50 protein-coding genes and 1 pseudogene (2 of these 51 cut by a window edge) are annotated in these 57,671 nt (G+C 70.0%); 27 read left to right on the top strand and 24 right to left on the bottom strand.

Annotated features, from left to right (window positions below):
* The 10 genes from hppD to ACIBVP_RS27415 all read left to right on the top strand — a co-directional run.
* Positions 1 to 693: the 3' portion of a 4-hydroxyphenylpyruvate dioxygenase gene (hppD, locus tag ACIBVP_RS27460; protein ID WP_396109227.1), read on the top strand. Its footprint begins 387 nt before the window's first position; 693 of the gene's 1,080 nt are visible here — the last part of the coding sequence; its start codon lies beyond the left edge, outside the window; its stop codon occupies positions 691 to 693.
* A gap of 31 nt (positions 694 to 724) precedes the next feature.
* Positions 725 to 1,999, top strand: a complete 1,275-nt coding sequence (locus tag ACIBVP_RS27455) for an NAD(P)/FAD-dependent oxidoreductase (RefSeq protein ID WP_396109226.1) — start codon at positions 725 to 727, stop codon at positions 1,997 to 1,999.
* Between the two features lie 42 nt (positions 2,000 to 2,041).
* A complete protein-coding gene (locus ACIBVP_RS27450; RefSeq protein WP_396109225.1) occupies positions 2,042 to 3,802 on the top strand; it encodes an amino acid adenylation domain-containing protein in 1,761 nt (586 codons plus the stop codon).
* 16 nt (positions 3,803 to 3,818) lie between these two features.
* Positions 3,819 to 4,043: an MbtH family protein gene (locus tag ACIBVP_RS27445; RefSeq protein WP_396109224.1), complete on the top strand. Its 225-nt coding sequence runs from the start codon at positions 3,819 to 3,821 to the stop codon at positions 4,041 to 4,043.
* A 164-nt stretch (positions 4,044 to 4,207) separates the two neighbouring features.
* Positions 4,208 to 4,471: an acyl carrier protein gene (locus tag ACIBVP_RS27440; RefSeq protein ID WP_396109223.1), complete on the top strand. Its 264-nt coding sequence runs from the start codon at positions 4,208 to 4,210 to the stop codon at positions 4,469 to 4,471.
* A 25-nt stretch (positions 4,472 to 4,496) separates the two neighbouring features.
* The gene (asnB, locus tag ACIBVP_RS27435) at positions 4,497 to 6,338 is read left to right on the top strand and encodes an asparagine synthase (glutamine-hydrolyzing) (protein WP_396109222.1); all 1,842 of its coding nucleotides are present in this window, start codon (positions 4,497 to 4,499) and stop codon (positions 6,336 to 6,338) included.
* A 17-nt stretch (positions 6,339 to 6,355) separates the two neighbouring features.
* Positions 6,356 to 7,330, top strand: coding sequence for an AfsA-related hotdog domain-containing protein (locus ACIBVP_RS27430; protein ID WP_396109221.1), 975 nt, complete (start codon positions 6,356 to 6,358; stop codon positions 7,328 to 7,330).
* A 53-nt stretch (positions 7,331 to 7,383) separates the two neighbouring features.
* On the top strand, positions 7,384 to 8,841 hold the full coding sequence (locus ACIBVP_RS27425; protein ID WP_396109220.1) for a multicopper oxidase family protein: 1,458 nt from the start codon (positions 7,384 to 7,386) through the stop codon (positions 8,839 to 8,841).
* A gap of 96 nt (positions 8,842 to 8,937) precedes the next feature.
* Positions 8,938 to 10,257 carry an extracellular solute-binding protein gene (locus ACIBVP_RS27420; RefSeq protein WP_396109219.1) on the top strand — a complete coding sequence of 440 codons (1,320 nt, stop codon included), beginning with the start codon at positions 8,938 to 8,940 and terminating at the stop codon, positions 10,255 to 10,257.
* Between the two features lie 173 nt (positions 10,258 to 10,430).
* Entirely contained in the window at positions 10,431 to 11,912 is a 1,482-nt protein-coding gene (locus ACIBVP_RS27415; RefSeq protein WP_396109218.1) for an MFS transporter, read from the top strand.
* A 64-nt stretch (positions 11,913 to 11,976) separates the two neighbouring features.
* Here the strand turns inward: ACIBVP_RS27415 and ACIBVP_RS27410 are convergent, their stop codons facing one another.
* Both ACIBVP_RS27410 and ACIBVP_RS27405 read right to left on the bottom strand, forming a co-directional pair.
* On the bottom strand, positions 11,977 to 13,383 hold the full coding sequence (locus ACIBVP_RS27410) for a cation:proton antiporter (protein WP_396109217.1): 1,407 nt from the start codon (positions 13,381 to 13,383) through the stop codon (positions 11,977 to 11,979).
* A 189-nt stretch (positions 13,384 to 13,572) separates the two neighbouring features.
* Positions 13,573 to 14,976 carry an NAD(P)/FAD-dependent oxidoreductase gene (locus ACIBVP_RS27405; RefSeq protein ID WP_396109216.1) on the bottom strand — a complete coding sequence of 468 codons (1,404 nt, stop codon included), beginning with the start codon at positions 14,974 to 14,976 and terminating at the stop codon, positions 13,573 to 13,575.
* Between ACIBVP_RS27405 and ACIBVP_RS27400 the strand changes: the two genes are divergently transcribed.
* The 11 genes from ACIBVP_RS27400 to ACIBVP_RS27350 all read left to right on the top strand — a co-directional run bounded on the left by ACIBVP_RS27400 (position 14,876) and on the right by ACIBVP_RS27350 (position 28,687).
* Entirely contained in the window at positions 14,876 to 16,801 is a 1,926-nt protein-coding gene (locus tag ACIBVP_RS27400; protein ID WP_396109215.1) for an MFS transporter, read from the top strand. The two genes, ACIBVP_RS27405 and ACIBVP_RS27400, sit on opposite strands and share 101 nt — an antisense overlap.
* A gap of 116 nt (positions 16,802 to 16,917) precedes the next feature.
* On the top strand, positions 16,918 to 18,243 hold the full coding sequence (locus ACIBVP_RS27395) for an acyltransferase family protein (RefSeq protein WP_396109214.1): 1,326 nt from the start codon (positions 16,918 to 16,920) through the stop codon (positions 18,241 to 18,243).
* A 230-nt stretch (positions 18,244 to 18,473) separates the two neighbouring features.
* On the top strand, positions 18,474 to 19,670 hold the full coding sequence (locus ACIBVP_RS27390) for an acyltransferase family protein (RefSeq protein WP_396109213.1): 1,197 nt from the start codon (positions 18,474 to 18,476) through the stop codon (positions 19,668 to 19,670).
* A 238-nt stretch (positions 19,671 to 19,908) separates the two neighbouring features.
* A complete protein-coding gene (locus ACIBVP_RS27385) occupies positions 19,909 to 20,907 on the top strand; it encodes a pyridoxal-phosphate dependent enzyme (protein ID WP_396109212.1) in 999 nt (332 codons plus the stop codon).
* A complete protein-coding gene (locus ACIBVP_RS27380) occupies positions 20,907 to 21,665 on the top strand; it encodes a class I SAM-dependent methyltransferase (RefSeq protein ID WP_396109211.1) in 759 nt (252 codons plus the stop codon). Before ACIBVP_RS27385 ends, ACIBVP_RS27380 begins: the two co-directional genes overlap by 1 nt.
* Entirely contained in the window at positions 21,658 to 23,028 is a 1,371-nt protein-coding gene (locus ACIBVP_RS27375) for a hypothetical protein (protein ID WP_396109210.1), read from the top strand. The genes ACIBVP_RS27380 and ACIBVP_RS27375 overlap by 8 nt, the downstream gene beginning before the upstream one ends.
* Positions 23,016 to 24,041, top strand: coding sequence for an ornithine cyclodeaminase family protein (locus ACIBVP_RS27370; protein WP_396109209.1), 1,026 nt, complete (start codon positions 23,016 to 23,018; stop codon positions 24,039 to 24,041). The genes ACIBVP_RS27375 and ACIBVP_RS27370 overlap by 13 nt, the downstream gene beginning before the upstream one ends.
* Positions 24,023 to 25,246, top strand: coding sequence for an MFS transporter (locus ACIBVP_RS27365; RefSeq protein ID WP_396109208.1), 1,224 nt, complete (start codon positions 24,023 to 24,025; stop codon positions 25,244 to 25,246). Before ACIBVP_RS27370 ends, ACIBVP_RS27365 begins: the two co-directional genes overlap by 19 nt.
* 41 nt (positions 25,247 to 25,287) lie before the next feature.
* The gene (locus tag ACIBVP_RS27360; protein WP_396109207.1) at positions 25,288 to 26,235 is read left to right on the top strand and encodes a PrpF domain-containing protein; all 948 of its coding nucleotides are present in this window, start codon (positions 25,288 to 25,290) and stop codon (positions 26,233 to 26,235) included.
* A 2-nt stretch (positions 26,236 to 26,237) separates the two neighbouring features.
* The gene (locus ACIBVP_RS27355; RefSeq protein ID WP_396109206.1) at positions 26,238 to 27,455 is read left to right on the top strand and encodes a hypothetical protein; all 1,218 of its coding nucleotides are present in this window, start codon (positions 26,238 to 26,240) and stop codon (positions 27,453 to 27,455) included.
* 2 nt (positions 27,456 to 27,457) lie between these two features.
* The gene (locus tag ACIBVP_RS27350) at positions 27,458 to 28,687 is read left to right on the top strand and encodes an ATP-grasp domain-containing protein (protein ID WP_396109205.1); all 1,230 of its coding nucleotides are present in this window, start codon (positions 27,458 to 27,460) and stop codon (positions 28,685 to 28,687) included.
* A 25-nt stretch (positions 28,688 to 28,712) separates the two neighbouring features.
* On the opposite strand, the gene ACIBVP_RS27345 is transcribed toward ACIBVP_RS27350, so the two are convergent.
* From ACIBVP_RS27345 to ACIBVP_RS27335, 3 genes are all read right to left on the bottom strand, one after another.
* A complete protein-coding gene (locus tag ACIBVP_RS27345) occupies positions 28,713 to 29,942 on the bottom strand; it encodes a glycosyltransferase 87 family protein (RefSeq protein ID WP_396109204.1) in 1,230 nt (409 codons plus the stop codon).
* 168 nt (positions 29,943 to 30,110) lie between these two features.
* The gene (locus tag ACIBVP_RS27340; protein ID WP_396109203.1) at positions 30,111 to 30,674 is read right to left on the bottom strand and encodes a dihydrofolate reductase family protein; all 564 of its coding nucleotides are present in this window, start codon (positions 30,672 to 30,674) and stop codon (positions 30,111 to 30,113) included.
* Between the two features lie 31 nt (positions 30,675 to 30,705).
* Positions 30,706 to 31,281 (bottom strand): YceI family protein, encoded by a 576-nt coding sequence (locus ACIBVP_RS27335; protein ID WP_396109202.1) that lies wholly within the window; start codon positions 31,279 to 31,281, stop codon positions 30,706 to 30,708.
* Between the two features lie 257 nt (positions 31,282 to 31,538).
* Here ACIBVP_RS27335 and ACIBVP_RS27330 point away from each other — a divergent pair, with 257 nt between their 5' ends.
* Positions 31,539 to 32,093: a dihydrofolate reductase family protein gene (locus ACIBVP_RS27330; RefSeq protein ID WP_396109201.1), complete on the top strand. Its 555-nt coding sequence runs from the start codon at positions 31,539 to 31,541 to the stop codon at positions 32,091 to 32,093.
* Positions 32,094 to 32,189: 96 nt separating this feature from the next.
* Positions 32,190 to 32,987 carry a winged helix-turn-helix transcriptional regulator gene (locus ACIBVP_RS27325; RefSeq protein ID WP_396109200.1) on the top strand — a complete coding sequence of 266 codons (798 nt, stop codon included), beginning with the start codon at positions 32,190 to 32,192 and terminating at the stop codon, positions 32,985 to 32,987.
* Positions 32,988 to 33,048: 61 nt separating this feature from the next.
* Here the strand turns inward: ACIBVP_RS27325 and ACIBVP_RS27320 are convergent, their stop codons facing one another.
* The 16 genes and pseudogenes from ACIBVP_RS27320 to ACIBVP_RS27245 all read right to left on the bottom strand — a co-directional run.
* Complete coding sequence (locus tag ACIBVP_RS27320) at positions 33,049 to 34,437, bottom strand: cation:proton antiporter (protein WP_396109199.1); 1,389 nt, start codon at positions 34,435 to 34,437, stop codon at positions 33,049 to 33,051.
* Positions 34,438 to 34,635: 198 nt separating this feature from the next.
* Positions 34,636 to 36,186: a 4-hydroxyphenylacetate 3-hydroxylase family protein gene (locus tag ACIBVP_RS27315; protein WP_396109198.1), complete on the bottom strand. Its 1,551-nt coding sequence runs from the start codon at positions 36,184 to 36,186 to the stop codon at positions 34,636 to 34,638.
* Between the two features lie 4 nt (positions 36,187 to 36,190).
* On the bottom strand, positions 36,191 to 37,438 hold the full coding sequence (locus ACIBVP_RS27310; protein ID WP_396109197.1) for an acyl-CoA dehydrogenase family protein: 1,248 nt from the start codon (positions 37,436 to 37,438) through the stop codon (positions 36,191 to 36,193).
* Between the two features lie 111 nt (positions 37,439 to 37,549).
* Positions 37,550 to 38,179: a LysE family translocator gene (locus ACIBVP_RS27305; protein WP_396109196.1), complete on the bottom strand. Its 630-nt coding sequence runs from the start codon at positions 38,177 to 38,179 to the stop codon at positions 37,550 to 37,552.
* Positions 38,170 to 39,591, bottom strand: a complete 1,422-nt coding sequence (locus ACIBVP_RS27300; RefSeq protein ID WP_396109195.1) for a UbiD family decarboxylase domain-containing protein — start codon at positions 39,589 to 39,591, stop codon at positions 38,170 to 38,172. The genes ACIBVP_RS27305 and ACIBVP_RS27300 overlap by 10 nt, the downstream gene beginning before the upstream one ends.
* A complete protein-coding gene (locus ACIBVP_RS27295) occupies positions 39,588 to 40,274 on the bottom strand; it encodes a hypothetical protein (protein ID WP_396109194.1) in 687 nt (228 codons plus the stop codon). The genes ACIBVP_RS27300 and ACIBVP_RS27295 overlap by 4 nt, the downstream gene beginning before the upstream one ends.
* The gene (locus tag ACIBVP_RS27290) at positions 40,271 to 40,981 is read right to left on the bottom strand and encodes a hypothetical protein (protein WP_396109193.1); all 711 of its coding nucleotides are present in this window, start codon (positions 40,979 to 40,981) and stop codon (positions 40,271 to 40,273) included. Before ACIBVP_RS27290 ends, ACIBVP_RS27295 begins: the two co-directional genes overlap by 4 nt.
* Complete coding sequence (locus ACIBVP_RS27285; protein WP_396109192.1) at positions 40,974 to 42,338, bottom strand: TrpB-like pyridoxal phosphate-dependent enzyme; 1,365 nt, start codon at positions 42,336 to 42,338, stop codon at positions 40,974 to 40,976. Before ACIBVP_RS27285 ends, ACIBVP_RS27290 begins: the two co-directional genes overlap by 8 nt.
* Complete coding sequence (locus tag ACIBVP_RS27280) at positions 42,335 to 43,030, bottom strand: transglutaminase family protein (RefSeq protein WP_396109191.1); 696 nt, start codon at positions 43,028 to 43,030, stop codon at positions 42,335 to 42,337. Before ACIBVP_RS27280 ends, ACIBVP_RS27285 begins: the two co-directional genes overlap by 4 nt.
* Positions 43,027 to 44,211, bottom strand: a complete 1,185-nt coding sequence (locus ACIBVP_RS27275; protein ID WP_396109190.1) for an acyl-CoA dehydrogenase family protein — start codon at positions 44,209 to 44,211, stop codon at positions 43,027 to 43,029. The genes ACIBVP_RS27280 and ACIBVP_RS27275 overlap by 4 nt, the downstream gene beginning before the upstream one ends.
* Positions 44,212 to 44,272: 61 nt before the next feature.
* Entirely contained in the window at positions 44,273 to 44,647 is a 375-nt protein-coding gene (locus tag ACIBVP_RS27270; protein WP_396109189.1) for an ectoine synthase, read from the bottom strand.
* 12 nt (positions 44,648 to 44,659) lie between these two features.
* The gene (trpA, locus tag ACIBVP_RS27265; RefSeq protein WP_396109188.1) at positions 44,660 to 45,451 is read right to left on the bottom strand and encodes a tryptophan synthase subunit alpha; all 792 of its coding nucleotides are present in this window, start codon (positions 45,449 to 45,451) and stop codon (positions 44,660 to 44,662) included.
* Entirely contained in the window at positions 45,444 to 46,469 is a 1,026-nt protein-coding gene (locus ACIBVP_RS27260) for an anthranilate phosphoribosyltransferase (protein ID WP_396109187.1), read from the bottom strand. The genes trpA and ACIBVP_RS27260 overlap by 8 nt, the downstream gene beginning before the upstream one ends.
* Position 46,470: 1 nt before the next feature.
* The gene (locus ACIBVP_RS27255; RefSeq protein WP_396109186.1) at positions 46,471 to 46,731 is read right to left on the bottom strand and encodes an acyl carrier protein; all 261 of its coding nucleotides are present in this window, start codon (positions 46,729 to 46,731) and stop codon (positions 46,471 to 46,473) included.
* A complete protein-coding gene (locus ACIBVP_RS27250) occupies positions 46,728 to 47,024 on the bottom strand; it encodes a hypothetical protein (protein WP_396109312.1) in 297 nt (98 codons plus the stop codon). The genes ACIBVP_RS27255 and ACIBVP_RS27250 overlap by 4 nt, the downstream gene beginning before the upstream one ends.
* Before the next feature lie 162 nt (positions 47,025 to 47,186).
* Positions 47,187 to 47,834, bottom strand: a pseudogene (locus ACIBVP_RS27245) (AMP-binding protein); the annotation flags it as partial.
* Between the two features lie 882 nt (positions 47,835 to 48,716).
* Between ACIBVP_RS27245 and ACIBVP_RS27240 the strand changes: the two are divergent.
* From ACIBVP_RS27240 to ACIBVP_RS27225, 4 genes are all read left to right on the top strand, one after another.
* Positions 48,717 to 49,907 (top strand): acyl-CoA dehydrogenase family protein, encoded by a 1,191-nt coding sequence (locus ACIBVP_RS27240; protein ID WP_396109185.1) that lies wholly within the window; start codon positions 48,717 to 48,719, stop codon positions 49,905 to 49,907.
* A gap of 29 nt (positions 49,908 to 49,936) precedes the next feature.
* Positions 49,937 to 50,362, top strand: a complete 426-nt coding sequence (locus ACIBVP_RS27235; RefSeq protein ID WP_396109184.1) for an SgcJ/EcaC family oxidoreductase — start codon at positions 49,937 to 49,939, stop codon at positions 50,360 to 50,362.
* A gap of 76 nt (positions 50,363 to 50,438) precedes the next feature.
* Positions 50,439 to 51,485, top strand: coding sequence for an NAD-dependent epimerase/dehydratase family protein (locus ACIBVP_RS27230; RefSeq protein ID WP_396109183.1), 1,047 nt, complete (start codon positions 50,439 to 50,441; stop codon positions 51,483 to 51,485).
* Between the two features lie 166 nt (positions 51,486 to 51,651).
* The gene (locus ACIBVP_RS27225) at positions 51,652 to 51,798 is read left to right on the top strand and encodes a hypothetical protein (RefSeq protein ID WP_396109182.1); all 147 of its coding nucleotides are present in this window, start codon (positions 51,652 to 51,654) and stop codon (positions 51,796 to 51,798) included.
* Between the two features lie 47 nt (positions 51,799 to 51,845).
* Here the strand turns inward: ACIBVP_RS27225 and ACIBVP_RS27220 are convergent, their stop codons facing one another.
* From ACIBVP_RS27220 to ACIBVP_RS27210, 3 genes are all read right to left on the bottom strand, one after another.
* Entirely contained in the window at positions 51,846 to 54,941 is a 3,096-nt protein-coding gene (locus ACIBVP_RS27220; protein ID WP_396109181.1) for a BTAD domain-containing putative transcriptional regulator, read from the bottom strand.
* Between the two features lie 327 nt (positions 54,942 to 55,268).
* Positions 55,269 to 55,712, bottom strand: coding sequence for an acyl-CoA thioesterase (locus ACIBVP_RS27215; RefSeq protein ID WP_396109180.1), 444 nt, complete (start codon positions 55,710 to 55,712; stop codon positions 55,269 to 55,271).
* Between the two features lie 9 nt (positions 55,713 to 55,721).
* Positions 55,722 to 57,671 carry the 3' portion of a type I polyketide synthase gene (locus ACIBVP_RS27210; RefSeq protein WP_396109179.1) on the bottom strand. The gene runs 3,870 nt beyond the window's last position, so 1,950 of the gene's 5,820 nt are visible here — the last part of the coding sequence; the start codon falls outside the window, past its right edge — the gene reads right to left on this strand; the stop codon is at positions 55,722 to 55,724.

Genomic DNA, 57,671 nt, shown 5'->3' with positions numbered 1-57,671 from the left:
GGCGACGTCACGCACACGTTCGTGCAGCGGCCGGAGGGCTCCGCGGCGCACGACTCGCACGGGCTCGTCGCGGTGCCCGGCATCGGGGAAGCCGGCACCGGGTTGCGCGCGGTCGACCACTTCGCCGTCGCGGTAGAGCCGGGACAGATCGACGCGACCGTCGAGTTCTACCAGCGGGCGCTGGACTTCGATCTCACGCTCACCGAGCGGATCGAGACGGGTCACCAGGCGATGTTCATCAAGGTGGTGCAGAGCAAGTCGCGGGGGGTCACGTTCACCCTGATCGAGTCCGACGTCTCGATGGAGTCGGGCCACGTCGACGACTTCCTGAAGGACCACGACGGCGCGGGTGTGCAGCACATGGCACTGTCCACCGGCGACATCCTTTCCTCCGTGCGGCAGATCGGGGAGCGGGGCGTCGATTTGCTGTCCGCGCCCGACACCTACTACGCCGCACTGACCGAGCGGGTCCAGCCGGACCGGCACAGCGTCGAGGACCTCCGCGCGCTGGACATCCTGCTCGACGAGGACCACGACGGCCAGCTGTACCAGATCTTCGCCAAGTCGGTGCACCCGCGGAACACGATCTTCCTGGAGATCATCGAGCGGGCCGGGGCGAGCACGTTCGGCAGTTCGAACATCAAGTCCCTCTACGAGGCGGTCGAGACACAGCGGAACCGGGACGGGAACTGACAGCAAGCGAAGCGACGGAGGAATCACGACAATGGCAGGCAAAGACGACTTCGACGTCGTCATCATCGGCGGTGGCCCCGGTGGCTCGGCGACGGCGGGCCTCCTGGCGAAACAGGGGCACAAGGTACTCGTCCTGGAGAAGGAGAAGTTCCCCCGCTACCACATCGGTGAGTCGCTGATCACCGGTTCGATGCCGACGATCGAGGCGCTGGGCCTGCGTGAGCGGCTGGACAGGATGGGGTACGTCCGCAAGTACGGTGGCTCCCTGCTGTGGGGGCGGAACCAGGGCACGTGGGACTTCCGGTTCACCGAGGCGTCGGAGTACGAGTACACCTTCCAGGTCCGCCGCGCCGACTTCGACTCGGTGCTGCTCGGCCGGGCCCGCGAACTCGGCGCGCTGGTCATCGAGGAGGCCAACGCCCAGGAGGTCATCTTCGACGGCGACCGCGCCGTCGGCGTGCGCTACCTGCGCAAGGGTGACGCCGAGCCGACCGTCGCGAACAGCAAGCTGGTGGTCGACGCGACCGGCCAGTCACACCTGCTCGCGCGCAAGCTCGGGCTCATCGACTACCACGACGACCTGCGCAACATCGCGGTCTGGGCGTACTTCCAGGGCTGCAGGCGCTACGGCGGCACCCGCGCGGGTGACACGCTCACCGAGAACCGCCCGAACGGCTGGTTCTGGTTCATCCCGCTGTCGGACGGCACAGTCAGCGTCGGCTACGTGACGCACATCGACGCGTACAAGAAGTCCGGCATGACGCCGGAGCAGCTGCACGCAGCCCAGCTCGCGGCCGCCGACGAGGTCACCTCGCTCACCAAGGACGCCACCCGGGTGAGCGGCTACCGCACGATCAAGGACTGGTCCTACACCTGCAACAAGTTCTACGGACCGGGTTGGGCGCTGGTCGGTGACGCGGCGGCCTTCATCGACCCGCTGCTCTCGACCGGTGTCGGCCTGACACTGCGTGGTTCGCTCGGCCTCGCGGAGACGGCCGACCTGGCTCTGCGCAACCCGGGCGACGAGGTGGCGCTGTACGACCGCTACGAGCGCAACTACCGCGAGTTCCTCAACTCGTTGCTGGAGTTCGTCCGGTTCTTCTACGACCGCACCAAGTCCAAGGAGGACTACTGGGACGCGGCGCAGGAGAGCATCGACCCGCGTCGCCTGCGCCCGCGCAAGATCGACTTCGCGCGGATGCTGTCCGGGGTGTCCGGCACCCGCGACATCTTCGACGGACCGCTGGCGCTGCGGGCGTTCCGGGACAGCGACGCGCCCGTCGAGCCGGACGAGCTGGCCAGCTAGCACGGTCGCCGGCCCGCGGCGAGAGGTAATGGGAGCACATTGATGGAGATCTTCTCGATCCCCCAGCGGTTCGCCGAGCAGGTCGCGCGCACGCCGGACGCGGTCGCCGTGTCCGGCGGTGCGGCCGGGTTGACCTACCGCGAACTCGACGAGCGGGCCAACCAGCTCGCGCACCGGCTCATCGGGCTCGGCGTCCGTCCGGACGACCGGGTCGCGGTGCTGCTGGAACGGTCCGTCGACCTGGTGGTGGCCATCCTCGCGACGGTCAAGGCGGGGGCGGCCTACGTCCCGGTGCACGAGGGCTACCCGCCGGACCGCAGGCAGTGGGTGGTGGACAACTGCGGCTCGACGGTGCTGCTGGCCGACACCGCGAAGCGCGCGGAGGGTCTGCCGACCGGGGTGCCGACCGTGATCGTCGACGACGACCCGGCCACCGCCGAGCAGCCGGTCGGCGACCCCTCGGTGCCGAGCCACCCGGACCAGTTGGCGTACGTGATCCACACGTCCGGCTCCACCGGCGAGCCGAAGGGCGTCGCGGTGACCCAGCGGGAGGTGCTGCGGCTCATCTTCGATCCGCAGTGGACGGTGGAGCGGCACGCGCGGGTGCTGATGGTGGCGCCGTACGCGTTCAACGTGTCCACTTACGAGATCTGGATGCCGCTGCTGCACGGCGGCGAGATCGTGGTCGCGCCACCAGGCCGGCTCGAACCGAACCTGTTGCGTGAGCTGATCACCGGGTCGCGGATCACCGGTATCCACCTGACGGCGGGCCTGTTCCGGGTGCTCGCCGAGGAGGCGCCGGAGACCTTCATCGGGCTCAGCGAGGTCCTGACCGGTGGCGACGTGATCGCACCGGCCGCGGTGCGCAGGGTGCTGGACGCCAACCCCGACATCGTGATCAGGGCGATGTACGGCGCGACGGAGGCCACGCTGTTCTCCGCGCACAACCCGCTGACCGCCGACTACCGGCCGGGCACGGTGGTGCCGGTCGGCGGTCCGCTCAGCGACGTCACGCTGCACATCCTCGACGACCGGCTCGCACAGGTGCCCGCCGACGTCGAGGGGGAGATCTACATCTCCGGCCGGGGGGTCGCACGCGGCTACTTCGGCGACGTGGAGCTGACCGCGGAGCGGTTCGTCGCCGACCCGTTCGGCGCGCCGGGCGCCCGAATGTACCGGACCGGCGATCTGGCCCGCCGCAACGGCGACGGCCTGATCGAGTTCGTCGGCCGGGCGAACAGCCAGGTGAAGATCCTGGGCTTCCGGATCGAGTTGGCCGAGGTCGAGTCGGTGCTGGCCGGCTTCCCCGGCGTCGCACACGCCGTTGTCGTGGTGCGCGAGCTCGACCAGGGCGAGAAGCGGCTGGTGGGCTACGTGGTGCCGGAGTCCGGCGAGGTCGACTTGGGCGCGCTGCGCGCGCACATCAGGGAGACACTGCCCGACTACATGGTGCCCGCCGCGTTCGTCGCGCTGGACACGCTTCCGTTGACCCACAACGGAAAGCTGGACCGCAAGGCGATGCCGGAGCCCGACTTCGACGCGGTGTCGACCTACCGGGCGCCCCAGACGCCGCGGCAGGAGCAGCTGTGCGCGATCTTCAGCTCGGTGCTCGAGGTGCCCAGGATCGGCATCGACGACAGCTTCTTCGACCTCGGCGGCCAGTCGCTGCAGGCGATGCGGCTGCTCAGCCGGATCCGGTCCGAACTCGACGTCGACCTGCTGATCAACGTGCTGTTCGACGTCCCGACCGTGGCCGGGCTCGCCAAGTACATCGACGACGAGTCCGCCGCGGCGGCGGCCTGACCGGGAGGAGCGGCACATGACCAACCCGTTCGAGGTGCCGGACGTCAACTACACCGTCCTGCGCAACGACGAGGATCAGCACTCGTTGTGGCCGGCGTTCGCCGACGTGCCCGTCGGCTGGACGGTCGCGTATGGACCGGACCGCCGCGCGGAGTGCATGGCCTACGTGCGGGAGAACTGGACGGACCTGCGGCCGCGCAGCGTCGCGGGGTTCGTCGCCGAGCACGCCGGCGATCGGTGAGACACGTCCTTCCGGAACGACCACAAGAGAGCCCGGCCGACCGGCCGGGCTCTCTTGTGGTCACCGGGGTTTCTGCGCAACCACAGAGATGTCCTCGGCCTCCGGTCGGCAGATGATCGTACCCATCCACATCGAAGGCATCATCGAAGTATCTGGGAGGCACCGTGACCGCGCTGGTACTGCAACGACTCACGGAACTGATGGCCGAGTGCGGCGACCGGGACCCGTCTTCCGAGGTGGCACTCGACGACAGCATCGGAGAGGTCCCCTTCGAGGACCTCGGGTTCGACTCGCTGTCCCTGTTCAACATGTGCCTGCAGATCGAGAGCACGTACTCGGTGCAGCTCGCGCTGGACGACGTCCTGGCGGCGGAGACACCGAACGGTCTGATCGAACTGGTCAACGAGAACTTAAGTCGCAGCGCCTGACGCAAGGTTGGCGGTTGGAGAACTCATGTGTGGAATCGCGGGCTGGGTCGACTTCAGCCGGGATCTGTCCAAGGAGCACGCCACGATCCAGGCGATGACCAGGACGCTCAAGAACCGGGGACCCGACGCGGAGGGCATCTGGACGGCGCGGCACGTCGCGCTGGGGCACCGCAGGCTCGCCATCATCGACGTCATCGGCGGCGCGCAGCCCATGGAGTTCTCCGAGCTCGACAAGCAGCTGGCCGTCCTCACCTTCTCGGGTGAGATATTCAACTTCCGCGAGCTGCGCGCCGAGCTGCGCTCCCGCGGCCACCACTTCCAAACCCGGAGCGACACCGAGGTGCTGCTGCATTCCTACCTGGAATGGGGCACGGCGTGCGTGCACCGGCTGATGGGCATGTACGCCTTCGCGATCTGGGACGCCCGTCGCGACGAGCTGGTCATGGTCCGCGACCACATGGGTGTGAAACCGCTGTTCTACATGGAGACACCGCACGGGGTGCTCTTCGGATCGGAACCCAAGGCCATCCTGGCGAACCCGATGGCGCCGTGCCGCACCGACCTCGACGGTCTCCGCGAGATGTTCGACATGGTGAAGACGCCGGAGGAGACCGTCTACGTCGGCATGCGCGAGGTGCGCCCGGGCCACCTGGTCCGCGTCAACGCCAATGGCGTCGTCAACCAGCGGTACTGGTCGCTGGAGGCCAGGCCGCACACCGACGACCTGCAGGCGACGATCGGCCACGTCCGGGAACTCCTCGAGGACATCGTCTACCGCGAGCTCAACTCCGACGTGCCGCTGTGCACGCTGCTCTCCGGCGGGCTCGACTCCTCCGCGGTCACCGCGCTGGCGGCGAAGAACCTGGGACGAGGGCAGGTCCGGTCCTTCTCGGTCGACTTCGCCGGCGCGGAGGACCGCTTCCAGGCCGACGCCGTCCGCGGCTCCGCGGACGCGCCGTTCGCCAGGGAGGTCGCCGAGTTCGTCAGCTCGCGCCACACCGAGATCCTGCTCGACAGCGCGAACCTCGTCGATCCGGCGGTGCGCGCGGAGGTTCTGTACGCGACCGACCGGCCGCCCGCCTACTGGGGCGACATGTGGCCGTCGCTGTACCTGCTGTTCCGCGCGATCCGGATGACCTCGACGGTGGCACTGTCCGGCGAGTCGGCGGACGAGCTGTTCGGCGGGTACCGGTGGTTCCACAACCCCAACGCGATCAAGGCCGAGACCTTCCCGTGGCTCACCTCCGGTTCGTCGCGCTACTTCGGCGGGATCGGGCTGCTGGACCGGGGTCTGGTGGAGAAGCTCGACCTGGCGGAGTACCGCAGACAGCGCTACTCCGAGGCGATCGCGGAGATGCCCCAGCTGCCTGGCGAGCCGGACCAGGACCGGCGGATGCGGCAGATCACCTATCTCAACCTCACCCGGTTCGTGCAGACGTTGCTGGACCGCAAGGACCTGATGAGCATGGCGGCGAGCCTCGAGGTCCGGGTCCCGTTCTGCGACCACCGGCTGGTCGAGTACGTGTTCAACGTGCCGTGGCAGATGAAGTCCTTCGACGGCAGGGAGAAGAGCCTGCTGCGGGCCGCCACCACGGACCTGCTGCCGACCTCGGTCCTGGAGCGGGTCAAGACCCCGTACCCCGCCACACAGGACCCGGGCTACGAGGCCGCGTTGCAGTCGGAGCTGCGTGAGGTGCTGTCCGACATGAACGCGCCGGTCCGGCCGCTGCTCGACCTCGACAAGGCCCAAGCCGTCGCGGCACGGGATTCCGGTGCGGTGAGCCGCGCCTACGACCGGGGAAGTCTTGAGATGGCGTTGTGGCTCAACCGCTGGCTCGTCGCCAACGACGTCATGTTGGACCTGTGACCGAGGAGGTGCGTCCGGTGGACGACAAGGACGTTAGTCATCTGCAGATCCTGCCCAAGGCGCTGGTGCACAAGGACGGATTCGACGATGTGTTCCTGACCAGCTTCGCGGTTCGGGGACCGCGCGAGTCTGTGCTCGGCGCGACGTTGCCGCGTTCGCACCGCTTCTACTGCGAGGTGCCGGTCGGCAACCGGGTGCGGGACCTGGCGACGCTGATCGAGATCTGCAGGCAGGCCTGCTTCGTCGTCGCGCACGAGCAGTTCGACGTGCCGCTCGGCGGCGCGGCCGACGCGAAGTTCCTGATGCGCGAGCTGTCCGGGGAGTTCGTGGACACCAGCCCGTTCGACACCGACGAACCGGTCCATGTCGCCGTGGACTGCGTGGTCGAGCACGTGGCCCGGCGCGCCGGCCAGGTCTCCGCACTGGTGTGGGCCTTCACGGTGCGGGCGGGCGAGGTGGTCGTCGGCCGGTCGCGGATGGCACAGACGCTCATGAGCAGGGCCGTGTGGGGACAGATGCGCGGCCGCCTGCGGACCGAGCGCCGGCTGCCGGTCCGGATGGGTGTGGTGGCGCCGCCAGGGCCGGGCGACGTGACGGCCGCCGAGGTCGGGCGGGTCAACCAGGACAACGTCGTGATCACCGGCGTCAGCGCGGTCGACGGTGGCTACGAGGCGAGGATCAACGTCGACCTGCGCCACCCGGTGATGTTCGACCACCCCGCCGACTACATCTTCGCGATGGTCCAGCTGGAGGCGGCCCGGCAGCTGTCCCTGGTCGCGGCGTCCCGGCGTCTCGCCGTGCCCGCGACCCGCCTGGAGATGTCCTCGGTCACGGCCGAGTACCGGGCGGTCGCCGAGTTCGACCTGCCGACCGTCCTGCGCGCGACGTTCGTAGAGGCCGGGGGTGAGCCGTCGCCCCGGCTCGCCGTGACGGCCGAACAACAGGGCCGGGTGGTGTCGGCGTTCGAGCTGACCGTCCGGCCCGCGGTCTGACCCCGTCCCGGGTTCGGGGGACCTGGGACACACACAGAGAAACGAGGCACAGCATGTTGGACAGGCGACGATTATTGACCCTGGGCGGGATCACCGCGGGCAGTGTTGTGGGCGGGGCGTTGTTGCTCCCACCCCAGCCGACCCCGGCGGCGAACCGCGGCGTCGCCGCGCACTCCGGTCATGTGCGGTCGGCCGGCATGCGCCGAATCCGCCCAGGCACGCAGTTCACCAAGCGCATGCCGGTCCCCCGGGAACTGAGCCCGACAACCAGGAGCGGCACTGACTGCTACCGCATCCCCATCCAGCAGGCCGAGCACGAGTTCGTGCCAGGGCATCCCTCCGTTGTCCGCACCTACGCGGGTCAGTTCGTGGGCCCGACCATCCGGGCGAAGACGGGACGGCCGGTGAAGGTCTCCTTCACCAACACGCTGGCCGGGCCGACGAACGTGCACCTGCACGGCGGACATGTTCCGCAGAGCAGCGACGGGTACCCGACGGACATCATCGCCCCGGGGTCGAGCCGCGACTACTACTACCCGAACAGGCAGCAGGGCGCGACCCTCTGGTACCACGATCACGCGCACCACGTCGAGGCCGAGAACGTCTATCTCGGACTGCACGGGTTCTACATCCTGGAGGACGACGAGGAGCGCGCGCTCAACCTGCCCAGCGGGGAGTACGACATCCCGATCATGCTCCGGGACGCCCTGCTCGACGAGAACGGCACCCTCGTCTACACCGTTCACCCGCCGGAGCGGACCACGATCCTGGCCAATGGTGTCGTGACACCACACTTTCCGGTGGCCAGGCGCAAGTACCGGATCCGTTTCCTCAACGGCGCGACCGAACGGGTCTTCCGCCTCAAGCTCGGCGGCGCCGACATGGTCCAGATCGGATCCGACGGCGGGCTGCTGCCCGCACCGGTGCCACGCTCGGAGATCGAACTCGGGTCGGCGGAGCGCATCGACGTCGTGATCGACTTCTCCCGTTACGACGCCGGCACGCAGCTGGTGCTCCAGGACGTGACCGGTCCGGTACTCCGGTTCGACGTGACACGGGACGCGGACGACCCGAGCCGGGTGCCCGACACGCTGCGGCCACTGCCGCCGATGCCGCGTGCCACCGTCGATCGGGTGGTGGCGATGAGGTTCGACCTGACCGGCCCGGAGCCGCTCGGTCTCGTCAACGACAGGACCTTCGACCCGAACCGTGTCGACTTCCGGGTCAAACGCGGCACTTCCGAGATCTGGGAGATCCGCAACGACGACTTCGAGTTCGGCATTCCGCACACGTTCCACACGCACCTCGAGCAGTTCCGGGTGCTCGACCGGGGCGGGAAACCGCCGACTCTCGACGACGCCGGCCGCAAGGACACGGTCTTCGTCGCACCGGGCGAGCCGGTCCGGATACAGCTCAACTTCACCGACTACCTCGGCAAGTTCCTGTACCACTGCCACTATCTGGAGCATTCGGTGCACGGCATGATGGGCCAGATGGACATCGTCGAGTAGCGGTGCACCGCAACGCGCAGGATGTCAGGTCGGCCGTGCGCTCCGTAGCATCCGAGTCACCGCGCGGAAAACCCCGCCGTCCGTACTGGAGGAACTGTGCCGGTCACCATCGACGTCTGGCTCGCGGGTCACCCGATCCCCCATTTCCACGACACGGTCGAGGAAGCAGCCGAGTCGTTCACCAGGGCCCATCCCGGCTACGAGATCCGCCTTCGGGAGGTCAACTTCCGGGAGCTGCCGGGTGAGGTCGCACGCGCGGCGGCGGAAGGCAGGCCGCCGGACCTGGTGGAGTACTACTTCACCGCCACCCAGCTGGCGCTCGACACGCGCGCGGCCGACGGCCGCCCGCTGTTCACCCCGATCCAGGACGCCATCGGGGACCGCACGAAGATCCTCGGCGAGCCCGTGGTGATCGACGACGTCGTGCCGGCCGTTCGTGACTACTACAGCCAGGACGGCCGGCTGGTCGCCATGCCGACCGTGGTGTCGACCGCGGTCCTGTTCGCCAACCAGGACATGCTGACGCGTGCCGGTGTCGCACGGATGCCGACCACCTGGCAGGAGCTCGAGGCGGCCTGCGTGGCCGTGTCGCGCCTCCCCGGCGCGCCCGCCAACGGTGTCGCGTGGCCCAACCACGGCTGGATGTTCCAGATGGAGGTCGCCGCGCAGGGCGGGCTGCTCGGCGACCACGACAACGGCAGGACAGGCCGGGCGGAGCGGGTCGTCCTGGACTCGCCGGAGATGCTCGCCTACGCGCGGTGGTGGCAGCGGATGCACACCGGCGGCCACTACCTGTACACCGGCACACTGCGGGACTGGCTGGCGGCCATGGAAGCGTTCCAGCGCAAGGAGGTCGCGTTCGTGGTCAGTTCGTCTGCCGTCGGGATGCTCCTGTCGGACATGGCCGCCAAGGCCGGGTTCGAGCTGACGACCGGCCAGCTGCCGCACAACGGTGACCGCCCCCGCGCGGGCATGCTCCTTGGCGGCCAGTCGATGTTCCTGACCGCGGGGCTCCCCAAGGAGAAGGAGGACGGCGCGCTCGCGTTCACGCAGCACCTCCTCAACCCGCACCACGCGGTGCGCCGCCAGTACACCGGCTCCTTGCCGGTGACCGTTCGGGCGCGGCGGCAGCTCGCCGCCGAGGGGTGGTTCGACCGGCACCCCTACTACGGTGTCGCGGCGGAGCAGGTCGCCGCGTCGGACGGGACGCCAGCGGCCGCCGGAGCGATGATCGGCGACCTGAACGGCATCCAGGACGCCATCACCGCGGCCATGCACGACGTGCTGACCGTCGGCGCGGACCCGGCCGCCCGTTTCCTCGCGGCGACCCAGGAGGCGCAGGCACGCCTCGACCGCTACAACGCTTCGTGCCTCACGGATCCTCCCTCGACGCCGGAGGCCCTCGAAGCGGGCTGAGAAGACGCGACGAACAAAGTCCAGCCGGTGTGCGCGCCGGCTGGACTTTCTGTGTGTGCCACCCCGTGCGGAACGCCACCGCACCCGGGAAGAACCTCGCTGGAATTCCCCGCTGCCACAATCGAATCGCGGGCGTCCGGCAGGGTGACGCCTCGTTTCCCGGGACGGTGTTCATGGACGGTGTCAGCGGTCGGGCGACCGTGTCGGCCATCTCCGGACCGGCGCGCCTCGGTGCGCGCCGGTGGGCGGCGTTGGCCGTGCTGTGCGCGGCGACCTTCATCATCATCCTCGACGGTTCCACGGTGTTCGTCGCGGTTCCCTCGATGACCGTGGACCTGGCGCTCTCACCCAGCGCCGTGCAGTGGATGCTGAGCTCCTACCTGCTCAGCTTCGGCGGGCTGCTCCTGCTCGGTGGTCGCATCGCCGATCTCGCGGGCAGGCGGCGGATGTTCATGATCGGCACCGGACTGCTCGCCGTGTCCGCGCTGTTCTGCGGGCTCGCGTGGTCGGTCGAGGTGCTGATCACCGCGCGGGTGCTGCAGGGCTTCGCCGCGGCGATCATGACGCCCACCGCGCTGTCGATCCTCATGACGATGTTCCCCGAGGGCCGCGAACGCAACATGGCGCTCGGCATCTGGAGCTCGGCGGGCGGTGTCGGTGGCACGGTCGGCTCGCTGCTCGGGGGGCCGCTCACCACGGGGCCCGGCTGGAGCTGGATCTTCTACATCAACATCCCGGTCGCCGTGCTCATGATCGTGCTGAGCCCGTTGGTGCTCAAGGAGAGTTTCGACCGCGACCGCGCCAGGAGCTTCGACCTGGCAGGCGCCTTCACCAGCACGGTGGCCATGGTGCTGCTCGTGTACGCGATCGTCGACGCGCCCGCGGTCGGGTGGTGGAGCACGCGGACCATCGGGCTGTTCGTCACCGTCGCCGTGCTGCTGGTCGCGTTCGTGCGCATCGAGCGCCGCTCCGCGTCGCCCCTGCTGCCACTGCACTACTTCCGCGACAAGGGTTTCGTCGGTGGCAACCTCGTGATCTTCGCCGTCGGCATGGCGGTGCACGGTGCGCTCGGCATGCTCATGACGCAGTACGCACAGGGCGTCCTCGGCTACTCGCCTGTCCAGTACGGGCTGATGTTCGCGTGCATGACGGTCATGACGATCCTGGGCTCGGCGCTCGCGGGTGGCCCGCTGGTGCACCGGTACGGCCCGCGGCCCGTCGCGCTCGCGGGCCTTGTGCTGACCGGCCTCAGTTCCCTCCTCCTGACCGGGGTTTCGCCGCACGGCACCTTCGTCGCCGACATGCTCCCCGGCATGCTGCTGTTCGGTCCCGGCCTCGGCCTCGCGTTCGTCGCGGGTTCCGTCGCCGGTCTGGCCGGGGTGCCCGCCCGCGACTCCGGTGTAGGGTCCGGCGTGAACAACGCCGCGTTCCACATCGGCGGGGCTCTGGGCATCGCGATCGTGTCGACGGTCGCCGTGTCCGCGGCCTCGGGGCCCGACCCGCTCACCGCGGCGACCACCGGCTTCTCGGTCGCCTACGCCGCCTCCATCGGGTTCACGGTGCTCGGCGTCCTCGCTGCACTGCTGCTCGGCAGGACGCGCCGGAGCGCGACGGTCACCGCCATCACCGACAAGCCCGGCCGCAAGGCGGCCTGACGACACGACGAAGGCGTCCGCCCTCGCACCGACGCGAGAACGGACGCCTTCGTCGTACGACGGGCTACGTGGCGGCGGCGACCGGTCGCTCCTCGCCGACCCGCGGCGGGGTGCGGTCGCGCCTGGCGAACCACATCGTGAGCGGTGCGGTCATCGTGGTGGAGACCAGCGCCATGAGCACCAGCATGGTGAACATGGTCGGCGAGAGCACGCCGAGGTCGAGGCCGACGTTCAGGACGATCAGCTCCGTTAGACCGCGACAGTTCATCAGCGAACCGATCTGCAGCGACCGGCTCCAGGTCTCCCCGACACTGCGTGCGGCGAGCGCGGCGCCGCCGAGCTTGCCCAGCACGGCCATCAGCAGGATCGCGCCGCACCACAGCCACAGTGTCGCGTCGGCCGCCAGCAGGCCCATGTCGGTGCGCAGACCGCTGTACGCGAAGAACAGCGGCAGCATCAGGGACGTGGTGAGACCGCCGGTGTTGTCGTGCAGCCACGACTCGACCGCGTTGCCCCTGGGCATCACCAGGCCGAAGATGAACGCGCCGAACATGGCGTGCACGCCGATCCACTCGGTGGCCATCGCGCACAGCATGACGCCGACCAGCGCCAGCGGGGCGAGGCGCCGCAGCGCCGACGGCTCGGTCCGCGCGATGAACTTCGCCATCAGCGGCTTGACCGCCAGGAACAGGAACGCGGTGAACGCGGTCGCCAGGCCGATGGTCAGCAGCACACCGGCCAGCGACGACGCGGTGATCAGGGCGACCACCAGCGCGAGCAGGCACCACGCGGTGACGTCGTCGACCACCGCGCACGTCAGCGCGACGACGCCGACCTCGCTGCGGAACATGCCGGTGTCCTTCAGGATCCGGACGAGCACCGGTAGTGCGGTGACGCTCATGGACACACCCATGAACAGCGCGAAGGCCAGGAAACCGGAGCCGTCCGGCGCGAACTTGGTGTACGCGGCGACGGCGAGCCCGACGCCGAGCACGAACGGCACGGCGATGCTGACGTGGCTGACCACCACCGAGAGGTGCCCGCGCCCGCGAAGCAGCTTCGTGTTCAGCTCGAGGCCGGTCAGGAACACGAACAGGACGACACCCACCTGTGCCAGCACGTTCAGCTGGGGCAGGATCTCGGACGGGATCAGCGCGTTCGCGCCTTCCGGCCACACCGCACCGAACACCGACGGCCCGAGCACGATGCCCGCGGCGATCTCACCGATCACCGGCGGTTGGCCGAGCCGGCGTACGAGCGCACCCGCCGCCTTGCATGCCGCGACCACGACCGCGATCGCCAGCAACAGCTGGGCGAGCGGGTGCGCCGCGACCGCGCCGGCGTTCGGTGTCGTGGCGCCGTCCCCGGTGCCGCCGGTGAGCACCACGAGACTGAGCAGGACAGGCACCACGACCAACAGGCCGTAGATGATGACGACGCGCACTGCCTTACGCGATTTTCGTTCGGCCATCGGAATCTCCTGTCGGGGCAGGGTTTCACCGGCAGACAACCGCCGGTTCATCGTCGCCCCATTTTCGCTTCGGAGTTTCCGGCGACTCCCCTCCCGCGGTGCGGTGCTCAGGTGCCGCACAGAGCAAGAACCAGGACAGGGAAAAGCTGGGGCGGACATCCGTTGTCCACCCCAGCTTCTCGCTGTGTGTCAAGCTGCCTTCGGCAGGTCCGTGTCCGGTGTGTTCGGCGTGTTCTCGTTGTCCAACCAGGACGGACCGGGCTCCGGGATGCGCGGGGCGAGCCGCAGCACCCTGGCCGCCAGACCTGGCTTGAACAGCGTCTCCGGCCGGGCGACCATGCCCGCCACGCGCATGAACGCCCTGGTGACCTTCGGGTCCCTGCTCGTGGCGTACTGGACTCGCGCCATGTACGCGTTGGCGAACCGGGTCCGGGCCGTGCGCTCACCCGGCACGTCGGGGAAGGCGAGGTCGCCGCCCGCGTTCATCTCCCACGGCGTCTTGACCGCGTCCGCGACCACCTTGAGGAACTTCTTCGGCTCGATGTCGCCGGTGCCCTTCTCCCGCAACATGTCCCGCAGCGCCATCGCCTCGACCGCGGTGACGGTCATGCCCTGTCCGTACAGCGGGTTGAAGCTGGCGACGGCGTCGCCGAGCACCACCAGCCCGTCCGGGAACCGGGTCAGCTGTTCGTAGCGGCGGCGCACGCTCGTCGGGAACCCGAAGCTGGTCGCGTTCTCCAGCGGCTCCGACTCGCGGATCGCGTCGTAGATGACCGACTTCGGCAGTGTGCGGGCGAACTCGAGGAAGCCGTCGGGGTCGGTCGGCGGGTGGTCGCCGAGGATGCCGGTCAGCGACAACACGCAGACGCCGTCACCGAGCTGGCCGAAGAACGCGCCGCGCGGGTGCGCGGGCGAGGCGATGAAGACGATCGACTGCGCGCCCTCGAACCACTTGGGGTCGACCCGGTAGTGCCGGGTCGTGTAGGTGAGGCCGATCTTGATGCGGTCCTCCGCCGGCCGCTCGTAGCCGAGCTCGGCCAGCCAGGCCGGTGTGCGTGAACCGCGGCCGGTGGCGTCGACCACGAGGTCGGCCTCGAACTCGATCTCGGCGCCGTCCCACTGCCTGCGCACGAGGACGCCGGTCACCCGGTCGCGTCCCGGGGTGCTCAACGGTCGGAGGATGTCGTGCCGCTCCAGGTAGCGGACGTTCGGCAGCGCGGCCACCCGGCCACGCACGTGGTACTCGAGCACCGGCCGGGACGGGGCTAACATCACCAGGCCGACGTCGGTCGGCGTGATCGGCCGTCCGTTGAAGTGCCAGCGAATCCGGCCGATGTCCGAAGCGAGCGCTCCGGTGGCGAGGACCTCCTCGGTCAACCCGGGAAACAGCTCCTCGACGATCATGAGACCGCGTGAGTGCAGGCCGTGTGCGTGGTGCGAGTGGGGGGTGCCTCGGCGTGACTCACGCACGCCTACGAGATCATCCCGGTCGATGACGACCACGTCCGAAAAGGACTCGGCGAGTACACGCGCGGCAAGGGTACCTGCCATGCTTCCACCGAGGACGACCGCGCGCTCTCTGGTCTTGTTCATCGTGGTTCCTTTCCCGGTTTGGCTCGACGTTAACAGCGGGACAATGTCTCCCGGTTATCGCGAAGTGCCGGATCGTCAGCAGCCGAAGTGCGCACGCTGGAAGATGCGAACCGGTGATCGGCGTGCCAAGGTCATCATTCGGAGTACGAGACACCGCCCTCGGTTTCCTGGGGTGCACGACTGGGTCCGTGACGGGGGTGCCCGACGTGTTGCCAACGGAAGGGGCAAGAACGTGACCGTCGAAAACGCGCCACCGAAGGCGGGGCGCCGAGAATGGATAGCACTCGCGGTCCTGGCGCTGCCCACGTTACTGGTCACGATGGATCTGAACGTCCTGCTGCTGGCGCTGCCGCACATCGCCAACGACTTGCAGGCAGGCCCGGTCGAGCAGCTGTGGATCACGGACATCTACGGGTTCATCGTGGCCGGCCTGACGGTCACCATGGGACACGTCGGTGACCGGTACGGTAGGCGGAAGGTCCTGCTGATCAGTTCCTCGGTGTTCGTTGTCGCCTCGCTGGTCTGCGCGTTCGCGACCTCGGTGCCGATGCTGATCATCGCGCGGGCGGTGCTCGGTGTGTCCGGCGCGGCGTTGACGCCGCTGACCCTGGCGATCATCGTCAGCATGTTCAAGAACCCGAAGCAGATGGGAATGGCGCTCGGCGTGTGGGCCAGCGCCCTCGCCGGCGGCGTCGTGCTCGGCCCGCCGGTCGGCGGGATCCTGATGCACTCGTTCTGGTGGGGTTCTGTCTTCCTGATCGCGATCCCGCTCATGGCGGTCGTCCTGTTGGCGGGGCCGGTCGTGCTGGACGAGTCGCGCAACCCGCACGGCGGGCCGATCGACCTGCGCAGCGTCGCGTTGTTCCTGATGGCGATCCTGCCGCTGGTCGCGGCGCTGAAGGAGACCACGCGGTCCGGGTTCGGCCTGCGGGACGCGGGGCTGTTGGCGCTCGGCGCCATCGGGATCGCCCTGTTCGTGCGGCGGCAGTCGCGCATCCCGAACCCGCTGATCGACCTGACGTTGTTCAAGAACAAGCTGGTTCGCTCCGGCATGGCCGTGTTCGTGACCGGTGGCCTGTGGTCCGGTGCGCTCTCCCTGGTCGTCGCCCTGTACCTGCAGCTGGTCGAGGAGCAGTCGGTACTGGCCGCCGGGCTGTGGATGCTGCCCGCGGCGCTCATCGGGATGGTCTGCAACATGATCGCACCCAAGTTCGCCGACGTGTTCCGGCCTGGTCGCGTGGTCGCGGTCGGGCTGCTGATCGCGATGGTGGGCGCGCTGACGCTGACGCTGGTCCAGGCGGTCGGCGGGGTCGTGATCGTGATCATCGGCCTCGGCATCGTGATGATCGGGGCCAGCCCGATCGGCCCGGTGACCAACCACGTGGTCATGTCGAACATCCCGCAGGAGAAGGCGGGCGCGGTCGGTGGCATGGTCTCGACCGGCGGCGAGCTCGGTGTCGCGATCGGTGTCGCGGCGATGGGCAGCGTGGCGACCGCCGTGTACCAGGGCAACGTCACCGTGCCGGCCGGCGTGCCCGCGGACGCGGCGGCGTCGGCGGGCGACGGCATCACCGGTGCGGTGGCCGTCGCGCCCACGTTGCCCGAGGCCCAGGGCGACGCGTTGCTCGGCTCGGCACACGAGGCCTTCAACACCGGCATGATCACCGTCGCGGTGGTCGCCGCGATCGGGTACGTCGTCGTCGCCATCGTGGCGTGGCGCGGGATGGGACACGTCCAGCCGTTCGGCGCCGCGCACGACGCGCCCGCACCCGACGCCGAAGCGGACGGGGAACCGGAACCTGATCCCGAACGTGCCGCTGTCTGAGCACTGAACAACCGGTCGAACCGGGGACGGGCGAAGCAACGCCCGTCCCCGGTTCGTCGTTTCCGGAAATTGTTGTTCCAAGGCGCAGTGCGCAACCGTCGATAATCAACATCCGGTTGTCGGGCGCTATTCTGAGTTCGTCAATCGAGAATACAGAGAAGGTACGCAATGCTTTCAGCGGCGGCCTCGCCAGCACGGCGTTTATTCCTGGTCTCGGGCCAGTTGAAGTAGAGGAGTTGACATTGTCCGCCAAAACACCGCTGGTCGACGTGAAGTCGCCGAACACAGGCCAACGGGACCTGCCGGCCTTGACCGGTTTGCGGTTCATCGCCGCACTGATCGTGTTCTTCGGTCACGTGGTTCACCCGATCCACCCCGGTAACGCCAACCTCGCGGCGCCGTTCAGCGACGACGGTCTCACCGCGACACTCATCACGCTCGCCACCCCCGCGACCTACATGGCGATGACGCTTTTCTTCATGCTCAGCGGGTTCGTCATCACCTGGTCCTTCAAGTCCGGCCAGCGGATGACCTCGTTCTGGCGACGGCGTGTCGTGAAGATCTTCCCGAGTCACGCCGTGACGTGGGCCCTGTGCATGCTCCTCTTCGCGAGCGCGTTCACCACGAACAACGGCATCCTGAACCTGTTCTTCCTCGACACCTGGTTCAACGAACTGAGCTTCTGGGGTGGCGCGAACGGCCCGGCCTGGTCACTGAACGCCGAAATGCTGTTCTACCTCCTCTTTCCGATTCTGCTGCTGCCGATCAGGCGGATCCCCGACAAGATGTTGTGGCTGTCGGCCGGCGTTCTCGTGGCGCTGTACGCGGGCGCCTGCCTCTTCACGGCGACGGTCATCCCGGACACCCCGACGTACGGCGGCGAGTTCTCGATCCCGCAGTTCTGGTTCGTGTACTTCTTCCCGCCGATGCGGCTGTTCGAGTTCCTCCTCGGCGTGCTGGTGGCGCGCATCGTGATGAGCGGCAGGTGGCCACGAATTCCGGTCGCCATCGTCGGCGTGCTGCTCGTGGGCAGCTACCTGCTCATTCCCGAGGTGCCGTTCGCATACCGGGTCGCCTTCGTCTCGCTCGTCCCGATCGCACTCGCGATCGGCAACCTCGCGTCGGCGAACCTGCGGGGCCGCCGCACCGTGCTCGGCACCGGTCCGATGGAGTGGCTCGGCAGGGTGTCGTTCGGGTTCTACATGACACAGTCGGCCGTTCTGCTCGGGGTGCGGTACGCGGTGCTCCCCGACGTCGAGTTCGGTGTCGTCGGCGGCACCCTGCTCATCCTCGGCCTGTTCGCCGTCAACCTGTTCTGCGGCTGGTTGCTCCACATCGGCGTCGAGCTGCCCGCGATGAAGCGCTGGAGTCGCTCGAAGAAGAAGCCCGCGGCCGGCAACGCGCCGCGGACTGACGAACCGGACAAGGTTCCGGCATTGTGAAATAGCTGATGGCGTCACTGGCCGGGCGGGTTTCCTGCCCGGCCAGTGGTCTGTCTGCGTGGGGTCGCGCCAGTAAAATGCGCAACCGTCGATAATCAATTTTCGTTGCCGGTTGCTATTCTTGGTGCGTCAATCATGAACGCGGAGAGGATAGTAATGCGTTTAGTGGCGACATCGCCAGCACGGCGTTTATCCCTGGTCCAGGCCAGGTTGAGATAGAGGAGTCGACATTGTCCGCCACCCCACCGCTGGTCGACGTGAAGCCGTCGAACACACTCAAACGGGACCTGCCCGCGCTGACCGGTCTGCGGTTTGTCGCCGCACTGTTGGTGTTCTTCACCCACGTCTGGAAACCGCAGCACCCGGGTGACCCGAATCTAGCGGCTCCGTTCGCCGACGACGGCCTCGTGAAGGTCCTCGGCGACAACGGGTTCAGGGCCGGTATCGTCGCCGTTTCGTGCTTCTTTCTGCTCAGCGGATTCGTCATGGCCTGGTCGGCCAAACCCGGTGACCGGGTGACGTCCTTCTGGCGGCGGCGGGTGGTGAAGGTCTTTCCCAGCCACCTCGTGACGTGGGCGCTCTGCATGATCCTCTTCGCGGGAGTGTTCACCACGAACGGTGGCATCCTGAACCTGTTCTTCATCGACACGTGGTTCACCGACCCGAGCTTCTGGGGCGGCGGGAACGGTCCGGCCTGGTCGCTGAACGGGGAAATGCTGTTCTACCTCGTCTTCCCGCTCATGTTGCTCCCGATCAACCGGATCCCCGTGAACAGGTTGTGGCTGTCGGCGGGCGTCGTGCTGGCGCTGCTTGTCGTCGCCACCGTCGTCTCGCGGCAGGTCCTCTCGGACACCCCGCCGTGGCAGAACATCTCGATCCCGCAGTTCTGGTTCGTCTACTTCTTCCCGCCGATGCGGTTGTTCGAGTTCGCCATCGGCATGATCGTCGCGCGCATCGTGATGAGTGGCCGGTGGCCGAGGATTCCCCTCTCGCTGGTGGGCGTGCTGGCCGTGGGCGGTCTCGTGCTCGCGCTCGCGGTGCCGTACCCGTACAACATCACGCTGGTCACGCTGGTCCCGATCGCGGTGACGATCGGCGCGCTCGCGTCGGCCAACCTGAGCGGGAACCGCACCTTCCTCGGCACCAGGCCGATGGTGTGGCTGGGCAAGGTGTCGTTCGGGTTCTTCATGACCCAGGCGATCGTCGTGTTCGCGATCCGGCCCGCCGTGTTCGGCGACACCGAGTACGGCACGGTCGGCGGCATCTTGCTCATCGTCGCCCTGTTCGTCATCAACCTGGCCTGTGGCTGGCTGCTCTACAAGTTCGTCGAACTCCCGGCGATGAAGCACTGGAGCCGTCCGAAGAACAGGCGTGTCGCCGACAACGCGCCCCGGACCGGGGAGCCGGACCGGGTTCCGGCATTGTGATATAGCCGATGGCGTCACTGGCCGGGCGGTTTTCCGCCCGGCCGGTGTTTTTTGACCGCTGTGGTCCTAATGCGTGGCGCATGTCCCTGACGGGCATTCCGCACGATCACGGAAGTATTGCGAAAGGAAGCGTGACAGCATGGGGCAGCGACAAGCACAGAACATGCGGCCCCGGATTTCCGGGCAGCAACGATTACGTGACGACGGGGGCGACGTGACTCTGGCTGCGGAGGATTCGATGGCTACGGCGGTGTCCACCCCGCTGGACACGCCCATGGTGCCCGTGGCGGTCGTGCACGGCACCGGGGTGGACACCATCCAGCTCAAGCTGGAGGCGTTCAGCCGGTACGGATCCCTCAAGGCGCGGACCGCCGTCGCACTGGTGGACGCGCTGGAGGAACAGGGCCTGGTGTGGCCGGGTGTACGAATCGTGGAGTCCACGTCGGGCAACCTCGGTGTCGCGCTCGCCGGTGTCGCGGCCGAGCGCGGATACCGGTTCACGGCCGTCGTCGACCCGCGCACTTCGCCTGCGCTGCTCGCCCGCATGGTCGCGCTGGGCGCCGAGGTCGACATGGTGACCGAGCACGACGGCGCGGGCGGCTACCTGATCTCGCGGTTGCGCCGGGTGCGTGAGCTGACCGAGGGCGCGACCGACCGGGTCTGGGCCAACCAGTACGGCTGCCCGGCCAACCCCAGGGCCCACGAGTTCGGCACCGGCCCGGAGCTCGCCCGGCAGGCCGGTGGCGCCATGGACGCGGTGTTCGTCGCGGTGTCCACCGGTGGCACGCTCGCCGGCGTCGGCAGTTACCTCCGGGAACACCATCCGGGGTGCCGAGTGGTGGGCGTGGACGTCCCCGGCTCGGTGGCGTTCGGCGGCCCGCCCGGACCTCGGCTGCTGACCGGTATCGGCTCGAGCGTCCGGTCCCAGTTCCTGCGGCCGTGGATGTACGACGAGCACATCGAGATCGAACCCGGTGCGGCGCTGGCGGCGTGCCGCCGCCTCGCCGCGCAGACCGGGATCGAGATCGGCGGATCCGGCGGCGCCGTGCTGGCCGCCTGCCTGCGCTACCTACAGGCGCACCCGGAGATCCGGCACCCGGTGTGTCTCTGCCCGGACAGCGGGTCCAGCTACCGCCAGACGATCTTCGACGACGACTGGTTGACCGCCAACGGGCTGGGCTGCGCGCTCGACCCGTGGCCGGGCGGCGCACCGCTGTTCCTGCGTGGGGAGCTCTGATGACGACCAGAGAGGTACAGGCGTCCTCGTTCGGCACGGCCGCCGCCACCTACACGGCGGTGCGGCCCGGCTATCCCGGCTCCGCGATCCGGTGGGGCCTGCCGCCGGACGCGCGGGTCGTGCTCGACCTGGGGGCAGGCACCGGCAAGGTGTCCGAGGCGTTGCTGGCACTGGGGCTGACCGTGCACGCGGTGGAACCGGACGAGCGGATGCTCGACGAGTTGCGCCGCGTCGCTCCCGCGGCGCACGCCCTGCTGGGCCCGGCCGAGGCGATCCCGCTGCCCGACGCGAGTGTCGACGCCGTGTTCGTCGGCCACGCGTTTCACTGGTTCGGCCCGTCCGCGCTCACCGAGATCGCCCGGGTGCTGCGTCCGGGTGGCACGGTGGCGCTGCTCTGGAACCTCCGCGACGACGCCATCGACTGGGTCGCGCGGTTCGGCACGCTGATCGCGCTGGGCGCACAGGACAGCACGCGCTACGAATCCCCGCCCCCGTTCGCCGAGAACGCCGACCTCACCGCGCCGTCCCGGCAGACGTTCACACACACCCAGCGGATCGACCGCGCGGGGTTGCTCGCCCTGGCGGGCACCCGCGGCTACGTCCTCGCGTTGCCTGCGGACCGGCGGCGCGAACTGCTGGCCGAGGTGGCTGAGCTCGTCGACACCCACCCGCTGCTGGCCGGCCGAGAGCAGTTCGAACTTCCCTACGTCACCGAGGTCTGGCGCGCCGTGCGCCGGAATGGAGCCGACGATGCGTGAGGCGCTGTTCCGCGCCGCCCAGCTGGGTGCGTACTTCACCGACGAGGAAACAGTCGGGCGCTGGCAGGACGACGAGCTGACCGACCGGGTGCTCGCCGGGTCGCTCGTGCCCGTCACCGCCGCGACCGCGGCGCCGCCCACGGGCGAGCCGCTCGTCGTCTGGCCGTATCCGCGCGGCACCATGCACATCATCGACCGGGCGAACTGCGCGGACCACTTCCTGCGCACCAGCCCGGAGTTCCAGCTCATCACCGAGTCCGGACTGGACGGTCCGGTCGAGTTGCCCGCCGGCCCGGTCCTGGTGTTCGCCCCGTTCGACACGATCCTGCCGAAGCTGCGCGTGGCGGACGACGGTTACCTGACGCTGGCCGGGCGGCCGATCACCGCCCTGCTCAACGAGCTGTCGCTGGCGCACCTGGTGCGCCACGGCGTGCTGGCGGCGGACACGGTGACCGCGGCCGGCTACCAGCCGATCGTGCCGCCGCCGCGTACTCACCTGGTCAACGGCACACAGCTCACCCTGTTCAAGGGGCGGCAACTGCGGCACGTCGCGGACCTCGCGGGGCGGCTGGCGCCACTCGGGGTCGCACCACTGCCGTACGCCACCAGCGCAGGCCGGGCGGACGCGGTCGAGGCGGTGGTCGCACTCGGCGCGACCGGCAACGCCGTCGTGGTGCGGCCCTTCGGCGCGTCGCAGGGCACCGGTGTCACGGTGATCGGCCATGCCGAGGACACGGCCGCGGTCGAGGCGGGCCTGGACCGGCTCGACCGGACGGTCGCCGGCCGCTACGGCGGGTCGGGTGCCTACCCGGTCACCATCACACCGTTCGTCGAGGGCCGCAAGATCGACGGCGCGGTGACCGACGTGCGGATGTTCGTGGTCTACGACCCGGCAGGCGGTGGGCTGCGCGCGCTGCCCGGCATGGTGCGGCGCGCCGCGCAGGCGTTCCGCCCGGACGAGATCACCGCGGACACGGTGCTGGCCAACGTGTCCGGTGCCGTGTCCGCGACCGACCTGCCTGGGCCACGGGTGTTTCCGCTGACCCGGCCCGACGTCCTCGAGGCGCTCGGGCTCAGCCCCGACCGGCTGGTCGACCTCGGCCGGGCGGCGAGCACCCTGTGGGCCACCGCGGTCGAGGCCGAAGCGGCCGAGCGCGGGTCGCCGGTGCCGTTCTGCTACGGCAGCGTCGACTTCCTGATCCGGCAGGACGACGGGCGCGCGGTGCCCATCGAGATGAACGGCGCCAACGTCGGCGAGCACCCGACGGTGGCGGTGCGCAGGCTCGAACTGTTCGCCGAGGCGACCACCGCGACCCTCGCCGGGCTCGGACTGTCCGCGTTGGAGCCGACATGGACACGTTGAGCCTGTGCTACATCGACGCGGCGGAGGTCGCGGCGGCGCTCGCCACGATCGACCCGGTCGACCGGATCCGCGATGTCCTCGCGCTGCACGCCAAGGGCGAGACCGTGCTGCCGGACGAGGCGTACCTGCCGTGGACCGGCCCGGACGGCTCGGCGTGCCGCAGCCTGAACATGCCGGGGATCGTCCAAGGCGGCGTGGCCGGCACCGACATCGCGGGTACGAAGATCATCAACGCCAGCCTCGGCAACCCGGACCGCGGGCTGCCGAGGGCCGCCGGGCTGGTCGTGCTGTTCGACCCACTCACGGCCCGGCCGCGGAGCCTGCTGGACGGCACCGCGATCAGCGCACTGCGGACCGCCGCGGTGTCGGTGTGCGCGATCGAACAACTGGCGTCCGCGACCGGGGTGGTGGCTCTGGTCGGCTGCGGCGCGCTGGCCGCGGCGCACCTGAACCTCATGCTCACGCGACTTCCGGACGTCACCGAGGTGCGGCTGTTCGACCGCGTGCCCGAACGGGCCGCGGCGCTCGGCGCCTCGGTCGGCCGGGACGTCCGGGTCGTGCGCAGCGCGGAGGAGGCGGTTCGCGGCGCCGACATCGTGGTGCCGGTGACCACCACCACCGAGGGCTACCTGCCGATGTCGTGGCTCGCGCCGGGGGCGGTCGTGGTGAACGTGTCGCTGGACGACGTGTTGCCGGACGTGGTGCACGGCGCCGGGCTCGTGGTCGTCGACGACTGGGGTCTGGTCGCCGCCGACGACCGCAGGCTGCTCGGCCGGATGCTGCGCGGGGGCGAGATCTACGGGCCACACGAGCAGGCGCCCGCGGTCCCGGCGCGTCGGATCGACGCCGAGCTCGGCGAGATCCTCATCGGGGCCCACCCCGGCCGGGCCGCCCGCGACGACGTGGTGCTCGTCAACCCGTTCGGCATGGCCATCGCGGACCTCGCCATCGCCGGCGCGGTCGAGCGGAAGGTCAGGCAGGAAGGCGGTGGCCGATGGCTGCCGTTCGGCTGACCGGCCGGCTCGGCGGGGTGGTCCGTCCGCCTGGTGGCCGGGCCGGGCGGATCCTGGCCACCAGCATCACCGTGGACGCGGTGGGGCGGGGGCTTTTCCTTGCCGGATCGGTGGTGTTCTTCACCCGCGAGGTCGGGCTTTCCGCGGCCGAGGTCGGCGCAGGGCTCGCCATCGCGGGCTTGGTGGGGCTGCTCGCCGGGTACCCGGTCGGCCTGCTCGCCGACCGGTTCGGCGCCCGCCGGGTGCTTGTCGGCCTGCACATCTACCGGGCGTTCGCGCTCGCGGCGTACACGCTCATCGAGTCGTTCACCGGCTTCGTCCTGGTGGGTGGTCTGGTCGCGGTCGCGGCCGGGAGCACCGTCCCGGTGTTGCAGACGCTGGTCGGTGACGCGGTGGGCGCCGAACAGCGAGTCACCACGATGGGCTACCTGAGGGCCGTGCAGAACGCCGGGTTCGCGGTCGGCGGGTTGCTCGCGGCCGGTGCGATCGGCGTCGACACCCGGACCGCGTACGTGGCGTTGATCCTGGTCAACGCGGCGAGCTTCGTGGTCTCCGCGTTCCTGGTCCGCCGGTTGCCCACAGTCGGTTCCACCCGCCGGGCGGGGAGTGCCCGCGCGCTGGATGCGTTGCGGGACATACCTTTCCTAATCATCACGGCGGGCAACGGGATCCTGCAGCTGCACACCACGCTGCTCGCCGTCGGCGTGCCGCTGTGGATCCTGCTGCACACCAGCATGCCGCCGGTCGTGGTGGCCGCGGTGTTCGTGCTGAACACGGTGCTGGCCGTGGCACTGCAGGTCCCGGTCAGCGCGACGGCGACCACGTTGCCCGGCAGCGGCACGGCGTTTCGCCGGGCGGGGCTCTCCCTCGCGGTCTGCTGCGTGCTGCTGGTGGCCTCCGGGTACCAGGCCGGGGCGGTGGCGGTCGCGCTGCTCGTGCTCGCCGTGATCGCGCTGACGTTCGGCGAGATGCTGCAGGCGGCGGCGGCCTGGAGCGCGGGCTACGCCCTCGCGCCCGAACAGCGCCGGGCCAGCTACCTGTCCGTGCTCGGGATGGGGAGCAGCGTGCAGAGCATGGCCGGTCCGGTGATCATCACCGCCGTGGTCGGTGTCGGGACCTGGGGTCTGCTGCTGCTCGCCGCCGGGCTGATGGCCGCCGCGGAAGTGGCCCGCGGTGTGATCCGCGGCCGGGGAGGTTCGTTATGAGGCCCTATGTCGGCCAGGCAGACGGAAGTCCCTGTCCCACAGTGGTTCTGGACCGGCGGCAGCTGCCGGAGGATCCGGCAGAGCTGACCGCGGCGCTCGCCGCGGTGCGCTGCAGGCACCAGTCGGACCGGTGGGCCGGGGCCATGAAGATCGCGTTGATCTCGCCGTCCGCCAACCCGCTCTACGACCTCGACTACCGGTTCGTGCAGTGTCTCGACCCGCACTGGAACCGCCTGGACCTACGCGGGAACTGTGGCCACTCGATGCTCGTCGCGATCACCGCCGCCACGCGGATGGGCTGGGTGCCGCTCTACCCGGGGGCGCGGGTCCGGGTCAACGTGATCAACAACGACGACCTGGTGGTCGGCGAGGTCGACCAGCTCAGCCAGCGGGTCGCGGAGTTCACCGTGCACCTGCTGAGCACGCGGCCGCGCCCGGTGGCCGGGCTGCTGCCCACCGGTGCGCCGCTCACCACCCTGCGCACGCCGCTCGGCAGGCTCGAGGTGTCCTTCGTGGACTGGGCCAACCCGTACGTCCTCGTGGCGGCGGCCGACCTGGGGGTCACCGACCAGGCCGCGTTGTTCGCCGCCGACACCGACCTGCTCGAGCGGTTGCGGGTGGTCCGGGAGTGCGCGGCCGAGGTGCTGGGCTGGGCACCGGACGGGGCGTTCCCAAAGATCGCCGCGCTCGGTCAGTACCGGCCGGGCGAACTGGCGGTGCGGGCGGTCACGGTGCCGAGTTGGCACCCGAGCCTCGGGCTGACCGGCGCCTGCTGCCTCGCGGTCGCCGCCGAGGTGGGCGGCACCGTCCCCGCGATACTCCGCGACCGAGCCGGGATGGGGCTGGGCGAGCTGGTCCTGTGCACGCCCGGCGGGACCGTGCGGGCCAGCGCCGCTCTGGTCGACGGTGCCGTCGGCTGGGCCAGCGTGTCCGGCAAGACCGTGCGGTTCGAGGAAGCCCGCGCGCCACAGACGATCGAGGTGAGCTGACCGTGCTCCACACACTGCTGATCAACACTGTGAGCACCGAGCCGATCGAGTCGCTGGAGACCGACCCGGAGATCCGGCTCACCGTGCTCACCCACCCCGAGTACGCGCGGCACTACCGCCCCGAGACGCCGATGGTGCTCGTCGACGACGTCACCGACCTGCGCCAGGTGCGGGACGCCGTGGTCGAGCTGATCCGCACCACGCCGATCGACCACGTGGTCGCGCCGTCCGAGCGCGGCCTCCAACCGGCCGGCTACGTGCGCTCGTTGCTCGGTCTGCCCGGCACCGGTTACGACACCGCCAACCGGTTCTCCAACAAGTACGCGATGAAGCGCGCGCTGGCCGCGGCCGGGCTGCCGGTGGCCCCGTTCGCCGCGCTCGGCAGCCTCGTCGACCTGCCGCGGCGGGCGACCGAACTGGGCTGGCCGGTCGTGGTCAAACCGGTGATCGGAGCCGCCTCGCGGGACACCCACGTGCTCGCCGACCGGGCCGCGTTCACCGAGTTGCTCTCCTCGCCGCACGCGGCCGGGCTGCGCGACTGCCGGTACCCGCTCATTCTGGAGCGGTTCGTCGACGTCGAGGCGGAGTTCCACTGCGACGGGGTCGTCAGCGACGGCACGGTCCGGTTCGCCTCGGTCTCCCGCTACGTGCTGCCGCCGCTGGTGCGCCGCGGCCGCATCGCCGGCTCGTACACACTGCCAGCCGACAGTCCCGACCTGGCGCCGGTCACCGAACTGCACCGGGCCGCGGTGGCGGCGCTCGGCCTGCGCGACGGGGTCACCCACCTCGAGGTCCTCCGTACCGGCGACGGCTTCCTGATCGGCGAGATCAGCGCCCGGCCGGGGGCGGGCGGGATCGGCGAGATGGTTCGCCTCCGGCACGGCGTGGACCTCTGGCAGGCGCTGATCGACGTCTCCGTCGGCCGCGAACCTGCTTGCGTCCCAACCGATTCCGGCGATGTGGTGATCGCCTGCATGCTGCCTGCGCGAGCCGGCCGGGTCGAGTACGTGACCCCGGCCACCGAACTGACCGCGCTGCCCGGCGTGGTCGGCGTGCGGCGGCTGGTGGAGCCCGGCACCGTGGTGTCGGACGAGATCAGCTCCGGGATCAACGCAGGCGTGGTGTTCCTCCGTGCGCCCACCGAGGCGGCGGTGCCCGCGACGATCGCCGCGCTGGAACGCGCGTTCACCCTGACTGTCAGCCCGGCGAAGGCGGCATGACGATGAGTTCCCGTGTACTTCTTTTCGGCGGCTCCCGGCAGACCATGCGCCGCGCCCACGACCTCGGCATCGAGCCGCTGTTGCTGCAGCGGCCAACCGACCACGACGAGAGCTACCGGCCGCTGGTCGCCGAGTTGCGCGTGGTCGACTACGACGACACGGCCGAGGTGCTGGCCGCGGCGCGCGACCTGCACCGGCGCCTGCCGTTCGACCGAGCCGTCTCCGTGACCGAGGCCGGGATGCTGGCCGCGGCCAGGGTCAACGAGCTGTTCGGGTTGGGCGGCAACCCGGTGAGCTCGGTCCGCCTGCTCAAGGACAAGGCCCGGATGCGCGGGCTGCTGAACGGGCTCGGCCTGAGCCCGGTGGCCGCGGCCGTCGTCACCGGGCAGGACGGGATCCGCCGGTTCGGCGCCGAGCACGGCTTCCCGGTGATCGTCAAGCCGGTCGACGCCTCTGCCAGCGTCGGGGTGTCCCGTGTGGACGGACCGGAGGACGTCGCCTCGGCCTGGTCGGTCGCGGAAGGTCTCGGTCTGCGCCGCATGCTCGTCGAGGAGTACCTGTCCGGTCCTGAGATCAGCGTCGAGGCGTTCAGCTTCGGCCCTGGCCGCCACCACATCGTGGCGCTGACCGCCAAGACCACCCTGCCCAACTTCGTCGAGGTCGGACACGTGGTGCCCGCGCCGGTCCCCGAGGACGCGGTGCTGGCCATCACCGGTCAGGTCACCGCGTTGCTGAACGCGGTGGGGCACCGGGACGGGCCCTCGCACACCGAGCTGAAGCTGACCAGCGCGGGCCCGAGGATCGTCGAATCGCACAACCGTCAGGGTGGTGACCGGATCACCGATCTCGTCGAGCTGGTTCACGGCGTGGACGTGATCAAGCACGGGCTGGCCTGGGCCACCCGGAAGGTCGAGCCGTGGGCGGCCGCCCCAACCGCCCGCGGCGCGGCGGCCATTCATTTCATGACCCCGCCACCTGGTGCCGTTGGCGCGATCACCGGTGTCGACGAGGCCCGCGCCCAGCCCGGGGTGGTCGGCGTCTACCTCGACGTGGCCCCCGGTGACACGATCCGGGAGGTTCGCAGTTCGCGTGACCGGGCCGGCAGCGTCGTCGCCCGGGCCGCCGACGCCGCGACCGCGACGGACCTCGCGGCGCGCGCCGCCGAGCGGATCCGTTTCCAGCAGACGTCGCCCGACTGGTCGGGCTTGGTTCGGGACGCCGCGGCAAGCTGAGAGAGTGTCATACCTGACCACAGGTTCACTCGATCGAGTGAACCTGTGGTTCCGCGGGCCGGGGGAGCAGCGCGAGCGCGCCGAGGGCGCCGGCGCCGATGAGAACGTACAGGTAGTTGCCGAACAGTGTGGCCATGCCGTCGGGGTGGGGTGCCCTGAGCGTTTGCAGGACGATCCAGCAGGAGGACGCCGCGAGCGCCAGCCACACCAGGACGATGCCGGCCTTCTCCTTCGGGAGGTTGTGTCGCCAGGCCCGGACGGCCCACAGCAACAGCAACGGGATGCACCACACCCAGTGGAATATCCAGGAGACCGGTGAGACCAGCAGTCCGGCGACGGCGCACGCCAGAATGCCTGCCGGCTCGTGCCCGCGGCGACTTGCCCGGATCGCCACCGCGAGCCCGGCGATCCCGACCAGGGCCGCGAGCACCAGCCAGACCGCGCTGGCGTGCGGGATCTGCAGCCGGTCGAGCACGCCGCGGATGGAGGCGTTCAGGGTTCGTGCGACCTCGTCGTCCGGGATGTCCGTCACCCGCGAGAAGTCCCACAGGTCGGTGAACCAGTACCGCACGGAATCCCTGGGCAGCACCAGGAAACCGGCGACGATGGTGGCGCCGAAGGTCAGCGTCGCGGTGCCGGCTGCTCGCCGGTCGCGGGTGAACAGCAGGTACGGAACGAAGATGAGTGGTGTCAGCTTGATGCCCGCCGCGATTCCCACGCCGACACCGCGAAACCGGCCGGTCACGCAGGCCAGGTCGACGATCACCAGCAGCAGGATCAGGTTGATCTGACCGATCCACAGGTTGAACGTCACCGGCGCCAGCGGCAGCATGACCAGGCTGGCGACCGCCGTCCACCGGATGCGCGCCGCCCGGTCGGTGACCCCGAGCGGACCGAGCAGCGACCAGATCAGCATCTCCATGGCCAGCACCGAGATCAGCGCCCAGAAGCCCGCCGCGACGGTGGCTGGCAGGAGGGCCAGCGGCCCGAACAGCACGGCCGCGATCGGTGGGTAGGTGAACGGAAGCTGCAACGGCGAGGCGAAGCCGTACAGCGGGTCGCCATTCAGCACCGCGGCCGCCGCGCCCCGGTAGACGTCGAAGTCGACGCCGAGAAACGCGCGCGGATACATGAGAAGGAACGCGCCCGCCACACCGACGGCAAGCAGCACCAGCAAGCCATGCCACCCGGTCATGCTCCCGGCCAACCGGTCCCGCCGGGACACGTCGCCGTGCCGGTCATCCACGTTCACCATGCCCTGGCCCCTTCCACCAGCAGACCCGCGAGTCACGCCCGCAACCACCGCGAGTCGCGTTCTCGGACACCTCGAGTTGTCGTTTCGTGCACACCTCCTGATCGGTGGAACTGCAGGAAACTCACAACTCGGTATGCCTGGGGACGCGACTCGCGGTGGTTGTTTTGGTCAGTTGACGACTTCGTATCGCAGTCGAACGGTCTCGGCGCCGGGCACGGCCGAGACGAGCCGTAGCTCTGTCTGGGCCTCGAGGTGTTCGAACAACCGGATGCCCTTGCCGAGCAACACGGGCACGACGTGCAGTTGCAGCTCGTCCAGCAGGCCGGCGTTGAGACACTGCTGGGCCATGTCAGCACCGCCGAGCACGTACACCGTGCGGCCTCCGGCCAGGTCTCGCGCCCGTGCCACCGCGGCCTCGACACCCGACTCGACCACGAAGCTCGTCCACACGCCGCTCGCGACCTCGTCGGGGACGTCGTGCGACACGATGACGTGGGGCACCTTGATGGCCGGGTTTCCGCCCCAGCCACTGGCCAGGTCGAACGTCCGCCTGCCCGCGACGACCGCACCGGCGTCGATGTCGTCGAGCACCTCGAGCAGCTCGTCGCTGAAGCGCATGTTCTCCGTGCCCGCACCGGTGAACACCCAACGGTGCAGGCGCGCCACGTCATCTTCCGGTCCCGCGACGAACCCGTCCAACGACACCGACATGTCGAGAAGAACCGTTCCCACGGCCGCAATACCCTCCGACGTCACGTCGCGGTCATTCGCTCAACGCGGCCTCGATCTCGAGGTGGATGTCGACCTTGTCGCCGATGACCACCTTGCTGCCCTCGGTCGCCACCCCGAAGCTGACGCCGAAGTCGCTGCGGGTGATCGACGTGCGGCCGTCGAAACCGATGCGCTGCTCGCCCTGTAGTCCCGTCGGGTCAACGCCGAGGAACTCCAGCGCGATGTCCACGCCCTTGGTCACGTCCCGGATGGTCAGATCACCGCTGAGCACCCAGGCACCGTCGACCGAGCGGATACCCGTGCTGGTGAACGTCATCTTCGGGGTCTGCTCGACGTCGAAGAAGTCCTTGGTGCGCAAGTGGTTGTCACGCATGTCATTGCCCGTGGTCACCGAGGCCAGCTCGATGGTCACCGACGCACGGGACAGCTCCGGCGTTTCGCCGACGGTGATCTCACCCGCGAACTCGGTGAACCTACCCCGTACTCGACTCATCAGGTGCCGCACGGAGAACCCGACGTTCGAGTGAGCGGGATCGATGACCCAAGTCCCGGCAACGACCCCCGGCAGCGCACTCTGGCCGTTGGAGTTGACGACAGCCTCGCTCACAATACCTCCTAGACAGGACCGCACGGCCGACACACGCGCGGGCCGACCACGTCCTGTCACTCGTCGCGACCACCGGACTGCCCAGCGGTCTCCGCATCCTCATCGTCGACCGGGGAACACGACACGGCATCTTCCAGAATGCGGTATTTCGAGCCGGAAACTATCCCATCGCCCATCCGTGGTGTTCCGATTACTGCCGCGAAGGCGCTTGGGCTACTGTCGTCGGCACGAAGCCGTATGACGAGAAGGAGGCAGGAATGGGTGCGGTGCAGATCGTTCTGTCAATGTCCCTGGACGGGTACATCACCGGAAAAGACCCGACTGTGGAGAATCCGCTCGGCAATGCCGGGGACATCATCCGCCCGGGTGGTGAGCGGTGGATGCGCGACGAGGTGATGGAGAGCACCGGCGCGGTCGTCGCCGGCCGCACGGTCTACGACCACACCCACGGCTGGGGGGAGAACCCGCCGTTCCGGCGCCCGGTGTTCGTGCCGACGCACCGGCCGCAGGAGGTCCGGGTGGCCGGCGAGACCACCTTCACGTTCGTGCCGGACGTGACGACCGCGGTCACCATGGCGAAAGAAGCCGCGGGCGACAAGAAGGTCTACCTCATGGGTGGTGCGAGTACCGCCAACCAGGCGCTGCGGGCCGGCTTGGTGGACGAGCTGCTCCTGCACATCGAGCCGGTGTTGCTCGGTGCCGGCGCCAGGTTGTTCGACGACCTCGGTGACCAGCGGATCCGGCTCGAGCGGACCAGGCTCGCCGAGAGCGAGAAATCCACACACATCTGGCTGCGCGTACTGCACGACTGACTCTGGCGTCGGCGACGAAACACGGCAAACCAGAAGGTGCGTCCCGTGCCGGTCGTGCTCGATCATGGCGGAACAGAGCAGACAGGAGGGACCCGCATGGCTGGCAGCGATTGGAAAGTTGTCATGAACGCCGACGGTGTCACCATTTCGAGTGACCTCTTCCAACTCACCACCAACTCCGCGGAACCGACCCAGTTGGAGACCGTGGTAACTGAGCTGCAGAACATCATGCACGGCACGTACGGGCAGTACTGCGGCCTTTCCCGGGCCGCCGAGATGATCGGCGAACGGTGGAGCCTGCTTATCCTGCGTGATCTGCTGGTGAGCCCGAAAACGGTGGCCGACCTGCGTGCAGGCCTGCCGCGGATCTCGGCCAACGTGCTCGAGACCCGCCTGCGGGAGATGGAGTACAGCGGCGTGGTCCGCAGGCAGGACCCCATGCGGGAGCAGGACCAGACCGTCTACGAGCTCACCGAGTACGGCCGGTCGGTCGAGGACGTCATGCTCGCGCTGAGCCGGTGGGGTGCGATGGCGCTGGCCGCCCCGCGTCCGGAGGACATCCTCACCGAGGACTCGGTGGTGATGGCGTTGCGCTCGACGTTCCGCGCCGACGCGGCGGCCGACCGCAAGGCGAGCTTCGAGGTGCGCCTCGGCGAGGTCGTGGTGCACGCCGTGGTCGACCACGGTGAGCTCACGGTCAACGCGGGTTCGCTGCCGGAGGCCGACGTCATCATCGAGTCGGACACGGAGCTCAAGAGCCTGCTCAGCCGTGCGGTGAGCACCGAGGACGCCCTCGCCTCCCGGCAGGTGACGGTGACGGGCGACCCGTCGCTGCTGGACATGTTCGTCGAGGTGTTCCAGCTGCCCGCCGCGCCGTCGCCCGTGCGGGTCTGACCGGCTGACAACGCCTGACGAGGCCCGCGCCACGGCGCGGGCCTCGTCACGTGCGTCCTCGTTACGCGGCACGCATCGGCCGGACCTGGTCGTCGCCGTCGTCCCTGTGGTCGTTTCCGCGTTCACCACCGTGTTCGTGCCCGGCGCCGCCCAGCCAGCGACCGCGCGCCACCTCCTCCTCGGTCACCTCGAGGTGCCGGACCGACCTGCGCAACATCGGCGGGGCGAGCAGCGAGGTGACGATCGCGACCAGGACGATGACGGTGTACATCGCCGTCGACAGCACGCCCAGCTGCAACCCCACGATCGCGATGATCACCTCGATGGCGCCGCGCGCGTTCAGGCCCGCGCCGAGTGCCATCGCCTCCCAGTGCCCCAGGCGCGCGGCGCGGGCGCCGAGGTAGGCGCCCGCGAGCTTGGCGGCGATCGCGACGACCAGCACGAGCCCGGCCGTGCCGAGTACCTCCGGCCGGGTCAGCGCCGTGAGGTCCATGCGCAGGCCGGCGGTGGCGAAGAACAGCGGCGCGAGCACCGCGGTGACGAAGGTCCGCAGCGGGGCCAGCATCTCCCGGTTGAGCCACTTCGACGACCCGATCACCACGCCGCCGATCAGCGCGCCGAGCACCGCCTCCAGGCCGAGCGCGTGAGTGCCCGCGGCGAACACGAACACCAGCAGCACGATCGTGGCGATGACGACGCCCGAGTCCCGGGTGCGGACGGCGGCGCGCAACGTCCGGCCGACCAGCGCCCGCCCGACGGTCATGCACACCACCAGCGCCACCGCCAGCAACGCGATGGGGAGCAACACGTTCGACGCGCGCACGCCGACCGTCGCCATGGCGGACACCACCGACAGCAGGAGCCAGCCGACCAGGTCCGAGACCGTCGCGCTGCCGATGATCAGCTGGCCGATGTCACGGTGGAGCAACCGCAGGTCCAGCAACGTCTTCGCGATGACCGGCACCGCGCTCACACACAGCGCGACGCCGACGAACGCGGCGAACGAAACGCGGTCGGCGCCGGCGCCGACGATCTCCAGCGGCAGCACGAAACCGACGGCGACACCGCACACCAGCGGGATGACCAGCGCGGTGGCGCTCACCCAGAGCGTCATCCCCGCCCGGCGGCGCAGCAGCCCGACGTCGACACCGATGCCGGTCACCCCGACCAGCAGCAGCACCCCGAGGTAGCCCACCGCGTCGACCAGGTGCAGCTGTGCCGCCTGGTCCAGCCGTAACCACGACGACAGTTCCGGCGTGAGGTGCCCGACGACCGACGGCCCGACCAGCACACCCGCGCACAGCTCCCCGATGACCGAGGGCAGACCGAAGCGCCGCGCCAGCCCGCCGAGCGCCAGTGCGGTCCCGAGCAGCAGCGCGATCAGGGTCACGAAGACCATCATCTGGTGCCCGCCCATGGGCGCGATCGGTCCCGCCGCCGACAGATTCATTCCGCTCTCCTTGTCGATTGCCGGGCCAGCGTTTTCCCGCTGGTCTGCTCACGAATTCAGGGTCGCATCAGATCTGTTCGGCATGCGTATCACTGCATGCGCTGCAAAACACACCTTTAAATGGCATGATAATTATCTTCGATCAAGGAGGTCGATTTTGGGGCCGCCCATCCGTTGAGGGTTTCGATTACGTGGACGTCACTCGGTGGCCAGCATGCCGCGGCCGAGCTCGCCGAGTTCGTTGAACGACTCCAGGTCCGGCACCTGCCAGCCGTCCAGGTCGTACTCGGCGAGGCACTGGTCGACGAGCTCCTTGTACCCGTCCAACTGCCCGTCGCCCATCTGCCCGAACAGCAGCTCCACCCGGGTGTTCTCGTGGTTGCCCGCGTAGTTCCGCTCGTAGAGCTCGTGCCGCCCGCCGAACTCGGTGCCGACCGCGTCCCACAACAGCTTCATCACCTTGACCCGCTCGACCGAGTCGACGCCGTGCGAGCCGCGCAGGTACTTGTCCAGATAGGGCCGGACCTCCGGGTTCCGGAAGTCCTTCGCGCTCGAGTTCAGGTAGACGAGTCCACTCGCGACGTCCTGCAGGACGATCTCGCGGATCCGCGCGTAACCGAGCTGGGAGAACCAGCGGTACGCCATGCCGTAGCGCGGGTTGGGCAGCACCGCCCCGTTGCGCCACGGCACCGGGTTGCGCGCGGCCGCGTCGGACAGCCCCCAGAACAGGTTCCGCCAGGCGAGCACCTCGCCGAGCCGTGACTGCACGCCGCGGAAGTCGCTGACGCCGGTGATGTCCAGCGCCTTGGCGAGCAGCCCGGCGAGGAACTCGAACTTCACGGCGAGCCGGGTGCAGCCGTGGAAGGTGAACCGCTCGATGAAGCCCGACTGCCCGGTGAACATGCCGACCTTGGCCACGTCGCCGTAGATGAACACGTTCTCCCACGGGATGAGCACCTTGTCCAGCACCAGGATGGTGTCGTTCTCGTCCAGCCGGGAGGACAGCGGGTAGTCGAACGGGCTGCCGGTCAGCGCGGACGCGGCCGTGTAGGACTGGCGGCAGATCAGCTTCATGCCGGGGGAGTCCATCGGCACGGTGGCCACGAGCGCGAACTTGCGGTCCTTGATGGGCAGCCCGTAGTGCGCGATGAAGTTGTAGTGGGTCAGCGCCGAGCCGGTCGCCACGACCTTCGCACCGCTGACGATCACGCCGGCGTCGGTCTCGCGTTCCACGTGGACGAACACGTCGGCGACCTCGTCCGGCGGCCGGTGTCGGTCCACCGGCGGGTGCACGATCGCGTGGTTCCAGTACAGGACCTTCTCCTGAGACTCCCGGTACCAGCGGCGCGCGTTGTCGGCGAAGGGGTTGTAGAACTCGGCGTTCGCGCCGAGCGTGCCGAGGAACGACGCCTTGTAGTCGGGGCTGCGGCCCATCCAGCCGTAGCTCAGCCGCGACCACGCCGCGATCGCCTGCTGGTCGGCCACCAGGTCGTCCGCGTTGTGCGGGGTGGTGTAAAAGCGGTGGGTGTAGCCGCCGGGACCGCCCGCGTCGGTGGCCGTGGTCAGCACGTCGCGGTGTGCGGGATCGTGCAGCGCGTCGTAGAGCCGCGCGGTCATCCGCACCGGGTTGCGGAACGCGGGGTGCTCGGTCACGTCCTTGACGCGCTCGCCGTAGAGGTAGATGGCGCGGTCGTCGCGAAGGCTCTCGATGTACTCGGCGCCGGTGAGCGGCCGGGTCTGCTCGGTCATCTGATCACCGCCCCGCCACGTCGAAGACCAGCTCGGCGAGCTGGCGGTTGGCCACGGTCGCCAGGAAGACACTCACCCCGGCGTGGCTGTGCTGGGTCGACATGTCCCGCCAGACGCGCTCGATGCGTGCGCCCGCGCGCACCGCGCTCGACCCCGCGGTGGGGAACAGGTGCTCGGACACCGCGCTCCAGGACAGGCGGATGGCCTCGCGGGTGATAACGGACAGCCGCAGGTCCAGCTCGCGGGTGCACGCCTGCGGCCCGCGCCGTGCCGCCTCGTCCCACTGCCGCACCGCGTCGCGCAGCGCGGCGGCCGCGGCGGCGATCCGGCCCGCGGCCTCGCCGTAGTGGGTCTGGTAGTCCGGGTTCTCCGTGCGGAGGGTGATCGGCGGGAACGTGGTGTGGCGGCTGCGCATCAGGTCGGCGTAGGCGTCCAGGGCGCCGGTGGCCATGCCGACCGCCAGCGCGCCGAGCTGGAACTGCAGGGAGCTCAGCACCCCGCCGCCGTACAGGGGGTTGCCGTGCAGCTCGCGGCCGGACGTGCCGTCGACGACGCTCGTCAGGCCCATGTGCGTGCCGGGCAGCGCACGGTGCGCCGGCACGTGCACCTTCTCGATCGCGATGCTGTGCGAGCCGCTGCCCTTCAGGCCGAGCTGCGCGCCCCAGTCGTCCAGCCGTGTCCACTGTGTCCTCGGCACGGTGAACATCATCGGCGCCGGGGGCTCGCCGTCCTCGCCCGCCACCAGGGTGTGGCCGATGAAGTGGTTGGCATACGGCGAGCCGGAGCAGTAGGCGTGCACGCCGTCGACGATCCAGCCGCCGTCGTCGGCAGGCTCCGCGAACCCGACCGGCGCGACCGTGGCCGGGCAGATGAAGTCGCCACCGGCGAACAGCTCGTCCTGCGCCTCCTCGCCGAACAGCGTGGCGGCGATGAGCGCGTGTGTCGCGCCGAACGCGTACATCCAGGCGGTCGACGGGCAGCCGCGTGCGAGTGCGGACACCACGCGCACGCTGGTGTCCAGACCGAACTCGTAGCCGCCGTAGCGCCGGGGCACCAGGAGCCGGTACAGGCCGGCGCCGAGGAACTCGTTGTGCGTGTCCAGTGCGTAGTACCCGCGCTGCTCGGTCTCGGCCTGCCGGTCGACGAGTGTCGCCGCGATCCGCTCCGCGCGGGCGACGACCGCGTCCTCGGTCAGCCCCGGTTCCGGTGGGGACGGGTGGCCGTTCGTCGGCACGCTCCTGGCGGCTGTCATGTCCGGTACATCCCTTCGGAGAGCCTGATGCACCCCTGAGCATCACACCGCGTTCGGGCACGGACATCCTTGTGGATGCGGTGTTTCCGCGCCGCGAGCGACGTGTGCCGGTCAGGCCAGCGCGGCGAAGAGCGCGAGACCGACGAGGGTGGCCGCGGAGCCGACGCGCTGCCAGAGGTGGAACCTCGGGTTGTGGTCCAGCCAGCGCCCGACCGCCACCGAACCGGTCGCGTACAGCAGGTCGAGCAGCAGCGCGATGACGAAGAACACGAGGCCGAGGATCAACGCCTGGCTGGGCACCGAGACCGCGTCGGGCGCGATGAACTGTGGGAACAGCGCGAGGAAGAACAACGCCACCTTGGGGTTGAGGACGTTGACCAGCGCCGCGCTCCCGAGTGTGCGCAGCATCGACTGTTCCGGAACCGTCTCGCTCAGGTGGCTCTCTGGCGCGCGTGCCGCCCGGTAGGCGAGGTAGAGCAGGTACGCGGCCCCCGCGTACTTCAGGATGTTGAACGCGACCGGCGACGAGGCCAGCAGCGCCGAGATGCCGACGACCGTGCCGACGATGTGCACCAGCGTGCCCAGTTCGACGCCGAACGCGGAGGCGAAGGCCGCTCGCCTGCCGCTGACGATTCCCTTGCTCAGGATGAAGAACATGTTGGGCCCGGGGATGATCACCAGCAGGAAGGCCGTCCCAGCGAACAGCAGGAGCGTGGTGGCCGACGGGAAGCTCAGTGACATGGCGATCCTCCTGGTCGCATCGGAAAGCTCCGGCGCGTGGTGTCGCGAAGCGCGAACGGCACCGTGGCGTCGATCAGCGTCCTCGGTCCCTCGTCCGCGGGCAGACCGCGGGCACGTGCCCAGTCGGTGGTCTGCGACGGGTCCATGGCGAGCGGCCGGTAACCGGTGAACGTGACGGCGGCGCTGAGGTTGCCCCGGGTGGTGACCGCCCACCAGACGTCCTCCGCGCACCGCACGTCGACGTCGTCGTCGACGCACACGATCAGCTTGACGAACGAGTGCCGGTCGAAGATCGCGCGCGCGAGTGGCACGAGCAGGTCGTCGTCGTGCACGGACTGCTTCCGCACGGCCAGGAACAGCGTCAGCATGCCGCCGCCCGCGGGCGGGAGGTGCACGTCGTGCACCATGCCGAGGCCGGGGGCGTCGCCCATCGCGACGGACAGCGCGCCCGCGAGGCCGAGGATCACCGACTGTTCCCGGCCGGGGCCGATCACGGCCTGGTAGTGCGGGTCCCGCCGCGTGGTCCGCGCGGTCAGCGTGAGCACTGGGAGCTCGTCCTGCGCAGCGCCGTCGTAGCCGAGGAACTCCGGCATCGACATCTTCGGCGGGCCGTGCACCGCCTCCGCCGTCACCTGGTGGTCGAGGTAGCCCTCCAGGACGATCTCCGACTCCGCCAGCACGTCGGTGTCCTGGCTGACCGCGTCCGCCAGCCCGACGGACGTGCCGCCCAGCGCACCGGCCATCCCCAGCTTGTTCGTCGCTGACGTGAGCAGGTCCGCGCTCAACGCGGACGCGACCATCACGGCCGGCGGCACACCGATGTTGACCGAAACCGGCAGCCGCTTGCCCGCACGCACCGCGCGCTCGCGCATCGCACGCAGGCGGCGGCTGGACAGCATCCAGACGGCCAGCCGGTCCGGCCCGACGAGCAGCATCCGGTGTGTGGACAGCGCGATCACCCCGGTGCGGGGGTCGCGTGCGTACACCACGCCCATCGTCAGGTACCGCCCGGCGTCCCTCGGCGTGGCCAGCAGCGCGGGCAGCGTGAGCACGTCCACCTCGGTCGAGACGTGCTCCTGGCAGGGCGCGTCGCTGACCCGGTGGACCTGCCGCGCCGCGGCGACCAGGTCGGCGGCCGCGGCGGCGCTGGTGCGCGCGGGCAGGCCGGGCAGCCAGGACCGCACCCGCCGCTCACAGCCGTACGCCCCGAGGAGCACCGGCATCTCGGCGCCGTCCGGCCGGTAGGTCACCACCTTCTCCGCGCGGTCGGCGGAGCCCGCGGGCACCCCGGCGTAGTGGGTGGCGTAGTGGGTGGCGATCTCCTCGGGGACGCATCCCGCGTGCTCGGCCCGGTCGGAGCCGGGCACCGTGTCCAGTGCGGCGCGCAGCGACGGCGCCGGGTTGCCGGTCATCGCAGGCACCGCCGGAACTCGGTCAGCCACGCGCCCGGGCTGGCGGCGGTGAGCAGCCCGGTGCCGACGAGCAGACCGTTGTAGCCTGCCTTGATCAACTCGGCGCCCGCGGCCGGGCTGGTGATGCCGCTGGCGCTGACCGCGCAGCGGACCCCGGCCGCGCGCAGCGCCGCCAGCAGCCCGGAGCTGCGCCCCAGGTCGCCCTGGTCGCGCTCGCGGTTCTTGATGTCCTTGTTGTTCACCGCGATGACGCACTCCTCGGGGTGCCGCAGCGCGGCGAGCTCCTGTTCGTCCACGATCTCGACGAAGGGGGTGAGACCGATGGCGAGCGCCGTCTCGGCCAGCCGGTTCAACACGTCGGCGGACAGCACGCTCGCCGTCAGCAACACGGCGGCCGCGCCCTGGTCGCGGGCGGCCGCCAGCTGGGCCCGCCGGGTGAGGAAGTCCTTCTGCAGCACCGGAAGCCCGGTGCTTTCGGTGACCCGCCGCAGCAGGTCGGCGGTGCCGCCGAACCAGCGTCCGGTCACCACCGAGACGCACTCGATGCCGTTGTCCCGGTAGGTGTCCAGCACCTCCTCGACCGAGCGGTCGCCGAGCAGCGGCACCCCGTCCGACGACCGCAGCTTGATCTCGCCGATGACCGGCACCCCGGCCTCGGTGAGCGTCTTCGCGAACCGGGTCATGCGGTGGCTCCTCGTGGCTCCGGCCTGCGCCACGCCCGGCGGATCGCCGCCACGCGTGCCGCCGTGAACCGGCCGTCGGCGTCACGGGCCGCGGTGTCCACGTCGACGCCCGCGAAGTGGGGGTGGGCCCGGACCGCCGCGAACCGCTCGGCGTTGTGGGGGGAGACACCGCCCGCGAGCAGGAACGGCGCGTCCACCTCGTCCGCGATCGCGAGCACCACGGCGGGGTCGAGCTCCCGGCCGGTGCTGCCGATGCCGCCGTCCTCGCCGACCGCGTCCAGCAGGAACAGGTCCACGCCCGCGCGCCGGTAGGAACGCAGCAGCCGCTGCTCGTGCGACACCGTGCCGGCCACGTGCAGCACCTTGATCACGGTCGCCGCCCCGGCGGCGGACTTGAGCGCACGCACCGCCGTCGGCGGCTGGTAGCCGTGGAGTTGCACGAAGCCGATCCCGGCATCGCCCATCGCGCCCGCGATCACGGTCATGTCACCGCTGAAGGTGACCAGGACAGGTACGCGTCGTGCCGCCGCGCACGCCGAGGCGAGCCGGACCAGCCGTGCGCGGTCGAGGTCGGCGTGCCCGCCCATGACGCCGTGCCAGAGGCCGACCAGGTCAGCGCCGCCGGACGCCAGGGCGGTCACGTCCGCGCCGCCGGTCGCGCCGCAGACCTTCAGCCACGGCGCGTCCGGCAGCAGGACGTCAGCCATTGGGCACCGTTGGCAGGTTGGACAGCGCGGTGGCGACCGCCTCGTCGTCGTACGCGTCGTCCCGCAGCTCGCCCGCCAGGTACGCCTGGTACGCCGCGAGGTCGAAGAACCCGTGCCCGGACAGTCCGAAGACGATGGTCTCCTTGCTGCCTTCCTCCTTGCACCGCAACGCTTCGGTGATCGCCGCGTGGATCGCGTGCGTCGACTCGGGCGCGGGCACGAGGCCCTCCGACTTCGCGAAGGTCAGGCCCGACGCGAAGCAGTCCGTCTGCGCCACCGCGACCGGCTCGATCAGACCCTGTTCGACCGCGCCGCTCACCAGCGGCGCCATGCCGTGGTACCGCAGACCGCCGGCGTGGAAGGCAGGCGGCACGAACTCGTGGCCCAGCGTGTGCATGCGCAGCAGCGGTGTCAGCCCCGCCGTGTCGCCGAAGTCGTAGGCGAACTTGCCCTGGGTCAGGGTCGGGCACGCGGCGGGCTCCGCCGCCACGACGCGGACGTCGGTCCGCCCGGCCAGCTTCTCGCCGAGGAACGGGAACGTGAGACCGCCGAGGTTGCTGCCACCGCCCGCGCAGCCGATCACGACGTCGGCCTGGTCACCCGCGAGCTCCAGCTGCTTGAGCGCCTCCTTGCCGATCACCGACTGGTGCAGCAGCACGTGGTTGAGCACGCTGCCGCCCGCGTAGTTGGTGTACGGGTCGCCCGCCGCCAGCTCGACGGCCTCCGACGTGGCGATGCCGAGGCTGCCGGTGCAGTCCGGGTCGTCGGCCAGGATCGCCCGCCCCGCCTCGGTCTCCGTGCTGGGGGAGGGCACGCAGCGGGCGCCGTAGGTCTCCATGAGCAGCCGCCGGTACGGCTTCTGGTGGTAGCTGACCTTGACCATGTAGACGCTGACGTCCAGCCCGAACAGCGCACCGGCGAAGGACAGCGCGGAACCCCACTGCCCAGCCCCGGTCTCGGTCACCAGCCGGGTGATGCCGGCTTCCTTGTTGTAGAACGCCTGGGGGATCGCGGTGTTCGGCTTGTGGCTGCCCGCCGGGCTGACGCCCTCGTACTTGTAGTAGATCTTCGCGGGGGTGTCCAGCACCTGCTCGAGCCTGCGGGCGCGGTACAGCGGCGACGGCCGCCACTGCGCGTAGAGCCTGCGCACCGGCTCGGGGATCTCGACCTCGCGTTCCCGGCTGAGCTCCTGCCGTGCCAGCGTCTCCGGCATGATCGGCACCAGGTCGTCGACGGTGATCGCCGCGCCGGTGCCCGGGTGCAGGAGCGGCTCGAGGCCGGGCAGGTCGGCGGCGATGTTGTACCAGGTGGTCGGCAGGTCCCGCTCGTCGAGCTGGTACTTGATCTGGCCGGTCATGCTACGTCTCCTTCTGTGGCGGTGGTTCGTGCGGCATCGGCGACGAGTGAGCCATCGGCGAACCTCGTGTCGCTCGCGAACAGTGCGGGATGGGCGGCTCGGAGCCCGGACAGCACGAGGTCGTAGGGCAGGTCGTCGAACTCGCCGTGCGTGCGCAGGAACTCCATGTGCCTGCGGCCCTTCAGGTCGTACGGGTGGTGCACGCTGTCGCTCGTACCGTCGAACTCCAACGGTGTGATGCCGTACAGGCGGCACAGGGTCCGGTTGAACACCGGTGTCGCCCGCACCCAATCCTGTCCGTTGTGGACGACGGTGAGGCAGTGGAAGGTGAAGACGTCGCCCCCGACCAGCTCACGCAACCGCGGTGACGACAGGTGGTTGCGCACGTCGGTGAGTAGCAACCGGCTCGGCACGCCGATCGCACGCAACGTCGCGGCGTAGAGCACCGACTTGTGCAGGCAGATGCCCGAGCGGCGGGTGACCACCTCGCTCGCCCGCAGGCCCTCGCGGGACAGGTCGGCGCCGAACACCTCGTAGGTGATGCGGTCGCGGACGGCGCGGTACAGGGCCACCGCACGGGTCATCGCGTCAGCACCGTCCTCGGGTGCCCACCGGTCGACGAAGCCCCTGACCTGTGCCGAGTCGTGGTCGAGGAACGGGGTCACGCGCAGCTGCTCGTCGGTCACCATCATGACGCTCTGCTTCCGCCGAGCCCCAGCGTGGCGGCGATCCGGTTGCGCTGGATCTCCGACGTGCCCGAGTAGATGGTGCCCGCCACCGCGCCGCGCAGGTCCTTCTCCACGCCGTACTCGGCCATGTAGCCGTTGCCGCCGAAGATCTGCACGGCGGCCATCGCGGAGGCGACGTTCTGTTCGCTGGCGACCAGCTTGGTGATGGCGAGGTCGGTGGTGATGTTCTTGCCGTCGGCGAACTTCGCCGCCGTGTCGTAGAGCCATTTGCGGGTGGTTTCCACGCCGATCTTCATGTCGGCGATGCGGTGCGAGACCGCCTGGAACGACCCGATCGGCGAGCCGAACGCGGAACGCTCCTTCGCATACCCGACGACCTGTTCGAGCCGGTGCTCCATCTCACCCAGGTTGATCACGAACGAGCAGAGGATCTCCCACTTCATGACGTGGTCCAGCACCAGGAAGCCGCCCCCGGCGCGGCCGATGACGTTCGCGGCGGGCACCCGGCAGTCGTCGAAGAACAGCTCGGCGAGCGGGGAGGTGCGCAGCCCCATCTTCGCTATCGGGTTGCCGACCGTGAAACCGGGTGTGTCCCGTTCGACCACGAACGCGGTGGTGCCCAGCGGGCCGCCGTCCGGGTGGGTGCGCGCGTACACCACGAAGAGGTCGGCGACCGGACCGTTGCTTACGAAGGTCTTGCTGCCGTTGAGCACGAAGTGGTCGCCGTCGCGGCGGGCGGAGGTGCGCATGGCGAGCGCGTCCGAGCCGAAGTCGGGCTCGGTGATCGCGTGCGCGCCGATCCGGTCACCGTCGCAGATGGCGGGCAGGATCCGCGACTTCAGGTCCCTGCTCCCGAACCGCTGGATGGGGATGCCCGTGCTGACGATGTGGGTGGACACGGAGAAGCTCAGCCCGCCGTCGCGGCACCCGTGCCCGAGTCCCTCCAGCACGTACATGGTGGTGAGCACGTCCTGGCCGAGCCCGCCCCATTCCTCGTCGAACGGGAGCCGGAAGATGTCCATCTGCTGGAGCAGCTTCCACTTCTCGTGCGGAAACCTGCTCTCGGCATCGATGGCCACGTGGTCGGCGGACAGATCCGCCGACCACGCGGCCATGGCAGTGCGTAATCGTCTTTGTTCGGTGCTCCAGGTCAGCATGTCCACTCCGCGAGTTCGGGGTTTCATGCTGGCACGGTGCCCCGCACGGCACTTCCGCTATCGTGCGGTCTTTCGGCCCCCTGGAAGGTCAATACGCGGAGAACTCCGCCGCGTCGAGCGAGTGAACCTCGTCGCCGCGTAACGCCGGGCTGAACACGCACACCAGCCGGAGGTCCTCGTCGGGGGAGGCGATCAGGAAGTGCGGGTCGTTGTCGTTCAGTGCGTACAACGTGCCGGGGGATAACGGGTACGAGTTGCCCGCCAGGTCGACGACCTCGCCGCTGCCCTCGATGCAGTAACAGGACTCGAGGTGGTTGCGGTATTCGAGCCGGGACTTCGTGCCGGCCAGCACGATCGTGTCTGTCACCGTGTAGTTCATACCGTCGGACGCGAGCAGGAACCGGCGGCTCACGCCGTTGCCCCAGTCGACGGAGGGAACCTCGTTGAGGTGTCGGACCAGCATGGTTGCTCCTGTTCAGGGTCTGGGCTGGGAAAGGCCTTCGACGAACCGGGTCAGTTCGGCCACCGGGTCGAGCCGCTCCGCGAGCGCGTGCTCGACCCGCGCGACCGCGGCGCTGCCGATCACGGCGGCGTCCGCGCCGAGTTCGCCGATGGCGGCGACGTCGTCGCGGTCGCGGACGCCGAACCCGACCGCGACCGGCGTGTTCGCCGTGGCGTGCAGTGCCGCCACGGTGTCACGCAACCCGGTGAAGTCCTGGTCGGTCCGAGTGCCGCTGCGGCCGTACCGGGCGACCAGGTAGACGTAGGCTGCGGCGCGGGCGGCGGCGTCGGCAATCACTTCCCTTGCTGAGTTCGGGTAGCACGTGGTGACTACCGGCACAGCGCGTTCGGCGGCGAGGTCGTGGTACTCCTCCCGCAACAGCGGGGGCAGGCCGTGCAGCAGGAGGCCGTCCACGGAGCGCGCCGCGACGCGGTCCAGGAACCAGCTCATCGGCCGCGGCTTCACCGTGTGGCTCCAGTCGGCGAGCAGGACGATCTTCATGTGGCGCAGCCGGCCCGCGACCGAGTCGACGAACTCGAGCGTCTCGTCGAGGCCGACGCCCTCGGCCAGCGCGCGGGTGGCGGAGCGCCGGACCACCGGGCCGTCGGTGAAGGAGTTGGGGAACGGGACGGCCAGCTCCAGGCAGTTCACGCCCTGCGCGTCCATGGCGAACACCGCGTCGCGCAGCACGGGCAGCGGCGGGTCGCCAGCGTTGAGGAACATCGCGAGACCGGGCTTGCGTCCGGTGAAGAACCCGTCAGCCATGACGTCCTCCCGTGGTGACCAGCTTCTCGGCGGCAAGGCGGCGGGCGAGGTCGAGCACGGTGCCGTCGTCGATGACGGCCCGGGCGGCGCGCACGCCGTCGGCGAACCCGGACACGGTCCCGGCGAGCACCGCGAGCGCCGCCGCGTTGAGGCACACGGTCGCGACGGCCGCCTCGGGTGCCTGCCCCGCGATCAGTGCCAGGAAGTCGGCGGCCGCGTCGTCGGAGGGCCTGGCCAGGTCGGCGAGGGTGCCGCCGCCGACGCCGATGGCGGTCGGGTCGACGACGAACGAGCCCGCGCCGTTGTCGTGCACCTGGGACGGTGCGATGCTGAGCAGCTCGTCGGCGCCGAGATCGTTGTGGCACAACCAGATCCGGGTCTCGGTGCGCTTCGCCGCCAGGTGCTGGAACACGTGCAGTGCGGAGGCGTCGGAGATGCCGGTGAGCTGGGCGCCGGTGGACACGTTCGCCAGGAACGGGCCCAGCGCGTTGACGATGCCGCCGACGGCACGCAGCCCCAGTGGTGACACGGTCCTGGCGAGCCGGGTCAGCTCGGCCGGGTAGACGAACTGACCGGCGAACGTGATGCCGAACCGGTCGAGCTGCTCGCCTGCCTCGTCGGCGGAACGGGCGAGCGGGATGCCCAGCCGTTCCAGGACGTCGATGGACCCGACGGTGCCGGACCCGGCGCGGGACCCGGTCTTCAGGATCCGTACCCCCATCGAGGCCGCCACCAGGGCGGCGGCGGTCGAGACGTTCACGGTCGCCGGGCCGCCGCCGGTGCCGACGATGTTCACCGCCGACGGCAGCCGCAGGGCGGCCTTGGCGCGGCGTTCGGCCAGGGAGGTGATGAGCCCGTCGGCGGTCACCGCGTCGAGCCCCCGGGCGGACAGCGCCGCGAACAGGGCCGCCGCTTCCGCGCGGTCCACCTGCCCTTCGCGGAGCGCCTCCCAGAACCGGTGCCAGGTGGCGGTGGTCAGGGCCTTGCCGCGAACCGCGGTCGTCACGATGTCACGCATGTCAGCCAACTCCCACGGTCTGGGTGGCACGAGCCACGAAGTCGTCGATCGCGGCGACGGTGCGGAAGCTCTCCGGCTCCAGCTCCAGGTCGTCGATCGCCAGGTCGAAGCGGTCCTCGAGCCACGCGATGACCTTCAGCAGGCCGAGGCTGTCGACCACGCCGGTCGCGATCAGGTCGTAGTCGGCGGGCAGCTCGGCGGGGTCGGTGCCGGGGAGGAACTCGTCGGCGACGAAAGCGGTGATGATGTCGATGTTGGTCATGCCATTTCCTTTCGGAGGAGCCGGCTCAGCAGCTCGCGGTCTGGTTTTCCGGTGGAGGTCCTGGGGAGGGGGGTGTCGGTGATCCGGACGGTCGACGGGATGGCGGTGCGGGGTAGCCGCCCCGCCAGGTACTGGCGCAGGCCCAGCCCGGTGAGGGTGGAACCGGTGCGACGGCGGGAGATCGCGTGCAGCAGGTTGCCCGCGACCGGGTCGGGGGTGGCGATGGTGACGGTCTCCACGATGTCCTCGTGTTCGGCCACCAGTCGCTCGATCTCGGTGAGGTTGGTGCGCACGCCGCGCACCTTGACCTGGAAGTCGGTGCGCCCGACGAGGGTGATCCGGCTGTCCTGCGCGACGTCGACGAGGTCGCCGGTGCGGTAGTACACCCGGTCGTCGGCGCCGGCCGGATGGCGTACGAACCGGTTGGCGTTGAGCGATTCGTCCAGGTAGCCGGTGGTCTGGAATGGCGTGCTGACCCAGAGCTCGCCGGTGCCGCTCCCGGTCACGACGGCGCCTGCCTCGTCGACGATGACGATCGACACGTCGGGGAGTGGCCTGCCGAGCGGGATCCGCCCCGTCGGCAGCGCGTGCCGGTCGAGCCGGTGCAACATGCTGTCGTTGGTCTCGGTGCAGCCGTACAGGTTGTAGAGGTCCGCTTGAGGGAAGAGCTCGGGCAGCGCGGCGAGCGTGCTCGGCTGCGGCGCGTCGCCGGTGACGATCACGTGCCGCAGATGCGGGAACTCCCCGAACTCGCCCTCGCCCGCCGCCAGCAGCTGGAAGGGCATCGGCACGGCCTGCATCACGGTGACGCGGTGCTCGTGGAGCAGCCCGGCGAGGTAGCGGGCGTTGGTCGCCCGGTCGGGGTCGACGAGGACGACCCGGCCGCCGTGCTTGAGCGTCGCCCAGATGTCCAGCAGGCAGAGGTCGAAGTTGAGTGGGCTGTAGTTGAGCACCGTGCTGTCCGGGCCGAGGGAGAACCGTGTGCCCGCCCAGTCGGTGAAGCGGTCCACGGCTCCCTCGGTCAGCGGCACGATCTTCGGCACGCCGGTCGAGCCGGAGGTGGTCAGGTGGAAGGTCGTCGCGTCCGGTCGCGGGGGGGGGCGGGGGGGGGGCCCCCGGGGCCGCGGGGGGGGGGGGGCGGGGGCGGGGGGGGCGCGGACCCCCCCCCCCCCCCCCCGCCACCCCCCCCCCCCCCCCGCCCCCCCGGGGGGGGGGGGGGGGGGGGGGGGGGGGGGGGGGGGGGGGGGGGGGGGGCGGGGGGGGGGGGGGGGGGGGGGGGGGGGGGCCCCCGCGGCCCCCCCCCGGGCCGGTCGTCTCGTCGGCGGGGAAGTCGTCCGTGTTCACGATCCGGTCGACGCCCGCCGTGCGGAACAGCTCGGCGCGGGTCGCCTCGGCCAGCGTGAGCGAGGGCAGCAGGAACGGCCGGCCGGCGAGCAGGCTCCCGAGTACGAGAGCGATCCCGTCGGGGGTCTTCGCCGCCAGGAGCCCGAGCGGAGTGTCGGAGGCACTGTCACCGGCGAGGTCCGCGGCGATCCGGCCGGCGCGCCGGCACAGCTCGCCATAAGTCACTGTCTCGTCGCCGTATTCCAGCGCGGGAGCGCTGGGGCGGGTTTCTCCGTGGCGGAGAATCGCGGCGGTCAATGATCCGGTCAACGGTGCCTCCGGTGTTGCATTTCGCTGTTATACAACACCGTAATTGAACGCTGAGGGGCTTGGCAATGCCCAGCGGACCGGATCGGCCGGTGCAGCAATATGGAAGAAGGCGCGGGGCTTGACGCCCAGGTCAGAGCGCCGGGATGTGTTGTGTCGCAAGCAGGAGCGGCCGCTGGAGGGCTGAGGTCGGCCGCTGTGTCGTGAGGACACCGGCCCCGTGGCCTGCCGACCGGCACGTCAGGAGATGCGCGCGAGGCACCCGCGAAGGCAATCTCGAAGCCAAACACATATATGGACGCCCGCGCGGTATTCGAGCGGCTTCTGTTCTTTGCTTGGAGGACACCTTGGCCACCACGATCCCTACGCGCGAGGAAATCGTGCGCAAGGCGACGGACCTGATACCGCTCCTGCGCAAGCACGCGTCATGGGCCGAGAAGAACCGCAGGCTGCACGACGAGTCGATCGAGGCACTTGCCGACGCAGGCGTGTTCAAGCTGCGGCGCCCGAAGCACTTCGGCGGGTACGAGGTGGACACCCGCACGCTCACCGAGGTCGCCACCGCGATCGGCCGGGGCTGTGGCTCCACCTCCTGGGTCGCGTCGGTGTACTGGATCCCGACCTGGATGGCATGCCAGTTCCCGGACGAGGTCCAGGAGGAGGTCTTCGCCACCCCGGACACCCGGATCTGCGGGACGCTCAGCCCGTCCGCGATGGCCGCGCCGGTCGAGGGCGGCATCGTGGTGAACGGGAAGTGGGGCTTCATCTCCGGTGCCCACCACGCGCAGTGGCAGGAGATCATCGCGATCCTGGTGCCGCCGGACGGCGAGCCGTACCCGGTCATGGCGCTGGTGCCGCTGTCGGACCTGCTCGTCGTGGACGACTGGGACACCTTCGGCCTGCGCGGCACCGGCAGCGTCAGCACGGTGGCCAAGGACCTGTTCATCCCGGCGGAGCGCGTGCTGCCGCTGCCGGTGGTGCTGTCCGGGCAGACCGCGTCCAAGCGCAACGCGAACTCCGCGATCTACCGCGCGCCGCTCATGCCGGTCGCCGCCGCGTCGTCGACGGGCACGATCGTCGGCATGGCGAAGGGCGCCATGGACGCGTTCCTCGACCGGCTGCCCGACCGCAAGATCACCTACACGAACTACGACAGCCAGCGCGAGGCGCCCATCACCCACTTCCAGGTGGCCGAGGCGGCGCTGAAGACCGACGAGGCCGAGTTCCACGCGTGGCGCGCCTCGAACCTGGTGGACCGCAAGTGCGCCGAGGGCACCGAGTGGAAGCTCGAGGAGCGGGCCGTGACGCGTGCGGACGTCGGCAGCGTGATCCGGCTGGCCAAGGAGGCGATCGGGGTCCTCGCCAACGCGAGCGGCGGCACGTCGATCTACAACGGGATCCCGATCCAGCGGATCAACCGTGACATCCAGGCGGTCAACCAGCACGCGCTGATGCACCCGAACACGAACTTCGAGCTGTACGGCCGGGTGCTGTGCGGCCTCGAGCCCAACACGCTCTACATCTGACCGTCAGCGACCTCAGGAGGAAACCGAGCATGACCCCCCAAGCTGACCAGGCCGCCATCGCCGCGCTGACCCAGAAGGTGCTCGCCGCGTGGGCCTACCACGACGCGGACACGTTCGCGGACGTGTTCGTCGAGGACGGCACGATGATCCTGCCCGGGTCGCTCTCCACCGGCCGCGACGAGATCCGCGAGCAGATGACCAAGGAGTGGGCGGGCCGCTGGGAGGGCACCCAGGTGACCGGCAAGCCGATCAGCATCCGGGCGCTCGGCCCGGACGTGATCCTCCTGCTGAGCCTCGGCGGCGTCTTGTTCCCCGGTGAGACCGAGGTGACCGAGGCCAACGCCATCCGCGCCTCGTGGCTCGCGGTGCGCAGGGACGGGGAGTGGAAGCTGGCGTCCTACCAGAACTCCCCGCGTTACGTCGCCGCGTCCGAGAGCTCGGCCAAGGCGGCCTGACCCGCCGGTGACCACAGGGGGCCGTTGTCCGTGCCACGGGCAACGGCCCCTTCCCATGCCTGTACCTGGAGGTTCCATGTTGGTCAGTGTCACCGGCGGCAGCGGGTTCGTCGGCGCGCACACGGTGGCCGCGTTGCTGCGCGCTGGCCACCGGGTCCGGTTGCTCGTCCGCGACGAGTCCACGGTGGAGAGTGCACTCGGACCGTTGGGAGTGGACACCGGCGCCGTGGACGGCGGCGCCGTCGACATCGTCACCGGCGACGTACTCGACCGGTTCAGTGTGGACCGGTTGGTGCGCGGCGCCGACGCGGTCCTGCACGCGGCGTCGGTCTACTCGTTCGACAGCAGGGCGCACCGTGAGATGGGCCGGACCAACGTCGCGGGCACCGAGCAGGTCCTGGACGCCGCGCGCAGGGCGGGGACTGGGCGGGTCGTGTACGTGTCCAGCTTCGGCGCGCTGCTGCCCGCACGGGGTGGGGTGCTCGCGCAGGACTCGCCGGTCGGCCGTCCCCGCGAGGCCTACCTGGCGGCCAAGGCCGCCGCGGAACGCGTCGCCCGCGCCCACCAGGAGTCGGGCGCGCCGGTGACGATCACCTACCCGCCGGCGCTGCTCGGCCCGCACGACCCCAAGCGGGGTGACCAGGTCACCCGCCTGCGCAACACGTTGCGGGGACTCATGCCGGTGTGGCCGACCGGCGGCCTGCCAGTCGGCGACGTCCGGGACACCGCCGCGCTGCACGCGGCGCTGGTCGGCGGGGAAGGGCCGGCCGGGAACCGCCACTTCGGCCCCGGCCACTACCTGACCACCAGGCAGTACGTGGCGGCGCTGCGTGAGACGACCGGCAGGGCGCTGCCGACGGTGTACGTGCCCGCCCGCGCCATGCTGCCGCTCGGCGTGCTCACCGGCCTGGCGCAGCGGGTGTGGCCGTGGCACATCCCCGCCGAGTACGGCGCGATCTACACGTGCGCCTGCGCGGCCAGAGTGGACGAACGCGCCGCCGGCGGTGTGGGCAGGCCGGTGGGGGAGACCTTCGCCGACACCGTCCGGTGGCTGCGCGGAGAGGGCCTGATCTCGGCCAGGGCCGCGGGGCACGCGGCCACCGGGCTGCGGCGCGCGGCGTGACGAATGGGCGGCCGCTATCGGCCTGCCATTCGCCTATCGACTCGCTATCGACCGACGACAGAATTCATTGAATTGGTCGAAAATCAACTGATTGCGAGCCGCTGTTGACTCGTTCTCGAGCGGGAGTCCCGCAGAAACGAAATCAAACAGTCTCGGAGGCGTCGCCATGTCTGCCATTCGCAGGATCGTCCTGTCCGCTGCCGCACTGTTCCTCAGCCTGTCCGCCCTCATGGTGACCACGGGCACCGGCAACGCGGACACCGGCTGGAACGTCACGCCCGCCTGCGACACCGGCTGGAACTGCGGCGGCTGAGGACCGCGCCGAGCGGCGGGGGACTGTCCCGCCGCCAGCCCGCGGCGTCACCGGTTGATCGTGTTCCTGCGGTTCCGCGTCAGTTCCTGACGCAACCTGACCGCCTCGGCCGAGTCGACCGTGCCGAGCAACTCGATGGCCTCGTCGAGTGCACCAGCTGCCAGGTCGTCCGCGCCGCGGCCCTGGTGGATGTCGGCCCGGAGAACGAGGGCCTTGGCCCGCCAGACCGTCGAGTCGAGCTCGGTGAACAGCGCGTGCGCGGCCTCGACGTGGTCGGCGGCCGCGGCCACGTGACCGCGCGTCAGCGCGATCTCCGCCAGCGTGTAGTGGGTCATCCCGGCGACCACGTGCTCACCGATCTGCTGTGCGAGCGACAGCGCGTGCTGGAGGGTGGTCTCCGCGCTGTCCAACCGCCCCGATCGTTGCCGCACCACCCCGAGCCGGTACAACGCGTGTGCTTCGCCGATGCGGTCGCCGATGTCGCGCACGATCAGGAGCACCCGGTTCAGCGCCTGGTGCGCCTGCTCCACCTGGTTGACGAGCAGGTGCAACTCCGCGAACCAGTTCAGTGCCTGCGCCTCGCCGCGCAGGTAACCCACCCCGCGATAACCGTCGAGAGCTTCCTGCAACAGTTCGTGCGCGCGGTCGGCGTCCTGTCCGTCGATCGCCACCTTCGCCAGGCTCTGCAGCACGTGGGCCTCACCGACCCGGTCGCCGACCGCGCGCATCAGCTCCAACGCCGCCTCGAACTTCGCCAGCGTCGCCGCGTCCCGGTTGCGCAGCCGGTCGGCGGTGGCGCCGTTGCGCAGCACGAGTGCGCGGCCGTGGTCGTCACCCAGTTCCTCGAAGACCTCGAGCGCGGCGGAGTAGCACCGTTCGGCCTCGGTGAGCCGGGTGTGGAACAGGTACATCGTGCCGAGCGAGTACAGCATCGCGGCGCGGCCGCGCTGGTTGCCCGCCGCCTCTGCCGCGGCGAGCGCCCGTTCGGTGGTCTCCCGCCAGTCGTCGAAGTGGCCCTTCACCGAGAACAACGTCACCGAGGTGAGCGCGAGGTCCCAGCACGCCTCCGCCATCCCGTGGTCGGCGGCCAGGTGGACGGTCGACACGAGCGAGCGGCGCTCCGTTTCCAGCCACTCGATCTGGTTGCCCATCTCCTCGATCTCCTCCAGCTCCGCCACGCCCGACCAGCGGGGCGCGGTGCCGTGGATGATCGTGTAGTCGCCGCCGTACTCCTTGCGGTGCGCGCGCTCGGCCCGTGCCAGCCACGCGCCGACCAGCCGCTCGACGGTGGCGGCGCGCTCGGTGGCGGTCTCCGCGGTGTCGAGCTGTTCGTTCGCGTAGACGCGGATGAGGTCGTGGAACCGGTAGCGCAGCCGCTCGCCCGGGTACTGCACGGTGTCCAGCAGCTGCGCGTCGACCAGGCTCTCCACCACCTCGACGGCGTCGAACGGGTCGATGTCGAGCAGCGCGGCGGCGACCCAGCCGGGGAAGTCGGGCATGGTGACCAGCGCGAACCGGCGGAACAGGCGCTGGCCGACGGGGGAGAGCGCCTGGTAGCTCTGGCTCATGTTGGAGCGCAGCACCAGGCCGCGGAAGGACAGCTCGTCGAGCCTGCGGACGTTGTCGCGCAGCCGGTTGACCAGCAGGTCGATGCGCCAGTGCGCCCGCGAGGCGAGCCGGGCGCCCGCGATCCTGATCGCGAGGGGGAGACCACCGCACAGTTCGACGAGCTCGCGGCCCGCCTCCGGTTCGGCGTTCAGCCGGTCCTCGCCGACGATCGTGGCGAGCAGCTGCAGCGAGTGCTCGACGTCGAACACGTCGATGTCGATCTGGCGCGCACCGGGCAGCCCGGACAGCCGCGCCCTGCTGGTCACGATCACCGCGCACCCCGGCCCGGCCGGCAACAGCGGCATGACCTGGCCCTCGTCGGTCGCGCCGTCGAGCACGACCAGCACCTTCTTGTTGGCGACGCGGCTGCGGTAGAGGTCGCCGCGCTCCTCGTCGTCGTCGGGTATCGCCTTGCCGTCGACGCCGAGCGCTCGCAGGAACCTGGCGAGCACGCCGCGCACCCGGTCGTCGTCGACGGTGGACTCCAGGTCGCCGTAGAGGTGGCCGTCGGGGTAGGCGTCACGCAGCTCGTGCGCGACACGCAGCGCGAGCGTGGACTTGCCGACACCGCCCTTGCCGGAGATCGAGACGATGCGCATGCCGTAGTTCTCGGTCCGCGAGCGTTGCCCGTCGTCGCCGAGCGCACGCTTGATCTCGGCCAGCTGCGCCTGCCTGCCGGTGAAGTCCGCGATCGTCGCGGGCAGCCTGCGCGGGACCACCGACTGCGGTTCGGCCGGGGCCGTCACAGGCATGCCGCTCGGCACCGGGCCGCCGCTGATCGCGATGTCGAGCTTCGGGTCGCGGTTGAGGATCGCGGTTTCCAGGCGCCGCGTGCTCTCGCCGAGCTCGATGCCGAGCTCCTCCTTGAGCGTGGCGCGGCCCCGCCTGCACACCTCGAGCGCCTCGGCCTGGCGTCCCGACCGGTACAGCGCGAGCATCAGGTACTCGTACAGCCGCTCCCGCAGCGGATGCTCCTTGACCAGCGCGAACAGCTCCCCGACGATCTCCTCGTGCCTGCCGAGCGCGAGGTCGAGGCGGATCCGTTCCATGATCGCGGTGACCCTGGTGTCCTCGAGCTGGGCCGCGTTCCTGCGCAGCGGTTCGGAGTTCATGCCCGCGAGCGCGGGCCCGCGCCACAGCGACAACGCGCTGCGCAGCGTGGCGACGGCCTCGGAGAGCCGATTGGCCTCGACGTGCGTGCGCGCGGCGGTCACGAGGTTGTTGAACCGGGCGACGTCGAGGACGTCCGCACCGATCTCCAGCAGGTAGCCGGGTGCGCGGGTGCGGATCTGTAGCTCTTCGCCCGCACCGGACAGCACCCTGCGCAGCCCGGACACGCAGATCTGGATCTGCGCGCGTGCGGTGTTCGGCGGCGAGGTGTCCCAGACCGCGTCGATGAGCGCCTCGACCGGCACGACCCGGTTGGCGTTGAGCGCCAGCATCGCGATGACCACCCGTTGCCGGGCGCCCCCGAGGTCGAGCTCGTCCTGGTCGACGGACAGCGTCAGGGGGCCTAGCAGTCGCAGTGCGAGCACATCACGCCCCCAGCATCGGCACACCCTTCCCTGGTCCGCTCCGGCTCCCGTGAGCAGAAGCTTGGTCCGTCCGACCAGGCCATCCAAGGGAGTGTCTCACACCGGTCGGCGATTCTCGCGCGTCGGTGCTAAATGGCAGGGAGGGCGGTGCTCGAATTCGGCCGGAATCCGTGGCGCCGATTGCCGCACCATTCGTGACGAATTGTCTGCACTGAGTGGAAATATCGGGCGGCCCGTGATCAGGAGTGGTAACCCGGAACTCGCCGCCCCGGCCGTCGGGCCGGGGCGGCGAGCCCGTGTCGAGCCGGTGACCGCCCGGTGGGAGCGTTAGATGGTGACGTGTGCGGCGGTGTAGGGGGCCAGTGCCTCACGCAGCTGCGCGGGCACCCGCGTCGGAACCGTGTCGTTGTTGGGGCCGCGCATGCACGCGATCCGCTGCCGCCCCCTCGCGATCAGTCCCTCCGTGCCGTCCTTGATCCGCACGTAGTCGAACGCGAACTCGACCTGCGTCTGCGTCAGCTCGTCCAGCCGCATCCGCACGCTCAGCTCGTCGAAGGCGGCGATCTCGGCGAAGAACTCGCAGTCGGCCTTCAGCGTGAACAGCTTCAGGTCGTCGTTCATGATCTCCGCCATCACCTCCGGCGCCTTCTCCTGCAGGAACTGCTCCCTGCAGTGGCCCTGCCAGCGCAGGTAGTGCACGTAGTACACGTTGCCGACGAAGTTGGTCTCCTCGAAGCCCACCCGGTGCCGGATCTCGTAATACCCAGCCATCTCGCTCACTCACCTCTCTCCGGACAGCACGGCGAACACGACCGGGTCGGGCAGGTCGTTGAGGGTGGTCACCCACGTGGCGATCCGGGCATCCCCGGTGGACAGCACGATCCAGCCGTCCGCCGAGACCCGGTCGATCGTGAGGTCCCGCGTCGTCGTACCCGTTTTGCGCAGGCACTCCAGCGCGGACCAGAGCCGCGTGCCCGCTGTGTCTGCTTCCTCGCCGGCCTCCGCGACCACCAGGTCGCGGACCCGGCACAGGTCCTCACCGAGCAGGCCGGTCCAGTCCTCCTCGGTGCGGTTCACCACCGTCTCCACGTCGCAACCGAGACGGCCGGCCCCGGTCACCACCAGGCTCACGCCGGCACCGTGGGACGCCGAGATCGAGGCGCCGTCCACCTCGGGCTTGCCGTCCGGCCGGTACCGCACGGTCACCTCGCGGCCGAGCGCACGGCTCGCGGCCAGCTGGGTCTGCGCCCGCCGGTCCGACGGCGTGCCCGGCTCCGGGTCGGGCTCCACGACCACCGACCGGCTGCCGCCGATGGTCCGCTCGAGCGCCCGCTCCAGGTAGCCGGAGAGCATCGCGGACACCCACGGTCCCGAGCTGTCCTTCTGCCGCACGGCACGCAGCGTCAGCCCTTCCCAGCGTTCGACCACCCGGCCGCGCGGTTCGAGCACGTCGATGTCGTAGACGTAGCTGTCGCCGTCCTGCGACCGCTCGCGGGCGTCCAGCACCACGTACTCGACGTGCTGGTCGGCGGGCTCGGCGAGGTACAGCCGGTCGACGCCCTGCGGCAGCAGCGTCGCGTCCGGCACACAGCACTGGAGCGCGTGCATCACCGCGTCGCGGGTGCCGGGGTCGGCCAACACCTGCTCCTGCGGCAGGTAGGCGGCGAACCACGGCGCCGGGGTGGTCGTCCCCAGCTCGGCCACCGCGTGCCGGGCGTTCGCCCGCCGGTAGCCGAGCACCCGCTGGAACCGCTTGCCCTGGAACATCACGCCGCCGTAGAGCTCGGTGATCGGGTCGACCGGCACCAGCGGCAGCGCGGTCGCCGTCCGCGAGACCCCCGTGTCCGGCACGCCCGGTTGCGGCAGCCGCAGCGTCGCACGGAAGTGGTCGGCGCTGAACCCGGTGTCCTCGGCGCGGATGGCCACGGTCACCGTCTCGGTGTCACGGACCAGCGCCGCGAGCCGCACGGCGGTCGTGGTGCCCGGCCGGACCACGATCGGGCGCAGGAACTCGACGTCCGAAAGCAGCGGCGCGCCGGTCCTGCCGAGCACGGCCGTCGCGACCTGGGCCATCGCCTCCATGCCCACCACCGCGGGGAACAGCAGGTCGCCGTCCAGCAGGTGGTCGGACAGGTACGGGTCGCTGCCCGCCGACAGCTCCACCTCGGTGACCAGCTCGACGTCCGGGTAGTTCACGAGCACCCGGTCGACGAACCTGGTCAGCGGCAGCTCCCGGCTCGTGTCCAGCGGCAGGGTCGGCAGTCCGCCCATGCGGCCGGTGATGGTCAGCACCGGACCGGCCGACGGGTCGGCGAGCACCTGGCGCAGCACCTTCAGGCCTTCCTCGACGGAGATCGGCGTGATGCCGCCGCGCACCAGCTGCTCGACGACACCGAGCCGCTCGCCCATGCCCGCGCCGGACCAGACCGACCACTCCATCGCCAGCGCCCGCGCGTTCGGGTGCGCACGCTGGAAGTCCGCGGTCAGCTCGGACATCCAGTCGTTGGCGGTCGAGTAGTGCGCCTCACCGCGCAGCCCGGCCCGGCCGATGATGCTGCCGAACGTGACCAGGAGCTTGATCCGGTTCTGGTCCACCGCGTCGAGCACCGCGCGCAGGCCCGCGATCTTGACGGCGAGCGTCTGGTGGAACCGCTCCTCGGAGAGGTTGCTCAGCGCCGACGGCTCGTTGCGGCCCGCGCCGTGCATGACCGCCGTGACCGGGCCGAGGCC

Origin of the sequence: Actinophytocola sp. NPDC049390, from assembly GCF_044466355.1 — a bacterium.
GTDB lineage: Bacteria > Actinomycetota > Actinomycetes > Mycobacteriales > Pseudonocardiaceae > Actinophytocola.
This window is presented reverse-complemented; position numbering and strand designations above follow the sequence as displayed.

Coding starts and splice junctions, on each gene's coding strand:
- ACIBVP_RS27300 (WP_396109195.1), bottom strand. CDS start 39,591: ATGACCGGCAACCCGGCGCCGTCGCTGCGCGCCGCACTGGACACGGTG.
- ACIBVP_RS27410 (WP_396109217.1), bottom strand. CDS start 13,383: ATGGCCGAACGAAAATCGCGTAAGGCAGTGCGCGTCGTCATCATCTAC.
- ACIBVP_RS27445 (WP_396109224.1), top strand. CDS start 3,819: ATGACCAACCCGTTCGAGGTGCCGGACGTCAACTACACCGTCCTGCGC.
- ACIBVP_RS27315 (WP_396109198.1), bottom strand. CDS start 36,186: ATGACCGAGCAGACCCGGCCGCTCACCGGCGCCGAGTACATCGAGAGC.
- ACIBVP_RS27295 (WP_396109194.1), bottom strand. CDS start 40,274: ATGACCCGGTTCGCGAAGACGCTCACCGAGGCCGGGGTGCCGGTCATC.
- ACIBVP_RS27415 (WP_396109218.1), top strand. CDS start 10,431: ATGGACGGTGTCAGCGGTCGGGCGACCGTGTCGGCCATCTCCGGACCG.
- ACIBVP_RS27375 (WP_396109210.1), top strand. CDS start 21,658: ATGCGTGAGGCGCTGTTCCGCGCCGCCCAGCTGGGTGCGTACTTCACC.
- ACIBVP_RS27400 (WP_396109215.1), top strand. CDS start 14,876: ATGACGACCACGTCCGAAAAGGACTCGGCGAGTACACGCGCGGCAAGG.
- ACIBVP_RS27365 (WP_396109208.1), top strand. CDS start 24,023: ATGGCTGCCGTTCGGCTGACCGGCCGGCTCGGCGGGGTGGTCCGTCCG.
- ACIBVP_RS27345 (WP_396109204.1), bottom strand. CDS start 29,942: ATGGTGAACGTGGATGACCGGCACGGCGACGTGTCCCGGCGGGACCGG.
- ACIBVP_RS27255 (WP_396109186.1), bottom strand. CDS start 46,731: ATGACCAACATCGACATCATCACCGCTTTCGTCGCCGACGAGTTCCTC.
- ACIBVP_RS27380 (WP_396109211.1), top strand. CDS start 20,907: ATGACGACCAGAGAGGTACAGGCGTCCTCGTTCGGCACGGCCGCCGCC.
- ACIBVP_RS27280 (WP_396109191.1), bottom strand. CDS start 43,030: ATGATGGTGACCGACGAGCAGCTGCGCGTGACCCCGTTCCTCGACCAC.
- ACIBVP_RS27215 (WP_396109180.1), bottom strand. CDS start 55,712: ATGGCTGGGTATTACGAGATCCGGCACCGGGTGGGCTTCGAGGAGACC.
- ACIBVP_RS27350 (WP_396109205.1), top strand. CDS start 27,458: ATGAGTTCCCGTGTACTTCTTTTCGGCGGCTCCCGGCAGACCATGCGC.
- ACIBVP_RS27405 (WP_396109216.1), bottom strand. CDS start 14,976: ATGAACAAGACCAGAGAGCGCGCGGTCGTCCTCGGTGGAAGCATGGCA.
- ACIBVP_RS27260 (WP_396109187.1), bottom strand. CDS start 46,469: ATGCGTGACATCGTGACGACCGCGGTTCGCGGCAAGGCCCTGACCACC.
- ACIBVP_RS27320 (WP_396109199.1), bottom strand. CDS start 34,437: ATGAATCTGTCGGCGGCGGGACCGATCGCGCCCATGGGCGGGCACCAG.
- ACIBVP_RS27385 (WP_396109212.1), top strand. CDS start 19,909: ATGGCTACGGCGGTGTCCACCCCGCTGGACACGCCCATGGTGCCCGTG.
- ACIBVP_RS27310 (WP_396109197.1), bottom strand. CDS start 37,438: ATGACAGCCGCCAGGAGCGTGCCGACGAACGGCCACCCGTCCCCACCG.
- ACIBVP_RS27290 (WP_396109193.1), bottom strand. CDS start 40,981: ATGGCTGACGTCCTGCTGCCGGACGCGCCGTGGCTGAAGGTCTGCGGC.
- ACIBVP_RS27330 (WP_396109201.1), top strand. CDS start 31,539: ATGGGTGCGGTGCAGATCGTTCTGTCAATGTCCCTGGACGGGTACATC.
- ACIBVP_RS27225 (WP_396109182.1), top strand. CDS start 51,652: ATGTCTGCCATTCGCAGGATCGTCCTGTCCGCTGCCGCACTGTTCCTC.
- ACIBVP_RS27450 (WP_396109225.1), top strand. CDS start 2,042: ATGGAGATCTTCTCGATCCCCCAGCGGTTCGCCGAGCAGGTCGCGCGC.
- ACIBVP_RS27270 (WP_396109189.1), bottom strand. CDS start 44,647: ATGCTGGTCCGACACCTCAACGAGGTTCCCTCCGTCGACTGGGGCAAC.
- ACIBVP_RS27370 (WP_396109209.1), top strand. CDS start 23,016: ATGGACACGTTGAGCCTGTGCTACATCGACGCGGCGGAGGTCGCGGCG.
- ACIBVP_RS27455 (WP_396109226.1), top strand. CDS start 725: ATGGCAGGCAAAGACGACTTCGACGTCGTCATCATCGGCGGTGGCCCC.
- trpA (WP_396109188.1), bottom strand. CDS start 45,451: ATGGCTGACGGGTTCTTCACCGGACGCAAGCCCGGTCTCGCGATGTTC.
- asnB (WP_396109222.1), top strand. CDS start 4,497: ATGTGTGGAATCGCGGGCTGGGTCGACTTCAGCCGGGATCTGTCCAAG.
- ACIBVP_RS27230 (WP_396109183.1), top strand. CDS start 50,439: ATGTTGGTCAGTGTCACCGGCGGCAGCGGGTTCGTCGGCGCGCACACG.
- ACIBVP_RS27305 (WP_396109196.1), bottom strand. CDS start 38,179: ATGTCACTGAGCTTCCCGTCGGCCACCACGCTCCTGCTGTTCGCTGGG.
- ACIBVP_RS27325 (WP_396109200.1), top strand. CDS start 32,190: ATGGCTGGCAGCGATTGGAAAGTTGTCATGAACGCCGACGGTGTCACC.
- ACIBVP_RS27285 (WP_396109192.1), bottom strand. CDS start 42,338: ATGACCGGCCAGATCAAGTACCAGCTCGACGAGCGGGACCTGCCGACC.
- ACIBVP_RS27275 (WP_396109190.1), bottom strand. CDS start 44,211: ATGAAACCCCGAACTCGCGGAGTGGACATGCTGACCTGGAGCACCGAA.
- ACIBVP_RS27235 (WP_396109184.1), top strand. CDS start 49,937: ATGACCCCCCAAGCTGACCAGGCCGCCATCGCCGCGCTGACCCAGAAG.
- ACIBVP_RS27425 (WP_396109220.1), top strand. CDS start 7,384: ATGTTGGACAGGCGACGATTATTGACCCTGGGCGGGATCACCGCGGGC.